The following is a 57,671-nucleotide window of genomic DNA, read 5'->3' on the forward strand; positions in this document are numbered from 1 at the left end:
GGCCGTGTCAATACCCTCACCGCCAAGCTCGCTCACCACGTCCCCAAGCTCGGTGGCTTCGTAGATATCGTTGCCGACACCGCCGGCCATCGTGTCGGCACCTGCGCCACCGATGATGAGGTCGTTACCTGCGTTACCGACGAGGACGTCATTACCCGCCCCCCCCACGATCACGTTGTCGAGCGCGTTGCCGGTGCCCGCAAAGTCGCCGCTGCCGCCGAAAAACAGGTTTTCGACGTTGGCACCCAGGACGTAGCTCCCGAGCGAGGTCCAGACCGTGTCGCTGCCGCCACCGGCGAGCTCGCTCACCACGTCCCCAAGCTCGGTGACTTCGTAGACATCGTTGCCGCCACCGCCGGCCATCGTGTCGGCACCTGCGCCACCGATCAGGACGTCGTTACCCGCACCGCCCACGAGCGTGTTGTCGAGCGCGTTGCCGGTGCCCGCGAAGTTGCCGCTGCCGCCGAAAAACAGATTTTCGACGTTGGCTCCCAGGGTGTAGCTCGCGAGCGAGGTCCAGACCGTGTCGTTACCGGCACCGGCGAGCTCGGTCACCACGTCCCCAAGGTCGGTGACTTCGTAGATATCGTCGCCCACACCGCCGGCCATCGTGTCGGCACCCGCACCCCCGATGAGAATGTCGTTACCCGCGTCACCATTGAGGATGTCGTTGCCGCCCAAGCCGTTCAGGATGTCGTTGCCATCACCTCCACTGGCCACGTCGTCGCCTGCCGTGCCGGTGAATATGTCGACACCCGCGGTACCGACAAACAGATTACCGACCACTGTCGTTGCGGCAGAGGTGACTCGCTCAACTGTGCCGAGGTCATCGGTGTAACTCGCGACGACACGCAGTTGCTGACCGACCTGCGCCGGGCTGAGCGTGAAGGTCGTGCCCGTCGCACCGGCGATGTCGGCAAAGACCGCACCGCTCCCCACCTGCCACTGGTGGGTAATCACCGAGGTCGTGGTCCCGTCGGCGTCGGTGAACGCATCCGTGGCGGTCAAGTCCGTGCCTAACGTGGGGGTCGTATCGCTGATCAGCACAGTGCCAACCGGCAGGACGTTGACGGGGCTGCCGCCGAGCGGCGCAGTTGGCGCGGTCGGCGCCGAGAACACGCTTTCCAGCACGCCGTGGGCGTCCTGATAGACGGCCCTGACGCGCATCAGCAGTCCCTCCTCAGCCGCGGTCACCGTGAAGGTCGGACCGGTCGCGGTTCCTAGTCCGCCTCCGAGCGCAATACCGATGTCGTCGAAGATACCGCTGCCCGGGTTTGTTTCGACCTGCCATACGAAGGCGATGGGACTGGTGATCGCACCTCCGCTAGCGACATTGTCCGCATCGCTGACGGTGTCGGCCAACACCGTCAACACTTGGCCAACGGCCGGCGTGCCATCGCTGATCCTCAGCAAGCCCACCGGCTCGGCGTTCAAGCCCGCCACCAGGACCAGCGACTGATCGGCGAACTGCAGCCGCTCGATATTGCTGAGCCTGTCAGTACCGTCCCGACCGACGACGCTGTCGGCCACGGTGGTCGTGCCGTCGACGTTCTCGATGACGGTGTAGTCAGCCAGAAGGCCGGTGTACAGGGCCGTGTCGAAGGAATGGCCAGGGTTAAGGGGGTCAGGCGCATCCGTCAGGATCTCACGGACGGCGACGAGTTGGCCGGGGTTGTAAGTGCCGTTGAGCATGAGCGGCACCAACGGGACCATGCTGTCGAACGTTGCGATCTCCGGACCTGTGCCATCAATGTTCTGCCGCACGCTGATACGTACGTTGAGCCACTTGTCACCGTCGATCAGGTCATCGCCACCACGGCCTTGGATGATGTCGCTGCCGCCGCCGCCGAGGACGATGTTGCCGGCGCCGAACTGATCGTCTGCCGTGCCCACAATGCCGTCCGGGCCGGCTGCTGCGGTGCCGACGAACGAGCGCAGGCCGCTGACCAGGTCGAAGTTGGTGAGCACGCTGCCCTGAGCACCGGCAGCCGCGATCACGGTGGCATCGGCATCATCGCCACGCAGGATGTCGCTGAAGTGCGATCCCGTCAGACCTTCCACCAGTTGGAACCGAGCCACGGTTGCGGCCAACTCCGGCAGTGGCGGCGCGAGAGCGATTTCGGCGAGGCCCAGGTCGACGGACACGCCGAACGGGTCGTCCTTGAAGCCGGCCCAGTCGTAACCGGAGCCACCCAGGTAGCGGTCCCCCGCGCCGCCGTTGCCGAACATGATGTCGTCGCCACCTTCGGCCATGAATCTGTCGGGCCCGCCGGTGCCGATGAAGATGTCGTTACCGCGTATCAGGTCGAGCCCGTTCGGGTCGAAATTATCGCCGGGAGCACCATCGGCGGTTCCCTTCTCGATCCAGTCGTCGCCTTCGTTACCCATCAGTTGTTCGTCGGCGACACTGCCCATGATGAAGTCGTCGCCCGCGCCGCCGAAGACCTCCGAGGAGTCCTCACCGGTGACGATGAAGTCCTTGCCGGAGCCGCCGAGGTTCAGATTCAGGCCGTTGCCACTGTGGATAACGTCGTTGCCGTCGCCGCCATGAATGGTGTCGTCGCCGCCCATGTCCGTGATGATGTCGTCGCCGTCGCCCCCGACCATGAAGTCGTTGCCGTTGCCACCCTCGAGGCGATCATTGCCACCGTCGCCATAGAGCGTGTCGTCGCCGTCGCCAGAGACGAGAATGTCATTGGCGGCCGAGCCACCGAGCACCACATGGTCTTCGCCGGTGTACTGCAGGTAGTTGGTATCAGGGCCGACCGTCGCAGGGTTGTCCCGAATGACCAGCGGCGTGAGGAGGATGCCGCCGACAGGGTCGGCATTGCCCGGCAGGTTGTCGGCGGCCTCATTGACTGGCGTCAATGGATTGTCGACCAGTATGCCATCCGGCCCGGCAATCACGCTCGCGTTGAACTGCCTGGTCGGGTCGACCTCCAGGGTAAAGGCCGGAGTCAAGAACATGACGGCCGGGAGGTGGGTCGCATCGGTGTTGGCCATCACCAGTCTCGCGAACGAGTTGTTCTCCAACTCGGTGACGAAATTAAGCCCCGCGTTGCGTTCCAGGTAGTAGAAGCGGTCGGCGTTCTGCAGCTTCTCCATCTGGTTCTCGAACACGAAGTTGAAGGTCGAGCCGAGCATGCCGCCAAACGGCATTTTTTCCTCGGCGAGGCCGCCGATCCAGAGGTCGATGTTGTCCAGACCGGTAATGGTGACGCCGGTCGGGCCACTCGCCCAGGTGCCGGTGCTATTGAGGAAGTCCAGCCGGTCCGCCGGCTCGCCGGCGCCGCCCAACACCAGGAGCGAGGCCGCGGCGCGCTTCCCGTCGAGCGTGGCGGCGCTGGTAATGGAGGCGTGCGTGCCATAGGCGGCGATGAAGTTGATCAGCGATTCCGGGTGCTTCAGGTGTTGCACCAAATCGGCCCAGCTGATGTAGGGCTTCAGATTGCTGTCGCCAGAAGCGGTGTAGAACTCACGACGCGCCTCGTTCAGGGTCGGAAGCCCGGTATCACGGCCGCGCGCGATGTTGAGGGCGGGCAGGTCGAGCGGCAGGCCCAGCAAGTTGTTGCGCACCGCTTCGGTGACGAACTCATCGATCTCGTTACCGACCTGGCGCGTCACGCCGCGGACGATGGCACCGGCCGCCTGCGCAGGCGTCGGGCCGCTGGCCGCAAACGCCAGCGGATTGAGGAATGCCTGAATCAGGCCGATATCGCTCGAGACGAAGTTGGGGTCCAGCCGGTCGATGGTCTCGGTCAGCATCGAGTGGCCGAGGCGGTAGACCGCGTGCGCGAACTCGGCGACGATCGCCGGGTCGATCTCGGTTTGATAATTTTGGTGTTCGCCAAGGAAGGGATCGATGTTCGGCTGAATGGTACGCGCGAACTCTTCGAACACCAGGTGCTGGTACTGCATCTCGGTACCGAATTTCGCCGCCTGGAACAGGCGCTCTCCGTTCCAGTGCAGGACAGCGATCTCAGCCGCGGTTGTTGGCAACACCAACAATTGGGCATCGGGCATCAGCCACTGGTTCAGGAAGTTGACATCGTTGGAGGCGATGGCCACATCCTTGGTGTGCTGGACCAGACGGTTGTGCTCCGAGTGGAAGATGGAGTGGACGGTGGTCAGGCCAATGTTCTCGTTGACCCGGCCGTCGCCGGCGATGTAGTGCGCGTCGAGCAGTTCATTGTCATAGAAGCCCGGCGCAGGCGTACCGCCAACGACATTGTCCGCATCGGCCGTCAGTGGCGCACCGGTCTGGCTGTCCACCGGAACGGCGTTATGGGCGACATCGATGAGGAACTGGTGGCCGGTGCGCACGGCATTGACCAGGCTGATCGGCGCAGCAGGATTACCCTCGACGAGAACATCATCGGCGGTATCAGCAATACCATCCGGGCCCCTCATCATGACCATCGGGAAGCCGTTCGGGCCCTTGATGAAATTGCCGTAGGCGTCGGTGGCGAGCAGCGGCACGTTGTCGAAGTCGGCATCAGTGAGGTTGATCCCGAGCAGGTCATGAGCTTGCGCCTTGACCACTTTCCAGGTAGCCATCCCACCGATTTCGACGTCGTCGGCAGTGCCGAACAGGCCATCGGCGCCCAGGTCACGATTGGTGATCAGCTTGCCGGTCGCCACCGGGTCGCCGGCGGCATTGAACTCGTAGGCGCGCAGGAACACCTGGTGCGAGGGATGCGAGGTATAGGTCTGGTTCTGGTCGACGAACGGCGTGGTGGTGTTTGCAGCCTCGTGAATGTCGTCGGCGGTGCCCAGGATGCCATCGGGCCCAGGCAGGTTGGTGGCGCGCGTCAACACCATGAAGTTGGTCGGGCTGCCCGGAACGAACAGCGGATCGTCCGGCTGCAGCGGGATGAACACCGTGCCGCTGCCGCCCTTGGTCACCAGGTCGAGGCCGTGGTCGAAGAACTGACCGAAGAAGGTCATCCAGGTATTGAACGGTGCGGACAGGCCCGCGTCCGGCGCCTCGTTAGGCATGAAAAAGGTCTGGAACGTCGTGCCGTCGGTACGGGTTCCAGTAACGACCTGCGCACCGTCCTTCAAGACATCGTCAACCGTGCCGAGGATGCCATCCGGACCGGGATCGAACGTGGCCGCGATCGCTGCCGGGTTGTTGGCGGTGTTGTCGGCGACCAGATTGCTGATGGTGCGAGGCTGCGAGTCGGTCACCAGGCCGCTGGTCTGGGCGTAAGAGGTGCCCGCCTCCGCCGTATCGAACTGTGCCGGAACCAGTCGCGGGAAGACCGTGTCGGCTGCGCCGAACTCGTTCTGACCCGCCACCAGGTTGTTGAACGACCCGTCGACCGTGCGCAGGCCCAAAGGCACCCGTGCATTCGGCAGCATGCTGAGGAGATCCTCACCGGCCGCATTCCTTTCCGAGATCAGAATCTGGTCGAGAATGAACTGCAGATCGGCCCGGATATAGTGCACACCAGTGCTGGCGACCGGAGTCTCGACCGGCAGCGGGGCTGCCGCTGGCGGAGCAACGCCGGCTACGACCGCTGCGGTTGGAGCAGAGAACACCGTCTCGAGCACGCCATTTTCATCCTTATAGACGGCCCTGACGCGCAATTCCAGCCCGGCGAGATCCGGGGTCACCCTGAATGTCGGCCCGGTTATGTGCGCCAATGCTGCGCCCCCGTCCGCAATACGGGTGATGTCCTGAAAGACGCCCGTACCCGGGACTGCTTCGAACTGCCAGTAGAAGGCGATCGGTCCGGTGATGGCACCGCCGGCGTTGTCGGCATCGGTCACGTCGGCAGCCGACACCCTCAGCAACTGACCCGTGGTCGGCGTAGCGTCCGGGGTGTTGCTGGCAGCATCGAGTATGGTCAGCAAGCCCAGCGGGTCGTTGTTGAGCCCGACCCCGCCAGGCAGGGTGAGCGACTGATCGTTGAACTGCAGCCGCTCGATATTGGTCAGGCGGTCGGTGCCGTCGCGACCGACGACGCTGTCGACCACGGTGGTCACGCCGCCCACAGTGGTGACGGTATAGTCGAGCTGGTTGCCAGTGAACAAGGCCGTATCGAAGGCGGGGGCCGCCGTCAGGATCTCGCGGACGATGACCAACTGACCGGGGTTGTAGGTGCCATCGAGCATGAACGGGATCATGGGCTCCATGCTGTCGAAGGTGGCAATCTCGGGCCCAGTTCCGTCAAGGTTCTGGCGCACGCTGATGCGCACGTTCAGCCAAATGTCGCCGTCGATCAGGTCGTCACCGCCGCGGCCTTCGATGATGTCGCTGCCACCGCCGCCGAGGATGATGTTGCCCGCGCCGAACTGATCGTCTGCCGTGCCCAGGATACCGTCCGGGCCGGCTGCAGCCGCGCCAAGAAACGCCCGCAGACCGTTGACGAGGTCAATATTGGTGAGCACGCTGCCTTGGACACCGGCAGTGGCGATCGCGAGCGCGTCGGCATCATCGCCGGTCAGCATGTCGCTGAACGCCGACCCCGACAGTCCTTCCACCTCGGGGAACTTGGTATGCACGCCTGCAACTGAAGGCGACAGGGCCGATTGCTCGAAGGCGATGCGGCTCATGTCCACAGTCACGCCGTAATGATCATCCTTGTAGGTGGCCCAGTCGAAACCGGACATGCCCAACATCTTGTCCGGGCCCTCACTGCCGATGAAGATGTCATCGCCGCCTTCACCGATCATTTCATCGAAGCCGCCGTCACCGCTGAAGACGTCGTTGCCGTCGGTCAACTTTGCCAGCAAAGCCGGTGGCAGGTTACCGGTGAAATTGTCGCCGGGGGCGCCGTCCTGGGTCCCGACCTCGATCCAGTCGTCGCCATCGCCGCCCATCATTTGTGCGTTCAGCCGGCTGCCGAGCATGAAGTCATTGCCAGCGCCGGCGAAGACCTCCGTAAAGTCCTCGCCGGTGACGATGAAATCGTTGCCGTCACCGCCGAGGATGATATTGGTGCCGTTGCCGCCGTGGATGACGTCGTTGCCGGCCTCACCGTGGATTACGTCGTCGCCGCCCATGTCGGTGATGATGTCATCGCCATCGCCACCCTCGATCTCGTCGTTGCCGTAGCCGCCTTCGAGGCGATCGTTACCGGCGTCGCCCCAGAGCGTGTCGTCGCCGTCGCCAGAGACGAGAATGTCATTGCCGGCGGTGCCGCCGAGCACGACATGGTCTTCGCCGGTGTACTGCAGGTAGTTGGTATCGGGACCGACCGTGTTGGGGTTGTCGCGGATGACCAGCGGCGTGATCACGACGCCGTTGATGATGATGCCGCCAGTGGGATCGGCATTGCCGGGCAGGTCGTCGGCGGTGCCCAGTATGCCGTCCGGACCGGCAATCACGCTCCGGTTGAACTGCCTGGTGGGGTCGACCTCGAGAGTAAAGGTCGGGGTCGAGAAGATGAGGCCCGGGAGATGGGTCGCGTCGGTGTTGAGCATCACCATCTTGGCGAACGAGTTGTTCTCGAGCTCGCTCAGGAAGTTGAGTCCCTGGGTGCGGTGCAGGTAGTAGAGCCGGTCGCCGTTCTGCAGCTTCTCGAGCTGGTCCTCGAAGACGAAGTTGAAGGTCGAGCCGAGCATGCCGCCGAACGGCATTTTTTCCTCGGCCAGGCCGCCGATCCAGAAGTCGATGGCATCAACGCCGGTAATGGTTGCCCCATTTGCCAGGTTGGCATAGACGCCGGTGCTGTTGAGGAAGTCCAGGCGATCCGCCGGCTCACCAACGCCGCCCAACACCAGGAGCGTGGCCGCTGCGCGTTTCGCGTCGAGCGTGGTGGCGCTGGTAATGGAGGCGTGCGTGCCGTAGGCGGCGATGAAGTTGATCAGCGATTCCGGGTGCTTCAGGTGTTGCACCAAATCGACCCAGCTGGTGTAGGGCTTCAGCTGGTTGTCGCCGGTGCCGGCGTAGAATTCACGGCGCGCCGCGTTCAAGGACGGGATGCCGGTATCGCGGCCGCGCGCGATGTTGAGGGCGGGCAGGTCGAGCGGCAGGCCCAGCAAGTTGTTGCGCACCGCTTCGGTGACGAACTCATCGATCTCGTTGCCGACCTGGCGCGTCAAGCCGCGGACGATGGCGCCGGCCGCCTGCGCAGGCGTCGGGCCGCTGGTCGCAAACGCCAGCGGGTTGAGGAAGGCCTGAATCAGGCCGATCTCGCTGGAGACGAAGTTGGGGTCCAGCCGGTCAATGGTCTCGGTCAGCATCGAGTGGCCGAAGCGAAAGACCGTGTGTGCGAACTCGGCGACGATCGACGGATTGACTGTGTCATCGAAGTCAAGGAAGGCATCGACCTGCGGTTGAATGGTGCGCGCGAACTCTTCGAACACCAGGTGCTGATACTGCATCTCGGTGCCGAATTTCGCCGCCTGGAACAGGCGCTCACCGTTCCAGTTCAAGGTCGACAGATCAGCAGGAACAGACGTGACGGGCGTCAGCAGCCACTGGTTCAGGAACGTCAGGTCGCCGGCGGCCGCTGAGGCGAGGACCGTGTCCTTGGTCTGCTGGACCAGCCGGTTGTGCTCGGAGTGGAAGATGGAGTGGACGGTGGTCAGGCCGATGTTCTCGTTGACCCGGCCGTCGCCGGCGATGTAGTGCGCGTCGAGCAGCTCGTTGTCGTAGAAGCCGGCGGCCACCGGGCCGCCGGCAACGAGGTCGGCATCGGCCGTCAGTGGCGCACCGGTCTGGCTGTCCACCGGGCTGGCATTGTGCGCGATGTCGATGAGGAACTGGTGACCGGTGCGGATCGCCAGCGATGCGTCGATCGGCGCCAGCGGATTGCCCTCGACCAAGCCGGTCGCGGTCACTATCTGCGCAAAGCCGTTCGCCCCCCGAATGAAGTTGCCGTAGGGGTCGGTCGCCAACAGCGGCAGATCGAGGACGTCGAGATCGTCGAGCTCAATGCCAAGAATGTCGCGCGCCTGCGCCTTCACCACTTTCCAGGTGGCCATCCCGCCGATTTCAACGTCGTCGGCAGTGCCGAACAGGCCATCGGCGCCCAGGTCACGATTGGTGATCAGCTCGCCGGTCGCCACCGGCTTGCCGGCGGCATCGAATTCATAGGCGCGCAGGAACACCTGGTGCGAGGGATGCGAGCTGTAGGTCTGGTTCTGGTCGACGAACGGCGTGGTAGTGTTTGAAGCGTCGTGGATGTCGTCGGCGGTGCCGAGGATGCCATCGGGCCCGGGCAAGTTGGTGGCCCGCGTCAACACCATGAAGTTGGTCGGGCTGCCCGGGACGAACAGCGGATCGTCCGGCTGCAGCGGGATGAACACCGTGCCGCTGCCGCCCTTGGTCACCAAGTCGAGGCCGTGGTCGAAGAACTGACCGAAGAATGTCATCCACGAGTTGAACGGCGCGGACAGGCCCGCGTCCGGCGCCTCGTTAGGCATGAAAAAGGTCTGGAACGTCGTGCCGTCGGTACGGGTTCCAGTAACGACCTGCGCACCGTCCTTCAAGACATCGTCAACCGTGCCGAGGATGCCATCCAGACCGGGATCGAACGTGGCCGCGACCGCCGCCGGGTTGTTGGCGGTATCGTCGACGATCAGGTTGCTGATGGTGCGTGGCTGCGAGTCGATCACCAGGCCGCTGGTCTGGGAGTAAGAGGTGCCCGCCTCAGCCGGGAGGAAGACTGGAGTGGTCAAGCGCGGGAAAAAGTTGTCGGCTGCGCCGAACTCGCTCTGACCCAGTCTCAGGTTGTTAAAGGTCCCGTCGACCGTACGCAGACCGAAAGCAAATTCCGGGCTCGGTATCAGGCTGGCGAGCGACTGGCCGGCCGAGTTTGCTTCCGCGATGAAAATCTGCTGGAGAACGAACTCAAGATCGGATTGATTAAAGTTGGCCATTTTGGATTGCCCTCGATCTGTCTGGGTAAAGGCACGGGACGAGAAAATCCTCCCGCGCCAAGTCAAGTGCTGGCTTGCGCAGTGTGTTGGTTATGTTTTTTAGCGAGAGCTCTGGCGTTACCCGAGACCCGGGATACCCGTCTGGAATTCGCGAAATGAATTGCTCGCCGGGCGATCAGGCAGAGCGGATTCGAGCCCTGGGCGGGCCATGGAATCTGGAAGTGAAGGCGAACGTCCTGGACAGCCCCTTCCCTCTGCAAAAGAACGGAATGATCGACATGATTCGGCTCCTCTCAGGAGAATCACCGCGCCTTGCGTTGCCAAAGCAATGGCAAGCTTCAGGCGGGCGGGCCACCCGATAACTAAGACTAAAGTTCCATAGCAAATTTTTGTCAATATTACGTCGTTAAAACAGACGACTGGTGCCGAGCCTCACAACTAGCTGTTTTTAAAAGACATATAGAAAGTTGAGTGCAGGTATAGAGCAAAATGTTATTTCGAACTGTTTCGCCGCCACCTACGCTGCTGCATAAGGGAGCAACGCAGCGATTTCGGAAGACTCGCCATCCATAGAGCGACCAGCCTGCGTGTCCATAAGCTGTTTACGGGACTACATTTACTGTTACCTGTTGCGCCACCAGGGCAACCGGCTATTCGAAGTGGGAGGACAAAAATGCCCAAGCAGTCGAGCATCCGTTCCGAACTGGCCGACGCGCTCTTTCGCATGCGCCGCAGTTTTTATTCGCTGGCAGCGTTCAGCGGCGTCATAAACGTCATGATGTTGACGCCGGCCGTTTATATGCTGCAGGTCTATGATCGAGCCCTGGTCAGTCGCAACGTCACGACGCTGGCGATGTTGACTGTGCTGGTGGTAGGTCTGTTCTTGCTGATGTCTACGCTGGAAATGGTCCGCACCCGCGTGCTGATCCGGGTCGGCAACTGCCTCGACATGGACCTCAACCAGCGCATTTTCACCGCTGCATTCGAGCGCAACCTGAGCCGCGCCGGAGGTAATCCGGCCCAGGCCCTGCAAGATCTCGCTCAGGTTCGTCAGTTCGTCACCGGCAATTCCCTGTTCGCTTTCTTCGATGCACCGTGGACGCCGATCTACCTGCTGGTCGCCTATCTGATCCACCCATTGCTCGGACTGCTCACGCTGATCGGCTCGCTGATTCTGATGGGCCTGGCTTATCTCACTGAAAAGGCGACGCAGAAGCCGCTGTCCGAAGCCAATCAGGCCGCCCTCTCCTCCGCCCTGTACGCCAACAACAACCTGCGCAATGCCGAGGTCATCGAGGCCATGGGCATGCTGCCGTCGATCAGCAAGCGCTGGTTCCAAAGCCATTTACGCATTCTGGAAATGCAGACCCTGGCCTCCGACCGCGCCGCCTTGATCAGCAGCACCGGGCGCTTCGTGCGCATCACTTTGCAGTCGCTGATCCTCGGCGCCGGCGCGCTGCTGGCGATCGAAGGCAAGATCACCCCGGGGATGATGATCGCCTGCTCGATCCTCACCGGCCGCGCACTGGGCCCGGTGGAACAGGTCATCGCGTCGTGGAAGCAACTGCTCGGCTGCCGTTCGGCCTGGGGCCGGCTCAACGAGATGCTGCATGACTATCCGCGCCGGCCACCGAGCATGTCGCTGCAGCGGCCGATGGGCATGCTGGCGGTGGAGAATGTGTATGCCGGTGCCCCCGGTACCAACAACACGATTCTGCGCGGGGTAGGCTTCAGCCTTGTCCCCGGCGAAAGCCTTGGCATTATCGGTCCATCCGCCTCGGGCAAATCCACCCTCGCCCGCCTGCTGGTTGGCGTCTGGCCGGCGCAGGCTGGCAAGGTACGCCTGGACGGCGCGGACATATTTACCTGGAACAAGGGCGAACTTGGCCCTTGGCTCGGCTACCTGCCACAGGACGTGGAGCTGTTCGAAGGCAACATCGCCGACAATATTGCGCGCTTTGGCGAAGTGGACAGCGAAGCGGTCATCCGCGCCGCCAAGATCACTGGCGTGCACGAGATGATCCTGCGTTTTCCGCAGGGTTATGACACCCGCCTGAGCACCGATGGCAGCCCGCTTTCCGGCGGCCAGAAGCAGCGCATCGCCTTGGCCCGCGCGTTGTATGGCGAGCCCAATCTGATCGTGCTGGATGAGCCGAACGCCAACCTCGACGACGTCGGCGAAAAGGCCTTGGTCGATGCGTTGGCCGAACTCAAGGGCCGCGGCGCCACCGTCATTCTGATTTCCCACCGTCCCAACGTACTCTGCGCCGTCGATAAGGTGCTGATGCTGCGCGACGGCGGCGTGCAGATGCTCGGTACGCGCGATGAAGTATTCGCAGCGCTGCGCAAGGCCAGTGTGATGCCGGCAGGCGCGTCGACCCCTCTGGCCTCCGTCAAAGCACGGGAGTGACCGATCATGCAAATGAGCCAACACACCGAGATGATCAAAGCCGATACCCGGAGCATGGTAGATCTGGACGTCGGTAAACCCGCGCGATGGGGCGTGTGGCTGGTGCTCGCCGGCTTCGGCGGCTTCCTCCTGTGGTCCTGGCTGGCGCCGCTGGATGCCGGCGTGGTCGCGACAGGCACGGTCAAAGTCACCAACAATCGCAAAGCCGTGCAGCATCTGAGCGGCGGTACCGTGGAGGCCATTCTCGTTCGCGAAGGCGATTTAGTGACAAAAGGCCAGGAGGTGGTCCGCCTCGACTCGTTGCGTGCCGTTGCCGAAGAGGGTGCGGTCAGCGCCCAGTACATCGTCAGCAAGACGGTGGAGAACCGCCTGGAAGCGGAACGTGACGGTCGCGATGTGGTGAACTTCGATCCCGAGATGCTCACGCGCTTCAAGGGTGATCACCGCCTGGAGGCCGCCATGGACCTGCAACAGCGCCTGCTGGACACCCGGCGCGCCGGACTCGCTGGCGAAATCAGCATCCTGCAGGAAAACCTGGCAGCCTCGGCAGTGCAGCTCAAGGGCCTGCAGCAGGTCTATAGCGCCCGCGCCTCGCAGATCAGCTTCCTCAACCAGGAACTGCAAGGCACCCGCGTGTTGACGGCCGAAGGCTATGTGCCGCGCAACCGCCTGCTTGAGCTGGAACGCAGCAATGCCGACCTCTCCGCCGGCCAGGCCGAGAACCTCAACAACATCGCCCGCATACGTAGCCAGACCACCGAAATCAAGCTGCGCATCCTGCAGCGCCAGCACGATTACCTGAAGGAAGTCGAATCGCAGCTGACTGAAACCGCCAAGGAAAACACCACCCTGGCCGACCGCTTGCGCTCGCTCGACTATGAAGTGACCCACACGGTGATTCGTTCGCCGATCGATGGCATGGTCCAGGGCCTGAGCATTGCCACCGTCGGCGGGATCATTCAGCCCGGCTTCAAGATCATGGAAATCGTTCCGCTCAACGAACCGTTGCAGGTCGACGCGATGATTCCCGTGCAGGCTATCGACAAGATGGTCCCCGGCCTGCCCGTGGACATTTCCTTCCCGGCTTTCAACCATGCCAGGACGCCAAACATCCCCGGCCGCGTGAAGACCATCTCCGCCGACCGCCTGATGGACGAGGAAAGCAAGCAACCGTTCTATCTGGCTCAGGTGGAGGTCACACCCGATGGCATGGGCCTGCTTGGCAGCAACCACATTCGCCCCGGTATGCCCGCCAGCGTCACCATCAAGACTGGCGAGCGCAACATGATCAGCTATCTTCTAAAACCAATGCTTGATCGTGTGGACAGCTCATTCAAGGAACAATGAGATGGAACGTCGTTGCCTGCTCTTCTGCCTGCTGGGGCTGTCCCTGCCGGCTGGTGCCATGGACCTCAAGCAAGCCTGGGATCTGTTGCAGTTCCAGGGCCCTATTTACCAAGCCTCCGTGCATGAAAAAGAGGCTGGCGAGGAAAACCGCGCCATCGGCAAGGCCGGCCTGCTACCGCAGATCAATGCCTCGGGTTACCACAACAAGGTCAATGGCTCCCAAAGCCAGAGCGGCATCGACAGAGATCTCCATTACGACTCAAAGGGCGCTAACGTGCGCCTGCGCCAACCGCTGTTCAACAAACAGAAGATGGCCGAATACCGCCAGGGTCAGCAGCGTGCCGACTACAGCAACGCGGTGTTCGATGCCAAGACCCAGGACGCCGCGGTGCGCTTGTCCGAAAGCTATTTCGATGTGCTCCTGGCCAGCGAAACCATCGTCTTGGCCAAGTCCAAGCTGACCGCCTTCGAAGAGCAACTCGCTTCGGCGAAGCGGCGCATGGAGCTGGGGGCCGGCACCGTCACCGACATCGACGAGTCGACCGCTCGCCGCGACCTCGCCGAAGCCGAGCTGATCGAAGCGCAGGACAACCTGATCAACGCGCGCCGCAAGCTCGAGGAATATATCGGTGAAACCCCCGAGTCAGTGACCACCTTGCGCCCGAGCTTCGATACACCACCGCTGCTACCGAGCAGCCTGCAGGACTGGTTGGTCAAAGCCCAGACCGATAGCCCGCTGATTCATGCGCGCCGTTATAGCAGCGACCTCGCAGCAGAAGAAGTGAAGCGTGCCAGCGCCGGCCATTGGCCAACACTGGATTTCATTGCCGGCTACACCGCGGGTGAGAGCCAGTCACTCTCCGAGTTGAATCAACGCAACCACTACGGCTCGATCGGGCTGGAAGTCAATATCCCACTGTACAGCGGTGGCGGCGTCAGCGCGTTGACACGCCAGGCCAGTGCCAATAGCGATAAGGCCGTGGACGAACTCGACGCCGCGCGACAGGAAGTCATCACCGAAACCACCCGTGAGTATCAAGGCATTCTGAGCGGCGCCAAACGTATTCGCGCGCTGGAGAAGGCAGTGGAGTCCAACGAACGCTCACTGGCATCGTCACGCAAGGGCTTCAAAGAGGGCGGCACCAGCACCAACTCGGACGTCCTCAATGCCGAAGAGCTGCTCTTCGTTGCGCGCCACGATCTGTTCGAAGCCAAGGTGCGCTATTTGATGTCGCGCCTGCGCCTGGCCTCATCGGTGGGCAGCCTGGGTGACGACGATATCAACCAGATCAACGACTACCTCGGCCCGGAACTGCTGGTCACCAAATAACGCTAACCTGCCGGCCGGTCGAGCCAAATGATGGCTGACCGGCGTTCCCCTCCTCGATCCCCACCCCGTCAAATCAGCTCTCATTTAACCCGGTCCTTCGTTGTGGCATCTCGGCGCAGGACGGCAGCCGTTAGCGAAAAAAACGTCAACGCTGAAATTTGCCCACTAAGCCCTTGATTCCCTTTATGCTCGATTCAGTTCCTATTGAAAAGCCACGCCCGGCTCCAGGCTGTAAACTGTTTCCCCATGCGCAAACTTTTGTACCTGACATTTTCCATGGCGTTGCTCGCCGCCCTCACGACCTACGCGATGTGGGCCGCGGACCGGCCGGTGGGTCATTACCTTTCGGACCTGCGGATCAACCTGGCTGTCGACCAGGGCACGCCTGCGGACCGTGGCAATCTGTTGGGCGTCCAGCCCGAACTGTTTCCTACCGACTATCAAAGCCCCGAGCGCTTGCACCGCAAGCTCGCGGCCTATCTGCAAGCAGCCCGGGACCAGGGTTTGTTGAACGGCAAGACCGTCGTGGTGTTGCCGGAACACGTCGGTACATGGCTGATGGTCAGTGGCGAGAAGGATGAGTTGTATCAGGCCAGCACCCTCAAGGAGGCCATGAACTGGCTGGCGGTGAGCAATCCCCTGAAGTTCGCCAAGGCGTTGATCAGCGCCGAGGGTGGCAACCGCCTGGACGATGCCCACCTGCGCATGAAAGCCAAGGCGATGGCCAGAGACTACCAGGCATTGTTCGGAGGGCTGGCCAGGGAATTCCACGTGACGCTGGTGGCGGGCTCCATCGTGCTGCCCGAACCGAGCATCATCGACGGCACCTTGAAAATCGGCCGCGGCGCGCTGTACAACAGCAGCGTGGTGTTCAACAGCGAAGGCCTGCCGATCGGCCAGCCCCAGCGCCAGATGCACCCGTTCTTCGCAGAACAGAACGGGATCAAGGCGAACGGCGAGCACTCGCTCAGCGTCGTTGATACCCCTGCAGGTAGGCTGGGCGTATTGATCGGCCACGACAGCTGGTACCCGGAAAACTACCTCAAGCTCAACGACCAAAGCGTACAGCTGGTTGCAGTACCAGCCTTTGTGGCCGGCCGTGGCACTTGGGATCAACCGTGGCGCGGCTACAGGGGTTCGCCGGAGCCGGCATCAGTCAACTTGAAGCCTGGAGAAGTCAGTGAAGGCCAGGCCTGGCAGCGCCTGACCCTCACGACCCAGATACCGGCCAGTCAGGCTGTCGCTGGCATGAGTGTGTTCCTGCGGGGTCAGTTCTGGGATCAGGGCAGCGCCGGGCACAGTTTTCTCAGCAGTAACGGCCAGCACTTTGCCGACGGCAACGCCCAGGGTGCGCGTTTGCTGAACCTCTGGTTGTAAGCCATGAAACCGCAGCCGATGCGCCTCGGCGATCTGTCGGTGGGCTTTGTTCATAGCCTGGCCGATGCCGTGCGCAGTCATGGCGTCGATCCGCAGCCACTGCTCGATCAATACGGCCTCGATGCAGCACGCCTGAGCGAAGCCGGTGCCCGACTGTCGATACCGCGCTACATGCGCCTGGGCCACAGCGCCATTCAACTGACCGACAACCCGGCCCTTGGCTTGCGCATGGGTCAGCTCAGTCGCCTGAGCCAGATCGGCCTCGCAGGGGTCACCGCCGCCCAGGCGCCGACCGTACGTGAAGCCGCGCGCTGCCTGATCCGGTTCGAAGCCTTGTATGGTTCGAATTATCGGGGTCAATCAAGCTTTCACGAAGACGCCCAGGGCGCCTGGCTGCGTTTCTATTCGATCAGCCCCTATAACGCCTACAACCGCTTCGTGGTGGATTCGATCATCGCCGGCTGGTTGCAGCAACTGTCCAGTGTCAGCCCTGCCCCGCTGCGTGCCGAACGCATCGAGATCGAATTCGAAGAGCCCGGTTACCGCGCGGCCTATGACGTTTTAGGTGACTGTCCGATTCAGTTTGGCGGCGAGCGCAATCAACTGCGCTTGAGCCTGGTAAGTCTCGCCCAGCGCAACCCCGAGCATTGCCCGAGCACCTGGAGGCATTTGCTGCAACTGTGTGAGCGGGAACTGGAACAACTGACACGCACCCGCAGCCTGCGTGAGCGCATCATCGCGCTGCTGGGACCGTTGCTCAGTGGTGGCCGGGAGCCTGACCTCCAAGAGGTGGCGGCACGCCTGAAGTTGCCCACCTGGACCTTGCGCCGCAAGCTCGCCGATGAAGGCACACAATTTCGTGCGATTCTCAACGACACCCGTCGCGACCTGGCCATGACCTACATACGCGACACCGAACTGGCGTTCGGAGAGATCGCCTACCTGCTGGGTTTTGCCTCAGCCGAAGCGTTTCAACGCGCATTCAAACGCTGGAACGGGCAGACACCCGGCGAATTTCGCCGCAGCCATCGCCAATCCGCCTGATGCCTACAACTCGGTAGCGTCTTCCGCCGGCTCCAGTGGGTCGAGTTCGAAAGCCTGGTACTCGAGCAGTTCTTCTTGATAATCGTCCATTTTTGAATCCCCCAACCCGTATTGAAAAACGTCTGAATAAATGACCCATTCCATGAGCATAAAGTGCCCGCGTGAAAGAAAAATGACGCGGATACGACACTCTGTCGCCACTGAATAGAACGTAGCAGTTGGTCAGGAATTTATCATTGGTTTTTTTCGCGGGAGACCGCAGAACAGCGGACTTGCTTGATGCGGGTCAATCTTTTGGCTGGTCACAGGATCGGGTCATTTGATCCGACCCTGTGGGGTCACCCTCACTGGCCGGAGACAGGCATCGCCGGAATGGGTTCGCTCGGCGGCGGCAAGTCACTCGGGTTCGACGGTGGCGTGACGATTTCCGGGGACGGTGCCGGCACTACACTCCCGGTCGGCGTGATCGGCGTCACTTCAGGAGGCGGGGCAACCGGCTCGGAGGCCGCAGGCGCCGCTTCAACGGGTACAGGTGCAGGGGCAGCTGCAGCAGGCTGTGTAGCGGGTACCGCTGCCGGTGCAGCCTTGGCTTCAGGCATGCCCAGGTCTGTTTTCGGCTTTTCGGTGATGTGCGCAGCCTTTTTCGCTTCCGGCGGCAGGAACAGCTCGACCAGTGCGAAGAAACGCTCGTAGAACTTGGCGGACGATACGGTTTCGCTGGCGACCTTGACCATCGAGTCATCAGAGGAGCCGATCGGCATCGACACCGAGCCCAACACACCCACACCGAGACTGGCGGAGTTGTTGGTTTTCTTCAGTGCGTAACGATCCTGCAGGGCGTTGGCGAATACGGTCGCGTGGTGCCCTTCGCTGCCGTCATCGGTACAGACCACACTGAAGCTGATCTCCATGTGGTTCTCGCCGGTCTGCTGGAAGCTCTTGTGACCGCTGACCAGCTTCGAATCGTTGCTGGTGATAATGTAACCCTGGCTGAGCAAGGCACGACGGGCGGCTTCACAGCTCTGCGCATCGGTTACCGGATAGTTGCGGGAAAAGGTTCCGGAATCGTCGAAGTTCTCATGCTCGTAGATGGCGGCCTTGTTCGATGAACAACCGGCCGCAGCGGCAAGCATGGCTGCCAGCCCGACAACCCGCATGGGAAGTGATTTAAACATTGAACATCCTGAGGAAAACGGTTCGGGGCATATTGTGCAACAGATCGATGCTTAGCGGAGCATCGATCGTGTCTTAAAACGGTTACAGGCTGATTGACCCCGGTTTTACGGAAAAGTCACCGCAGCAAATGACGTACGGCCAAATAAAAAGACCCCGGCCTTTCGGCCGGGGTCTCCTGTGCAGCGCTAAACCTGGTCAGCCATCAGTAACGCTTGATGTCCGCCTGGCTTTCCAGCTGCTTGCGATAAGCCGCAAAGTCTTGCTGGCCGATGCGGGAAGCGAGGTAGCGACGATACTGTGCTTTCTCGTCCTCGGTCGGCGCCGCTGCTTCGTTCACGCCATTGAGGCGCACGATCATCAGACTGCCATCAGCCAGCGTCACGCTGGTGAAGGTCGGCTTGTCCTTGGCCGCAGGCTTGGCCATGCGGAACAGCGCTTGCAGCACCGCAGGGTCAACACCTTCCTGAGCGCGGGTCGCCGCTTCGGTGACTTTCCAGGCCTGGCCACCTATCGCCTGATCCAGCGGGGTCTTGCCATCGCGCAGGCTGGCAATCAAGGCTTCAGCCCTGGTCTTGGCATCGGCGCTGGCGTGCTCCTTGGCCAATTGCACACGGATCGCGGCAGAAACGCTTTCCAGCGGCAATTGCGAAGGCTTCAGGTGCTCCTTGGCACGCAACACGACCACGGTTTCCGGATCGAGCTCGATGGCGGTGCTGTTCGCCCCCTCATCCAGCACTTCCGGGCTGAACGCAGCAGTGATTACGGCACGGTTGGCCGCAATACCCTCACCGCCTTCACGACCGAATGGCTTGGACGTCTGGACGGTCAGTTTCAGGTCCTGCGCTGGCTGAGCCAGATCGGACGATTCGAACGAGGCGTCTTCCAATTGCTTGCTCGCCTCAACGAAACGCTGCTCGACCTGCTGGGTTTTCAGACCACGGGTCAGCTTGTCTTTCAGACTGGCGAACGTTGGCACTTCTGGAGCTTCCACGCCCAACAGCTTGATCAGGTGGAAACCGAAGTCGGTACGAACCGGCCCCGAGACCTGGTCCTGGCCCAACGAATACAGGGCTTTTTCGAACGCTGGGTCGTAGACGCCAGGACCGGCATAACCCAGGTCACCACCGTTGTTCGCCGAACCTGGATCCTGGGAGAACTCCTTGGCCAGCGCCTCGAATTTCTCACCCTTGGCCAGACGGGCCTGAATTTCCTCGATCTTCGCCTTGGCTTGCGCCTCGGTGGTCTTGTCGTTCACTTCAATCAGAATGTGCGCAGCCCGACGTTGCTCGGACAGGTTCGCGATTTCTTTCTGATAGGCCGCTTGCAGGTCTTCGTCGTTGACGCTGACCTGGTCGAAGAAGGAAGCCTTCTTCAGCTCGAGGTAATCGATGACCACCTGATCCGGCGTCATGAATTCCTTGGCGTGTTCGTCGTAATAAGCCTTGACCTCATCGTCGGTCAGCTTCACAGCCGACAGGTCGGCCTTGATGTTCAGGGAGGCGAAATCGCGGGTCTGTTTTTCCAGACGGGCAAACGCCAGCACCTGTGCATCGGTCACGAAACCGCTACCTGCCAGGCCGGCACGCAGCTGACCAATCAGCATTTCCTGGGCCAGCATCTGGCGGAATTGCATGCGGCTATAGCCGAGTTGGCGAATCACCTGGTCGAAACGCTCGGTGCTGAACTTGCCATCAACCTGAAACTCTGGTGTTTGCAGGATGACCTGATCAAGCGCCGCTTCGGAGAAAGCGAATTTTGAGTTTTCTGCGCCTTGCAGCAGCAGTTTGCGATCGATCAGGCCCTTGAGCGCCGATTCGCGCAACATTTTTTCATCCAGCAAGGATGCATCGAAATCCTTGCCCAGCTGTTGCATGAGCTGACGGCGTTGCATATCGACCGCCTGGCTCAGCTCGTTCTGGCTGATTTCATCGCCATTGACCTTGGCCGCATCATTACTGTGCGACGTGGCCTTGAAAATGGCGTCGAAACCGGTCAAAGCCATCAGAACAACGATGACCCCGATAATAGTCTTGGCAATCCAGCCTTGTGAATTGTCCCTGATATTCTGCAGCATGCGTCCCCCAGAAACGGTTGAACTTCAAAATTAGGCAACCGTGGAGCGTGGGTAGAGTCCGGATAGAAGAAAGGCGCATCCGAGGATGCGCCTTCTCGTAACTGGCGGAGCGGATCGAGGGCTCGAACTGGCGACCCTCGGTGTCTTGAACCGGCGACCTGCAGTCAGGACTGCCGCTCCGCTGCCAAGTCAGGCATGACCCGACCCGGATGGGTAAAAACCTGAATCGAACTTAGTTGACAGCTTCTTTCAGTGCTTTGCCGGCTTTGAAACCTGGTTTTTTGGCGGCTGCGATTTCCAGCGTCTTACCGGTCTGTGGGTTACGACCAATGCGAGCTGGACGATCAGTTACGGAGAAAGTACCGAAACCAACCAGAACAACAGAGTCGCCAGCCTTGAGAGCGCCAGTGACGGATTCGATTACAGCGTCCAGCGCACGGCCAGCAGCAGCTTTCGGGATATCAGCGGATGCAGCGATAGCATCAATCAGTTCCGACTTGTTCACTCTAAGTCCCCTTATATCTATTTGAGTATGATTCTAAGTTTTTTTGGTGAAAGCAAAAACGAGTGCTGAATGGCCTACAGACACTTAAGAGCCGCTTTATAACAAGGGCTCTAAAAAGCTGTCAAGAAAGCCCCCCAGGCAAATACGTACTAATGCGTGCTAATTCTTTCCTTAGAATCTGCGTCGCGTTTCTCATCCTTCGCGACTATCTCCGGAGCCACATCCGGCAAGGGCTCCGGCGCGTATTGCAGCGCAATTTGCAGGACCTCGTCAATCCATTTAACCGGTTTAATCTGTAGATCCTGCTTGATATTGTCCGGAATCTCTTTGAGATCGCGCACATTTTCTTCAGGAATGATCACGGTCTTGATTCCGCCACGATGGGCAGCCAGCAGTTTTTCTTTCAAGCCGCCAATGGCCAGTACCTGGCCACGCAAAGTGATTTCGCCGGTCATGGCGACATCTGCGCGAACCGGAATACCGGTCAAGGCCGAAACAAGGGCCGTGCACATGCCCACACCGGCGCTAGGACCGTCTTTCGGCGTTGCCCCTTCCGGCATATGGATGTGCGTATCGCGCTTCTCATGGAAGTCCAGGGGAATGCCCAGGCTCTTCGCCCGGCTGCGAACAACGGTCAAGGCTGCGGTGATCGACTCGACCATCACGTCACCCAGGGAACCGGTCTTGATCAACTGGCCCTTGCCCGGCACGACAGCCGCTTCGATGGTCAGCAATTCGCCGCCCACTTGAGTCCACGCCAGTCCGGTCACCTGACCGATCTGATCCTGCTGCTCGGCCAGGCCGTAGCGGAATTTGCGCACGCCCAGGAAGTGCTCCAGCATGTCTGCGGTCACCTTCACCGAGAAGCGTTTTTCCAGCGCGTGCTCCTTGACGGCCTTGCGGCAAACCTTGGCAATCTGACGCTCCAGCCCACGCACACCGGCTTCACGGGTGTAGTAGCGGATGATGTCGCGGATCGCTTCTGCGTCAAACTCCAGCTCGCCTTTCTTCAAGCCGTTGGCCGTGATCTGCTTTGGCGAAAGATATTTGACCGCGATGTTGATCTTCTCGTCTTCGGTGTAGCCCGGCAGACGGATCACTTCCATCCGGTCCAGCAACGCCGGCGGGATGTTCATCGAGTTCGAGGTGCACAGGAACATCACATCGGACAAGTCGTAGTCGACTTCCAGATAGTGATCGTTGAAGTTGTGGTTCTGCTCGGGATCGAGCACTTCCAGCAACGCTGATGCCGGATCGCCACGCATATCGCTGCCCATTTTGTCGATTTCATCGAGCAGGAACAGCGGATTGCGGACACCCACTTTTGTCATCTTTTGAATCAATCTTCCTGGCATCGAACCGATGTAAGTACGGCGATGGCCACGAATTTCCGCTTCATCACGCACGCCACCGAGGGCCATGCGTACGAATTTGCGGTTGGTGGCGTGAGCAATCGACTCCGCCAGGGACGTTTTACCCACCCCGGGAGGACCGACCAGGCACAACACCGGACCACGAATTTTCTTCACGCGTTTTTGCACGGCGAGGTATTCGAGGATGCGCTCTTTGACTTCTTCCAGGCCATAGTGGTCGGCATCCAGAATGTCTTCTGCACGCGCCAGATCCAGGCGCACTTTGCTCTGGGCCTTCCACGGCACCTGAACCAGCCAGTCGATGTACGAACGCACCACGGTCGCTTCCGCGGACATTGGCGACATTTGCTTGAGCTTGTTCAGTTCGGCCGTGGCCTTGGCCAGCGCGTCTTTTGGCAGGCCGGCGGCATCGATACGCTTTTTCAGCTCTTCGACTTCGTTGTGACCTTCATCGCTGTCGCCGAGCTCTTTCTGAATGGCCTTCATCTGCTCATTCAGGTAGTACTCGCGCTGACTGCGCTCCATTTGTTTTTTGACGCGACCGCGAATGCGTTTTTCGACTTGCAGCAGATCGATCTCGGCATCCAGCAACGCCAGAACGTGCTCGACCCGGGCCGACAAATCGATGATTTCGAGGATTTCCTGCTTCTGTTCGATCTTCAGGGCCATGTGCGCGGCCATGGTATCCACCAGGCGGCCTGGCTCATCGATGCTGTTGAGCGATGACAGGACTTCAGCCGGGACTTTCTTGCCCAACTGCACATATTGCTCGAACTGGGATAGCAGACTGCGTACGAATACTTCCGACTCGCGCTCTGGCGCGTCGACTTCGTCGATCAGGGAGACTTCGGCACGGCAGTGGCCGTCCACTTCGCTGAAGCGCTCAACGGCGCCCCGCTGCTCACCCTCGACCAGAACCTTGACCGTACCGTCAGGCAGCTTCAGCAGCTGCAGAACGGTGGCAATTGTACCTACGCGATACAGGGCATCTTCACCGGGATCGTCATCAGCCGGGTTTTTCTGGGCCAGCAGAAGAATCTGCTTGTCACCCGTCATCGCAGCCTCGAGGGCTTCGATGGATTTCTCGCGTCCCACGAACAGCGGGATAACCATGTGCGGATAAACCACGACATCACGCAATGGCAGGAGAGGCAATTCGATGGTTGTCTTCATGATTTCGCCTCTACGGCGGCCGTAAGGCCGGAAACAGATGGAAGTAAGCTTGAAACCAAGATGGGGGCAGCCTTCAAAAAAAACAAGCACAAAGACTGTGTAAAACGCGCAAAAAGCAAAGGGGCCCGAAGGCCCCTTCTTTATACCGGCTGCGTGACGCTTAAGCGTCTGGCGCGGCCTTGGCGGTCGGCTCACTGTTTTCGTAGATATACAGTGGCTTGGACTTGCCTTCTATCACGCTTTCATCGATCACTACTTTGCTCACCTCCGATTGCGAGGGGATTTCATACATAGTGTCGAGCAATACACCTTCGAGAATCGAACGCAGGCCACGGGCACCGGTTTTACGCTCCAGGGCACGCTTGGCGACCGATTTCAGTGCGTCGGAACGGAATTCCAGATCAACGCCTTCCATCTCGAACAGCTTGGCATACTGCTTGGTCAGAGCATTTTTCGGCTCGGTGAGAATCTGCATCAATGCAGCCTCGTCAAGCTCGTCCAGCGTGGCAAGTACCGGCAGACGACCGACGAATTCCGGGATCAGACCGAACTTGACCAGATCGTCAGGCTCGACTTCACGCAGGGACTCACCGACTTTCTTGCCTTCTTCCTTGCTGCGCACTTCTGCATTGAAGCCGATGCCGCCCTTGGTGGAACGGTTTTGAATAACCTTTTCCAGACCAGAGAACGCACCACCGCAAATGAACAGGATGTTACGGGTGTCGACCTGAAGGAATTCCTGCTGCGGATGCTTACGACCACCTTGAGGTGGAACGGAAGCGACCGTACCTTCGATCAACTTGAGCAAGGCCTGCTGCACGCCTTCACCGGATACGTCCCGGGTGATCGACGGGTTGTCAGACTTGCGCGAAATCTTGTCGATTTCATCGATGTAGACAATACCCATCTGGGCTTTTTCCACGTCGTAATCGCATTTCTGCAGCAGCTTCTGAATGATGTTCTCGACATCTTCACCCACGTAACCCGCCTCGGTGAGGGTGGTTGCATCAGCGATGGTGAACGGAACGTTCAGCAAGCGGGCCAGTGTTTCGGCAAGCAGGGTTTTACCCGAGCCTGTCGGGCCGATCAGCAGGATGTTGCTCTTGCCGAGTTCGACGTCGTCATTCTTTTTGTCACGCTGATTCAGGCGCTTGTAGTGGTTGTACACCGCTACGGCCAGAACCTTTTTCGCACGCTCCTGACCAATCACATACTGATCAAGGATGCCGCTGATTTCTTTAGGCGAAGGCAATTTATGCGCGCTGCTTTCGGCCTGTGCTTCCTGCACCTCCTCGCGGATGATGTCATTGCACAGGTCGACGCACTCGTCGCAGATAAAGACCGAGGGGCCGGCAATCAATTTGCGTACTTCATGCTGGCTTTTGCCACAGAAGGAGCAATAGAGCAGCTTGCCGTTGTCCTCGCCGTTGCGGGTGTCAGTCATTCGTTCGATCCAAATCCGATAGGCTTGCAACACAAGATGAAGGCTATTGCGGGCTTTTTCAAGCCCGCTGGTGATCGGACCCGCCGACCAGCCCTATTTTGAGCTGCTTATTTCAAGCAGGGCGCTGGGTGATCACTTCATCGATCAACCCGTACTCACGCGCGGCTTCTGCACTCATGAAATTGTCGCGGTTGGTATCGCGCTCGATTTCTTCAAGAGTGCGCCCGCTATGCAGGGCCATCAGCGTGTTGAGACGCTCACGAATAAAGAGGATTTCCTTGGCATGGATTTCGATATCCGATGCCTGGCCCTGGAAACCGCCCAGTGGCTGGTGAATCATCACACGCGAGTTTGGCAGGCAGTAACGCTTGCCAGGGGCACCAGCCGTCAGCAGGAACGCGCCCATGCTGCACGCCTGACCGATACAGGTGGTTGCCACGTTGGGCTTGATGAACTGCATGGTGTCGTAGATCGACATGCCTGCCGTCACCGAACCGCCCGGGGAGTTGATGTAGAGATGGATGTCCTTGTCCGGATTTTCCGCTTCAAGGAACAGCAGTTGCGCACAGATCAGGTTGGCCATGTAGTCCTCTACCGGGCCAACCAGAAAGATCACTCGCTCCTTGAGCAAGCGCGAGTAGATGTCGTAGGCGCGCTCGCCACGAGCGGACTGCTCGACAACCATCGGGACCAGGCCGCCTGCGGCCTGGATATCAGAGTTCTGCTGAATATACGAATTACGGAACATGCTCTGCAGTCACTCCCAAATAGTTATGTCTTGAATACGCATAAGCCAGCACGAAGGCTGGCTTATGGTGTTTGCTTCTTACCGCAAAAGTGATCAGTCGGCTTGTGGTGCTTCTACCGGCTTGACCGCTTCTTCGTAAGAGACCGATTTGTCGGTCACGCTAGCTTTCTGCAGAACAGTATCCACAACTTGCTCTTCCAGCACAACCGAACGAACTTCGTTCAGTTGCTGGTCGTTTTTGTAGTACCAGGACACAACCTGCTCAGGCTCCTGGTAGGCCGAAGCCATTTCCTGAATCATCTCGCGAACGCGGGTTTCGTCAGGCTTCAGGTCGAATTGCTTGACCACTTCAGCCACGATCAGGCCCAGCACTACGCGGCGCTTGGCTTGCTCTTCGAACAGCTCGGCCGGCAGTTGGTCAGGCTTGATGTTGCCGCCGAACTGCTGGACAGCCTGCACACGCAGACGGTCAACTTCGTTGGACAGCAGAGCCTTTGGCACTTCGATCGGGTTGGTGGCCAGCAGACCGTCCATTACCTGATTCTTGACCTTGGATTTGATCGCCTGACGCAGCTCGCGCTCCATGTTCTTGCGAACTTCGGCACGGAAGCCATCCAGACCGGTTTCCTTGATGCCGAATTGAGCGAAGAATTCTTCGGTCAGTTCTGGCAGCTTTGGCTCGGAAACGGTGTTGACGGTCACGGTGAACTCGGCGGTTTTGCCAGCCAGGTCCAGGTTCTGATAGTCCTCTGGGAAAGTCAGGTTCAGAACGCGTTCTTCACCGGCTTTAGCGCCAACCAGGCCATCTTCGAAACCAGGGATCATGCGGCCGGAACCCAGAACCAGCTGAGTACCCTTGGCGGAACCGCCAGCGAACACTTCACCGTCGACTTTGCCGACGAAATCAATGTTCAGCTGATCTTCGTTCTGGGCAGCGCGATCGGCCACTTCGAAACGGGTGTTCTGCTTGCGCAGGACTTCCAGCATTTTGTCCAGATCGGCATCAGCCACGTCAGCGCTCAGGCGCTCGACGGTGATACCTTCGAAACCGGCAACGGTGAACTCAGGGAACACTTCGAATACGGCAACGTATTCCAGGTCCTTGCCCGCTTCCAGGGACTTAGGCTCGATCGAAGGCTGGCCAGCCGGGTTCAGCTTCTGCTCAACCACCGCTTCGTAGAAGGAAGACTGGATCACGTCGCCTACAGCTTCCTGGCGAGCGTCGGCACCGAAACGGCGCTTGATTTCGCTCATTGGCACTTTGCCTGGACGGAAGCCAGCAATCTTGGCCTTTTGGGCGGTCTGCTGCAGACGCTTGTTGACCTGGCTCTCGATGCGCTCAGCCGGCACGGTGACGCTCATGCGGCGCTCAAGAGCAGTAGTATTTTCAACAGAAACTTGCATGGATATTCCTCGTTGCACAGACGTTAGCCGGCCGTTTCCGACCCCAGAATCAAGGGCATGCATTCTAGTGGGTCAAACTCAAGAAGTCACCCTACTGAAAACGGGTAAAAACGCAGCAGGCAATTTATAGGTGCGAATGCACGAATGCACCTCGCCCCGATGGCAAATACAATCAATCACGCCAGGGCTCTGCGCCGACCTTTCTATATAGAAGAGGTCGCCAATCACTTCCCTGACAGCCGATCTCGCAAGCAAGGCCGGCGGACAGGACGGCATCATCGAGAAACATAAATACGACGAAACGCCCCGCCCCTGCAGCCCGGAACCTGCGGCCATTGAAACAAAAAAGGCGCCAGACTTTTCAATCTGGCGCCTTTCAAAATATGGGGTGGACGATGGGGATCGAACCCACGACAACGGGAGTCACAATCCCGTGCTCTACCAACTGAGCTACGCCCACCATATTGCCTGTTAAAGAAGCCAAACAACTTCTTTATCAAGCTCCAGCCAGGCCAACAGCCTGATTGAAGCTTTATTTGGTGCGGATGAAGAGACTCGAACTCTTACGCCTCGCGGCGCTGGAACCTAAATCCAGTGTGTCTACCAATTCCACCACATCCGCGGATGAAGTCTTTAAAGCAAAGGCGCCAGACTGTTAATCTGGCGCCTTTCGAAATATGGGGTGGACGATGGGGATCGAACCCACGACAACGGGAGTCACAATCCCGTGCTCTACCAACTGAGCTACGCCCACCATATCGCGTTACTTGTGCCAAAGCTGCCTAATGGCGCACCCGGCAGGACTCGAACCTGCGACCATCCGCTTAGAAGGCGGATGCTCTATCCAGCTGAGCTACGGGCGCCTTGTTAGCTGTACCCTTGGAGGACTACAAACTAAGTGCTTTCCAGTCTCGCAGAATCGTAATCCTGCTCAACCTTCTTAACCAGTGCTAGGCTGTGCCCGACAAGTGCGACGAATAGTATAGAGCCCCCCGAAGGTCGTCAAATCATTTTTAAAAAAAATTCATTTAATTAAAGGAGTTAGGGGAATTTGCAGACCAAGCGCCTTTGCCCTCACCGCATGACATGCGAGAATGCGTTCTCTTTTTTTCCCCTCTCGATGGTTAATCACGCGCAATGACTGCACAACTTATCGACGGCAAATCGATCGCCGCCAGCCTGCGCCAGCAGATCGCCCAACGTGTCACCGAGCGTCGCCAGCAAGGCCTGCGCACGCCCGGCCTTGCGGTGATCCTGGTCGGCAGCGATCCTGCCTCTCAGGTTTATGTCTCGCACAAGCGTAAAGACTGCGAAGAGGTCGGCTTTCTATCCCAAGCCTATGACCTGCCTTCCGAAACCACTCAAGAAGCGCTGACCGAGCTGATCGATCGCCTGAACGACGATCCTGCAATCGACGGCGTTCTGCTTCAGCTTCCGCTTCCCGAACACCTCGACGCCTCCAGACTGCTGGAGCGCATTCGTCCGGATAAAGACGTCGACGGTTTCCATCCTTATAACGTCGGTCGCTTGGCCCAGCGTATCCCTCTGCTGCGCCCATGCACTCCCAAAGGCATCATGACCCTGCTGGAAAGCACCGGTGTCGACCTTTACGGGATGGATGCCGTGGTTGTTGGCGCGTCCAATATCGTTGGCCGCCCGATGGCCATGGAATTGTTGCTGGCCGGTTGCACCGTGACGGTCACCCACCGTTTTACCAAGGACCTTGCCGGCCATGTCGGCCGTGCGGACCTGGTCGTCGTGGCCGCTGGCAAGCCGGGCCTGGTCAAGGGTGAATGGATCAAGGAAGGCGCGATCGTGATCGATGTCGGCATCAACCGTCAGGACGATGGCAAGCTGGTCGGTGACGTGATCTACGAAACCGCCCTGCCCCGCGCCGGCTGGATTACTCCGGTACCGGGCGGCGTAGGCCCGATGACTCGTGCCTGCCTGCTGGAGAACACCCTGTACGCTGCTGAAACCCTGCACAGCTGAGTTTCAACGCGGACGCTGACAGCGAGTCAAAGAACCCCGCCCCCGGCGGGGTTCTTTTTGCCTGCGAAAAAACCTCGACCGCCCGCCGGAAAATGACATTTTTTTCATGCTTCTCAGGACTTTCACCTGTTACTTGAACAACCATCGACAGTTATTCAGCCATACTCCAGAATGTCGCGCTTTTCAGGAAACAGCCCGTTACAAAACGGCTTATCAACACCCTTTATGAGTCTGCCAGCGTGAAAATCCGTCTTTCCATCCTGAGCCTATTTTTTGCAGTTACAGGGACTTTCCTCACGCCAATCGCCAGTGCTGACGAGACCACCGCAGCGCCGCGAGATACGAAGACACTCAAGCTCGCTTCCGGCAGCTCCTTGCTGCTGGACATGCAGACCAACAAAGTCATCTATGCCAGCAATCCTGACGTGGTAGTGCCGATCGCTTCCGTCAGCAAGTTGATGACTGGCCTGGTCGTGGTTGAATCCCGACAGAACATGGACGAATACATCGACGTCAACATCAGCGACACACCGGAAATGAAAGGCGTGTTCTCCCGGGTCAAACTCCGGAGCGAACTGCCGCGCCGGGAAATGCTGCTGATTGCCCTGATGTCCTCGGAAAACCGCGCCGCGGCGACTCTGGCGCACCACTATCCGGGCGGCTATGCCGCGTTCATTGCTGCAATGAACGCCAAGGCCCGGGCACTGGGCATGACCAACACGCATTTCGTCGAGCCGACCGGTCTCTCCCCGCGCAACGTATCGACCGCTCGCGACCTGAGCAAGCTGTTGATCGCCGCGCACAAGTACCCGCTTCTGACCGAGCTGAGCACGACCAAGGAAAAAACCGTCTCGTTCCGTAAACCCAACTACAGCCTGGGCTTTCGCAACACCGACCATTTGGTCCGCAAGCCGGACTGGGACATCCAGCTGACGAAAACCGGTTTCACCAACGAAGCCGGTCACTGCCTGGTGCTGGTGACCCGAATGGGTAACCGCCCGGTGGCCTTGGTGATTCTTGACGCCTATGGCAAGTACACCCATTTTGCCGATGCCACGCGCATGCGTAATTGGGTAGAGAGCGGAAGGAGCGCGGACGTGCCTTCCGTAGCCTTGCAGTACAAGGCAGACAAGAACCTCAAGCATCGGCAGAGCGGTGTGGTTGAAGCGTCGAAGTAACCTTGCTGCAAACGCATGAAAAAGCCCCGAACATTCGGGGCTTTTTTTCGTCGCGAAGTTAGTCGTTAGGCAGTGGCATCTGGTCGTCATCCGGGATGCCGTCGCCGGTACTTGGATCTCTCCAACCCTTTGGTTTTTCAGTAGGCACCACCGTTGGCCTCGCCAATGGATCTCTCAACGGGCTGTCGGGATCCATCACCGGATCGGTGCTTTGCTCGGGGGTTGTGGGAACAGCCTCTGGACGCTTGTCGTCGAAACTGGAGTCGGTAGACATACGCACCTCCATTGGACCTAGGGTTTCAGATTTGCCAGTGGATCGTAGGGCTTGGCCGGGGCCTTGGGATTATCCCCCGGTTTCACATCCCTCGGTGCCTTGGCGGGCCCGATGGGGTCGACCTGTGGATCGGCAAGGTCCGGAGAATCGGGATCGAAGCCCAGCTCATTGCCAGACGAATGCTCAGACGAGTGCGGACCGACGGGCGTTGTGGAATGAGCCATGGGCGCCTCCTGATCTCGGCCCGGGATATTATTCCGGGCCCTTAAGGATCAGAGGCTGGCGACGGGCGAAGGTGCCCGGCGGGTGACCAACGGACTTACTGGCTGGCCAAGGCTTTTTTTGCCCTGGCGGCGGCCTGTTCCTGACCGGCCTGAGCCAGATCGCTGGCGGCCTTGAGCCAACGCTGCTGATCGACCTGGGCCGGGATTTGCGTCGGATTCTGGATCAGCACGGCCCAACCGCCGGCGTCCTTGAACGCCGACTCGAAGGAGCTGAAGCTCATCAGTTCGCGGTGATTCATCCCGGCCCGCAGCAGGACCGTCTGCTTCTGGCGGTTGTAGCCGGCCAGAATGGCGTATCGCGGTTCGGCCCACATGGCCGAGCCTTCAGTAAAGCGCACCATCACCGGATAACCGGCGGCGACTTGCGTCAACAAGGCCGGCAGGTTGCTGTCGAGGGGATAGACCACCATCCCGTACTCGCGGGCCAGGCTCTGCATGTTCTGTTGCAACTGGGCTTCGGCCCCCGGCAAATGCAAGGGTTTGTCGAGTAACCCCGGGGTAATCACGATGCCCTGCTGGGACAGCATGCTGGCCAGCACCTGCGGTCCGCTTTGATACGCATCGCCTCGGTAGAATCGGCCGCTGAGCTCGACACGCTCCGGCAAACGCTTGATCTCGGGCGCAACGCTACCGGCACAGCCCACCAGGCTTGCCACGCAACCAGCTATGAGCATGGTCGACAAAATTCGAGAAAATACCCGCACCATCATCTCTCTCTTGTTCAGGTTCAGACGCCAGGCAATCCCATTCCCGGCTTGGCCGTCGATCATAGGGCGCCGCGCCGCTACGGTATAGCTCTAAACGGTAGTCGCGTGCATTCGATAGAGCGAACTGGTTGGTGACTGCCGACTTTCGCTCAATAGCCTGAAATACAGCAACGGCTAGACTGTTCCCTGAAGGGACGACAGCGAAGCGCGTGTGCCCACAGCAGGGCAAAGAGGAGGCAAAGATGAGCCTGACCATGATCATTGTGATGTTGATTGGCGGTTGGCTGGCGGTAGCCGCCGCCATGCTGTGGGGCGTGCTGCGCATTACTCGCCGCCACCATCACCCTGTTCAGCCAGCACCTGCACCGCAAGCGGACAAAACGCGGAGCCAACACGCCAACGCTCACTGACAAACACCTTTACCCGAGACCAACAAAAACGGCCGCCTGCACTCCTTGGAGTTCAGGCGGCCGCTTCTTTCAGCGACGGTCAGGCTTCAGTGGCTACGCGCTTCTGCCTGGCCCGGCGGGACATCATGTTCAACGCCTCGATCGAAGCCGAGAATGCCATGGCCGCATAGACGTAGCCTTTCGGTACATGGGCGCCAAAGCCTTCGGCGATCAGCGTCATGCCGATCATGATCAGGAAGCCCAGGGCCAGCATCACCACCGTCGGGTTGTCGTTAATGAACTTGGCCAGCGGATCCGCCGCCAGCAACATCACCAAGACCGACACCACCACCGCGATGACCATGATCGGCAAATGCTCGGTCATGCCGACAGCGGTAATGATGCTGTCGATGGAGAACACCATGTCCAGCATCAGGATCTGACCGATCGCGGCAGCGAAACCCAGGGTCACGGTCGAGGTCGCCGACTTCGGATCTTCCGGTGCCGGGTCCATGCTGTGATGGATCTCGGTGGTTGCCTTCCACAACAGGAACAGGCCACCGGCAATCAGGATCATGTCTTTCCAGGAAAACGCGTGGCCGAGAATCTCGATCACCGGCGCAGTCAACTGCACGATGAACGCGATGGTGCTCAGCAAGCCCAGGCGCAGGATCAATGCCATGCCGATACCGATGCGTCGTGCCCGCTGTCGATTGTGCAAGGGCAGCTTGTTGGTCAGGATCGAGATGAAGATCAGGTTATCGATGCCAAGCACGATCTCCATCACAATCAGGGTAGCGAGGGCGACCCAGGCGGTGGGGCTGGCGGCAAGTTGTAAAAGGTAGTCCATGGGTCAGTCCTGACTCGTTGTAATACGGTTTAGATTTCCTGGGAGGAAGATTCGGTTTTTTCCGATTCTTTTTCCGATGATTCTTTTTTGCTGATCAACCCGCTGGTGGCGTCACTGAGTGCTTGCTCGGCAGCCTTGTGGGTATCGTCAATCGCCTGTTTGGCGCTTTCGGCAGCCTTGCCCATCAACTGTTGCGCGCTTTTCTCGGCCTGGTCGCAACCGGCCAGTACCAGTAAAGACGTGATCAACAGTGCCGTGGTTTTCAGCTTCATGATGCTTCCCTCGTTAGAACAAACGGGACCTGAACAATGGCCCGTTGATAGCGATGCATTCTAGGGAAGTGAATACTTCAGGAAAATTCGTATTTTTGCCATGTATACTTCGGTTTTTACGAATGTAGGAGCTGCCGAAGGCTGCGATCTTTTGATGTTGATTTTCTCGGGCGATTGAAAGATCGCAGCCTCGTTTCACTCGACAGCTCCTACAGAGGGCCATACATATGTTGAATTATCGGCAATTGCATTACTTCTGGGTGGTGGCCAAGACCGGCAGCATCGTGCGCGCCTGCGAGCAACTGAACCTCACGCCACAAACCATCAGCGGGCAGATTTCATTGCTGGAACAGACCTTTGGCATCGAATTGTTTCGGCGCGTTGGGCGGCAACTCGAACTGACCGAGGCCGGCCGCCAGGCCCTGCCCTACGCCGAACAAATGTTTCAGCTGGGCGGCGAACTGGAACTGATGCTGCGGGCACAACCCAATGAACAGCAGATCCTGTTTCGCGTCGGTGTGGCCGACGTGGTGCCCAAATCCATCGTCTATCGCCTGATCGCACCGACCATGGAGCTGAGCGAACCGCTGCGCATCACGTGCCGCGAAGACAAGCTTGAACGTTTGTTGGCAGACCTGGCGATCCAGCGCCTGGACCTGGTGATCTCCGACAGCCCGATGCCGTCGCACCTGGACATCAAGGGCTACAGCCAGAAACTCGGTGAGTGCGGGATCAGCTTTTTCGCCACCCCGGAGCTGGCGGCACGTTACGGTCAGGACTTCCCGCGCAATCTGCACGGTGCTCCACTGCTGATTCCCGGGCCGGAAACCGTGGTGCGTAGCCGTTTGCAACGCTGGTTCGCCGAGCAGCAGATCCAGCCGAAAATTGTCGGCGAGTTCGACGACAGCGCCCTGATGCAGGCCTTCGGCCAATCCGGCAGCGGGATCTTCATCGGCCCGAGCGTGATTGCCGATGAAGTGCAACGCCAATATGGCGTGGAAGTGATCGGCCAGACCGACGCGGTGAGCGAGTCGTTCTATGCCATCTCAGTGGAGCGCAAGGTCAGGCACCCCGGCATTGTCGCCATTACCGAAGGTGCCCGACGCGAGCTGTTTACAGCGCTGTAACCACTTCGCGCGGCTTGAAAGTCATCAGCGCTATCGCCAGCAGGATCGAGGCGAGGATGAACGCCGCCGCGGCGAAGCCAAGGCCTTGCAGACCGACACTGTCGATCACCCGACCACCGATCATCGCGCCCAGACCGATACCGAGGTTGGCCCCGGCGATGTTCAGCGACGCGGCGAAGGCCGGCGCTTCGGGCGCGGCTTTCATCAGGCGCACATGGCTGACCAGGAACAACGCCGCCTGGGTCACGCCCCAGATGCCCATCGCCGCCGCCAGACCGAGCGGCGAATGAATGTTCGGCACCAGCGCCACCAGGCCGGCGATCATGAACGCGCAGAACATCATCGACGCCATCAGCGGATGACGATCCACCGCCCGGCCGCCCAGGGAGTTGCCGATCAGCCCGACCGCACCGAAGCCCATCAGGCACCAGCCAACCACGGTGCCGTTGAAGCCGGCCAGACGTTCGAGGATGTCAGCCAGGTAGGTGTAGGCGGTGAACATACCGCTGAACACAATCACTGACAGCAGCACGTGACCGAGCATCAGCGGGCTGCGCAGGATCTTGAACTGCGAGCGGAAGCTCACCTGATGCTGGTGCAGGTTGGTCTTGGGCAGATAGATAAACAGCAGCAACGCCTTGGCAAAGGCGATGACCGCCAGAATCGCGAAGGCACTGCGCCAGCCGAACGCATCGGAAATCAGCGTGCCCACGGGAATGCCGAACACCGTTGCGCAGACGATACCGAAGCCGATCTTGGCGATGGCGCGACCGGCGTAATCCGGCCCGACGATGTCCACCGCCGTTTCGCTGGCCAGCGCCCAGAACACCGGCAGCCCCAGCGCCGGGATCAACCGGGCAAACGCCATCACCCAGATATTCGGCGCCAGCGCCGCCAGCGTGTTGGCCAGGCCAAACATGATCAACACCGAGATAAACAGCTTGCGCCGTTCGAAGCGGGCGAAGTACGCCGTCAGGAACGGCCCGAACGCGGCCACGGTGAAGGCGAACAAAGTCACCAGCAAACCCGCTTGCGGGATGCTGACGTCAAGGTCCCGGGCGATGGCCGGCAACAGGCCAACGATGATGAATTCCGTGGTCAGCACCGTAAAACCGGCTGCAGACAACAGAAGAATGGGCAACAGCATGCAGAACTCCAGAAAAAACGACGACACCAGCGATAGCCCGGAGGCCCACTGGCAGACATGAAAATGAGGATGGCGAATCTTAACAGAGTGTTTCCGAACGCGGTTGCACGAACCTGCCTATCTCGTTGAATGCCATGGTGGCAGTTCGTCACAGGTCTGAAAGATCGCTCCTACGCTGTGATAAAGTCCGCGCCCTGAAAAACGTACACCCAGTGGTTAATGCCGATCAGTTAATCGACAAGACCTGTGGGAGCGAGCCTGCTCGCGATGGCGGACTGTCAGACAACGCAAGTGTCGACTGTGCCATCGTCATCGCGAGCAGGCTCGCTCCCACAAGGATTGCGGCGTTCTACACCCTGTGTACCCCTCTCGGTTTCCCGTCTGCGGCCTGCCCTGCTTATTGCTGCAACTGCGGCGAAACCTCGCACTTATAAAAAATCAGAGATGCCGTTTTATGACTGCTTCATCCCCTTCTCTATTGCACCGCCTCAAACGCCTTAGCCTGGTCACGCAGATCGTGATCGGCCTGATCGCAGGTATTGCCCTGGCGCTGTTTGCCCCCGACATGGCGAAGTCCACGGCGTTCATCGGCAAAGTGTTTGTCTCGGCACTGAAAGCCGTCGCGCCGATTCTGGTGTTCGTACTGGTCATGGCGTCGATTGCCAACCACAAGCACGGTCAGGAAACCCATATCCGGCCGATTCTGTTCCTGTATCTGCTGGGCACTTTCGCCGCGGCCGTGGTCGCGGTGGTTGCCAGCATGACGTTCCCGTCGAGCCTGGTGCTGTCGACCCAGGACGTTGCGGTCACAGCGCCGGGCGGGATTGGCGAAGTGTTGCAAAGCCTGTTGCTGAGCGTGGTCGATAATCCGGTCAGCGCCCTGATGAATGCCAACTTCATCGGCATCCTGGCGTGGGCCATCGGCATGGGCATCGCCATTCGCCACGCCGGCGACACCACTCGTGAAGTGCTGGGTGACCTGTCCAACGGCGTGACGGTGATCGTGCGCCTGGTGATCAGCTTCGCCCCGCTGGGCATCTTCGGCCTGGTGGCCTCGACCCTGGCCACTTCCGGTTTCGGCGCACTGATCGGCTACGCCCACCTGCTGGCCGTGCTGTTGGGCTGCATGCTGTTCGTGGCACTGGTGATGAACCCGCTCATCGTATTCTGGAAACTGCGCCGCAACCCGTACCCGCTGGTGCTGACCTGCCTGCGCGAGAGCGGCATCACCGCGTTCTTCACCCGCAGTTCGGCGGCGAACATTCCGGTCAACCTGGAATTGAGCAAGCGTCTGGGCCTGCACGAAGACACCTACTCGGTATCGATCCCGCTGGGTGCGACCATCAACATGGCCGGCGCGGCGATCACCATCACCGTGCTGACCCTGGCGGCGGTGCACACGCTGGGCATCGCCGTGGACATTCCCACCGCGATCCTGCTGAGCGTCGTCGCAGCCATCTGCGCCTGCGGTGCTTCGGGTGTGGCGGGTGGTTCGCTGTTGCTGATTCCGCTGGCATGCAGCCTGTTCGGCATCCCGAGCGAAATCGCCATGCAGGTGGTGGCGGTCGGTTTCATCATCGGCGTATTGCAGGACTCGGCGGAAACCGCGCTGAACTCGTCCACCGATGTGCTGTTCACCGCGGCGGCTTGCCTGGGTGAAGAGGCAAAAACAGAACGCCTGGCCTGATACCGAAAAAGATCAAAAGATCGCAGCCTGCGGCAGCTCCTACTTTGGAATGCGTGCACCTGTAGGAGCTGCCGCAGGCTGCGATCTTTTGATTCACCAATGAAAAGCCCGCCAAGGCGCAAACCTTGGCGGGCTTTTTTGTACCTGGACGGTTTAGAACGCGCCCATGTAGTCACGCTTGCCCACTTCCACGCCGTTGTGACGCAGCAGTGCGTAAGTGGTGGTGACGTGGAAGAAGAACTGCGGCAGGCCGTAGGTCAGCAGGTAGGACTGGCCGCTGAAGCGCTTCTCTTTAGGCGTGCCCGGACGGGTCACGATCTCGATGCCTTCCTTGCCGTTGATCTGCGCAGGCGTAATGCTGCCGATGAAGGCCAGAGCCTTGGCGATCAACGCTTGCAGTTCGGCGAAGGTGGTTTCAGTGTCGTCGTACTTCGGCAATTCAACTTCGGCCAGGCGACCGGTAACGCCCTTGCTGAAATCAACGGCGATCTGCACCTGACGCACCAGCGGGAACATGTCCGGGAACAGGCGCGCTTGCAGGAAGGCGTTAGGGTCGATGTTTTTCTCGGTGGCGTGAGCCTCGGCCTTTTTCAGTACATCACTCAGGGCGTTGAGCATTTGCTGGAAAACAGGCACGGAAGCGTCGTACAGGGAAATGGTCATGACAGGTCTCGTGTGGTGACTGGAGGGAAACGTCGGCCGATTATAGCCGCGCGCCGCCCTCCCGAGACCGGTCTTTTTCAGCTGCCGTACACTTTGGCCGCCGGAACGGCCTGAGCCACCAGCTGTGCGACGGCATCGCCCATCTCGCCGACTGCCCAGCGGCCCTCGCGATCCAGTTGCGGACCACGGCGCCAGCCGTCGGCGATCGACAACTTGCCGCCCTCGACTTCGAACATCTGCCCGGTCACCTCGGCGGAAGCCTCGGAACCGAGCCACACCACCAGCGGCGCGACGTTTTCCGGGGCGAAGTAATCGAAGCCCTCTTCTGGTTTTTTCATGGTGTCGGCGAACACTTGCTCGGTCATCCCGGTGCGCGCGGCCGGCGCCAGGGCGTTGGCGGTGATCCCGTAGCGACGCAGTTCAGCGGCCTGTACCAGGGTCAGCGAGGCTATACCACCCTTGGCCGCCGCGTAGTTGGACTGGCCAATGGAGCCCTGCAAACCGGCGCCGGAACTGGTGTTGATGATCCGCGCATCGACCTTGGCGCCGCCCTTGACCTGCTCACGCCAGTACTTCACGGCGTGGCTGGAAATGCAGAAGTGGCCCTTCAGGTGCACGGCTACCACAGCGTCCCAGTCGGCTTCGCTGAGGCTGGCGAACATGCGGTCGCGGCAGATGCCGGCGTTGTTGACCACCACGTTCAGGTCGCCAAAGGTTTCGATGGCCTGGCGCACGATCAACCCCGCCGAGTCATATCGGGTGATGTCGTCGCTGTTGGCCACGGCGCTGCCGCCCTGGCCGAGGATTTCGCCGACCACGGCCAGCGCCGCTTCGCGGTTGATGTCGTTGACCAGCACTTTCGCGCCTTCAGCGGCGAAGGCCAGCGCGTAGGCCCGACCCAGGCCACCGCCGGCACCGGTGATGATCACCACACGGTTTACACATATTTTCATGTTCTACATCCTTCAAATTCATCACTGGTCGACACAATCTTCTGTAGGAGCGAGCCTGCTCGCGAAAGCGGTGGGTCAGTCATCATCAATGTTGAATCTGATGACCCCATCGCGAGCAGGCTCGCTCCTACAGGATCGGTGTGCACCCTGCTTTACAAACGTTCGATGATCGTCACGTTGGCCTGGCCGCCGCCTTCGCACATGGTCTGCATGCCATAACGGCCGCCGCTGCGTTCCAGCTCATGGAGCAAGGTGCACATCAAGCGGGTGCCGGTGGCGCCCAATGGATGACCGAGGGCAATCGCGCCGCCATTGACGTTGGTCTGCTCATGGGGATAGCCGGTCTCTTTCAACCAGGCCATGGCCACCGAAGCGAAGGCTTCGTTGATCTCCACCCGGTCGATGTCTTCGAGCTTCATGCCGGCACGCTTGAGCGCGTAAGCGGTGGCCGGGATCGGCGCGGTGAGCATCCAGATCGGGTCTTCGGCGCGCACGCTCAGGTGATGGATACGTGCCCGTGGCGTCAGGCCGTAACGCTTGAGCGCCGCCTCCGAGACGATCAGCATTGCGCTGGCCGCGTCACAGGTCTGGCTCGATACCGCGGCAGTCACCCGGTCGCAGCCGAACAGGAACTCCAGCTCGGCCATTTTTTCCAGGCTGGTCTGGCGTGGGGTTTCGTCGTGCAGCACACCGGCCAGGGGCACGATCTCGCGGTTGAAGCGGCCTTGCTCGATGGCCTGCAAGGCTCGTCGATGGGACTCCAGCGAATAAGCTTCAAGCTGCGCCCGGGACAGGTCCCATTTCTCGGCGATCATCTGCGCCGAACGGAACTGCGTCGGGGTTTGCGCGCCGTAGCGCCGCACCCAGCCTTCGGAGCCGCTGAACGGATCGGTGAAGCCCAGGGGCTCGGCAGCGATCATCGCCGAGGAAATCGGGATCTGGGTCATGGTCTGCACGCCACCGGCAATCACCACATCCTGAGTGCCGCTCATCACCGCCTGGGCGGCGAAGTGCACCGCTTGCTGGGACGAACCGCACTGGCGATCGATGGTGGTGCCCGGCACCGCTTGCGACAGGCCGGCCGCCAGCCAACTGGTGCGGGCGATGTCACCGGCCAGCGGGCCGATGGTGTCGACACAGCCGAAGATCACGTCGTCGTAATCCTCGTCGGGAATGGCATTGCGCTCGACCAGCGCGCGCAATACGTGGGCGCCCAGGTCGGCGGCGTGGATCTGGCTCAGACCACCCTTGCGCCGCCCGGTGGGCGTGCGCAGGGCGTCGACAATATAAGCTTCAGGCATGCTGTTTCTCTGTGCTTTTTGTAGGAGCCGGCTTGCCGGCGAAGGCGGCAGGATTGCCGTCGAACAGGGCCGCGCGAATCCGCCCCTTGTGATGGCTGCGATCGCCCCAGACCTTGTCCAGAGCCCAGGCGCGCTTCATGAACAGATGCAAGTCGACTTCCCAGGTGTAACCCATGGCGCCGTGGGCCTGGATGCTGTTCTTCGCCGCGAGCATCGCCGCTTCCGCCGTTGCCAGCTTGGCGTGGGACACCAGCACGTCCTGCCCCGGTTGCTGCTCGGCCAGCGCATAAGCGGCGCGGTACAGCGGACCCTTGGCGAACTCGATCTGCACCGCGACGTTGGCCATCAAGTGCTTGACCGCCTGGAACGAACCCACCGGTTTGCCGAACTGTTTGCGCTCGAAGGTGTAGTCCACCGCCAGGTCGACCATGCGTTTGGCCAGCCCCAGCAATTGCGCGGCACTGGCGAGGGCGCCACGGTTGAAGGTGGCTGTCCACAGGCGTCGGCCCTGCTCACCGCTGGCAACGCAGGTGGCGGGGGTTGGTGTCCACTCGACCTGGAACAGTTGACGGCTCGGGTCGACCGACTCGTTGCGGGTCAGACGCACGGCATCACGCTCCAGGGCGTGCACTTCATCGCCATTGGCCAACAGCAGCAGATCGGCAACATGGGCATCGCTCACCAGCGGGTTACCCGGTTCAGACACGGCAAGACGCGCACGGCCCTCGGCAACTCGTGACAACCATTTTTGTTTGAGTGGCGCGTGTTGCTCATCCAGTGCGGCGAGCAACGGCACGCCGACCAGCATGGTCTCCACGAGCGGTTCGGGCAGCCCGGCGTAACCGCATTCCTGGGCAATCAGCACGAAATCCAGCTCCTTCATACCCATGCCATCCTGTGCCTCGGGCACGGTCAGGGCGGTCAGGCCGAGTTCCACCAGTTGCGCCCAGAGTTGTTCACTGCGCCCGCTGTCGCTCTGCCACAGTTCGCGGATGCGTTCCGGGGTGACTTCGTTGATCAGGAAGCTGCGGACGTTGTCCTGAAACAGCAGTTGGTCGCGGCTGAAACTAAAGTCCATGGTCTATTCCTCAGGCACGCGGCATGCCGAGCATGCGTTCGGCAATGATATTGCGCTGGATCTCGTTGGTGCCGGCGTAGATCGGCCCGGCCTGGGCAAACAGGAAACCTTCCAGCCAATGGCTGACGTCACCGGCGGCCGGGGCTTGCGGCAGCAGTTCGCCACGCAATCCGAGAATGCTCATGGCGGTGTCGTGCATGCGCTGATCGAGTTCCGACCAGAAGATCTTGTTGGTCGACGACTCCGGCCCGATCTTGCCGCCCTGCACCAGTTGCGAGGCAGTCATGTAGGTGCTCAAGGTGTAGGCCTCGGCATCGAGCCAGGCGCGCATCACCGCTTCGCCGATGGCCGGGTCGCGGTCGGCCTGCTCACGGTTGGCCTGATACAACTGCACCAGACGCTTGGCAGTTTCCTGGAAGCGCGCCGGTGAACGCAGCAACAAACCACGCTCGAAACCGGCGGTGGACATCGCCACATGCCAGCCCATGCCTTCGCCGCCGAGGGCGTTTTCCACCGGCACCTTGACGTCGTCGAAGAAAATTTCGGCGAAACCTGGCAAACCGTTGAGCTGCGGAATCGGCCGCACAGTGATGCCCGGCGTGTCCAGCGGCAGCAGGATGAAGGTCAGGCCGTGATGACGCTGGGACTGCGAGTCGGTACGGAAAATACCGAACGCCCAATCGGCCCACACCGCGCGGGTCGACCAGGTTTTCTGGCCATTGATCACGTAGTGGTCGCCCACCCGTTCAGCCTTGGAACGGATCGCCGCCATGTCGGAACCGGCGCCCGGCTCCGACCAAGCCTGGGCCCAGATGTCTTCGCCAGTGGCCATGCGCGGCAGAAACCGTGCCTTTTGTTCTTCGCTACCGTATTCCATCAGGGTCGGGCCGAGCAGGAAGATGCCGTTCTGGTTGACCCGTGCCGGCGCCCCGGAACGGTAGTATTCCTCTTCGAAAATCAACCACTCGATCAGGTCGCAGCCGCGTCCGCCGAGTTCGGTCGGCCAGGTGACCATGCCCCAACGGCCTTCATTGAGCTTGGCTTCCCAGGCCCGGTGCTGGGCAAAGCCAGGCTCGGTGTCGAACGATTGCAGCGGTTCACTCGGTACATTGGCCGCCAGCCAGGTCCGTGCCTCGGCACGAAAGGCCTGCTGGGCCGGGGTATAGGTCAGGTCCATGGATATGCCTTCAGCCGTTGAATCGGGCATCGCGTTTCTCGACGAACGAGTCGCGTGCTTCCTGAGAGTCCAGTGAGCGGTAGGCTTCGAGGGTGAAGCCCTGCTCCCAGCGGTATTTGTCTTCCAGATTGCCGTCTTCGATACCGCTCAGCGCTTCCTTGGCAAGGCTGATCATGCCGGGGCTCTTGGCGGCGATGGTGCGGGCGATCTGCAACGCGGCTTCGCGCAAGTCTTCGCGCTTGACCACCCGCTCCACCGCGCCCAGGCGGTACGCTTCGGCGGCGTCGATGGCCTCGCCGGTGAAGTACATGTGGCGGACTTTCTGCACCGGGAACAAACGCTGCAAATGCGCGCCGCCGCCCATGGCGCCGCGATCCACTTCCGGCACGCCGAAGGTGGCGCACTCGGACGCGACAATGATGTCGGCGGCGCCGCAAATGCCGATGCCGCCACCCAGCACAAAGCCGTGCACGGCAACGATCACCGGTTTCGGGTTGCGGTGAATGGCCTTGAAGCTGTCGTAGTTGCCCTTGTTCACCGCGACGATCAGGTTGCCGTCGGCGGCCAGTTCCTTGATATCGACCCCAGCGCAGAAGCCGCGACCTTCGGCACGGATCACGATCACCCGCACGTCGCTGTTGCGGCCCAGGCCCTCGATCTCGCTGGCGATATCGGCCCAGCCCTGGCAATTGAAGGCGTTGACCGGTGGTCGGTTGAAGACCAGTTCGGCAATGCCGTGTTCGATGCTGACGCTAAATGGTTTCATGGTTTCCTTCCTTCACAATGCATGGCCCCTTACGACACACGGCGGCACAGCTCGCCCAGGCGCGCTTCGGCGTCGCGGACGATCTGTTCAATCAATTGGGCGCAGCTGGGCAAGCTGTCGATGGATGCGGCGATCTGCCCGGCGGGCAACACGCCCGCGGCCGGTTGCCCGTCGACCATGGCTTTCTGGATCACCATCGGCGCGTTGGCAGCCATGATGCTTTGCGCGGCGGTCAACTCTCCGGCACCGCGCATCTTCAAGGCGCTGCTGAGCAATTGGGTAAGGCTCATGCCCGTATGGCGGCGGTAGGCCAGGCCACTCTGCAATGCCAGCAACAGGCGCTTGAGACCACCGCTGTTTTCCAGCTGGTTGAGCAATTCGTTGCGGATCATCCGTTGCGGCATGCCGTCGATAGCGCGGCTGATGATGATCGCCGCCGGGTCCTTGACCGCGAGGTAACGGGCCAGGGTCGCCTGGGGCACCGGGCTGTCGGCGCACATCAGGAAACGCGTGCCCATGGCGATGCCTTCGGCGCCGTAGGCCAGGGCCGAAACAAGCCCCTTGCCGTCCTTGAAGCCGCCGGCCGCCACCACGGGTACCGACACCGCGTTAACCACCTGATCAAGCAGCATCGAGGTCGGTACGGAACCGGTGTGTCCCCCGCCCTCGCCGCCCTGTACGGTCACCGCATCGGCGCCCATTTCCACGGCTTTCTGCGCATGCTTGAGCGCGCCGACGGTGGGAATGCACACCACCCCGGCGTCCTTCAGGCGGCTGATCATTTGCTTGCCCGGCGAACGGCTGTAGCTGACCGCCCGGACTTTGTGGCGCAACACCAGCTCGACGATCTCGCCGGCATTGGCCTGGTACATATGGAAATTCACCCCGAACGGCTGATCGGTCAGGCGCCGGGTTTCGATAATCGCCGCTTCCATCTGCTGCGGTTCGATGGTCGCCCCGGCAAGAAAACCGAAACCACCGGCATTGCCCGTGGCCGCCACCAGTTTCGGGTCGGCGACCCAGCCCATGGCGGTCTGGATGATCGGATAACGACAACCGAGCAGTTGTGTTAAACGGGTATTCAACGAGATCGCCATGCTCACGCCTCGCCCGTTTTGCGCTGGGAACTGGCCATGGCCTTGGCGTCGTAGCCGCCGAGGCGGTCGCCGGACACCAGTTCGTTGTGGGCATGGGCGAAGTGATGCAGGCCGAACACCATGTCCATGGTCGCGCGCTTGCCCATCAGGTCTTCGGCGTTGTTCACCGCTTGCTTGCTCAATTGCAGGCCCAGACGCGGCATCTGCGCGATGCGCCCGGCAATATCGAAGGTCTGTTGCTCCAGCTCGTCGCGAGCCACCACCCGATTGAGCATGCCCATCTGATAGGCACGCGGTGCCGGCATGCGCTCGCCGAGGAACAGGAATTCCTTGGCGATGCGCGGATTGAGTTCATGCACGTGGGCGAAATACTCAACCCCGGGAATGCCCATGCGCACCACCGGATCGGCGAAGTAGGCATCCTCACTGGCGACGATCAGGTCGCAGACCCAGGCCAGCATCAAGCCACCGGCGATGCACGCGCCCTGGACCATGGCGATGGTCGGCTTGGGCATTTCGCGCCAACGGCGGCACATGCCCAGATAGACTTCCTGCTCGCGGGCATAGAGAAACTCGCCACCCGGTTTGTTCACATGGTCGTACCACAGGCTGGCGCGATCGAAAGTCTTATCGACGTCGCGGCCCGGGGTACCGATGTCATGCCCGGCGGAGAAATGCTTGCCGGCACCACGCAGCACGATGACCTTCACTTCATCGTCATCGCAGGCCCGGCGAAACGCCGCGTCCAGCGCATAGGTCATCTGCGAGTTCTGTGCGTTGTGGAACTCGGGGCGATTCATGGTGACCAGGGCCACCGCGCCACGCACCTCGTACAGCACCACCTCGGCCTGATTGTTATCGTTATGTTCAGCCATCACTTTTCTCCGCAACGCGTTGCTCAGCGTTGGCCTGGCGGGTTGTCTTTGAGTTGCAGGGCGCGCAGGTTGTGCGGGTCCAGGCGCTGGATCAGCTGCAACTGCTCGGCCGTCGGTGCCGTCGTGGTCGGGCAGTCGTCCGGCACGTGCAATTCGAAGCCGGTGTTGTCCTGGACTTGCGCCGCCGTCACGCCGGGGTGCAGCGAACGGATGCGCATCTGCCGCTGCGGGCCCTGGAAATCCAGGACGCAGAGGTCGGTGATGATCAGGCGGATGTCGATGTCATCCAGCGACCAGCCCCGCGCCAGGCGGGCCGGGTTGTAGCCGACCGAGGCGACCATATCGACCTCGCCTTCGACGAACACCCGACGGTTATGGCTCGGCACGCAAAACGAGTTGGCGTGGCTGATCGAGTTGCCAGGGAAACCGCGTACACCGAGCATCTGCGCCTTGGGTTTGGTGTAGTCGCCGATGCAGGAAATATTGGCTTGACCGTAACGGTCGATCTGGGTCGGGCCGACCAGGGCATGGCGTTTACCACCCCAGACGTTGTCGAAAATCCGCGAGAACCCCATCCAGCTGTCGCGCTTGGGCTCGTAGCCCTTGCGTGCGCCCAACGGCACCGGCTCGGCGACCATGTAGGCTTCGGAGTCGGTCATCAACAGTTGCGGGTTGCTGGTCAGCATGGCCAACGAAGCGGCCAGGCGCGGGATCACGCCGATGCCGGAGGCCAGAACCTCGCCGTCTTCGCGCCAGGCTTCGGAGGCCGCGCAGATCATCAACTCGGCGAGGCTGTAATCAGTAGTGCTCATCGGAAGGCTTCCTTAGAAAATCGGCAATGGCAGTTCACGGATCGCAGCCAGGCCGCCAACCTTGTCCAGGTACTGTTCGTGGGTGCAGTCGACGTAGTCGCGCACGTAGCCTTCCCAGCCATCGGCCGCCTGGACCGTGGTGTTGTAGGCCTTGAAGTGCGCGACGTCGAAACCGTACAGCGGCGCGCACGAAGACGGATGCGCCCCGCCCGGTACGTGGGCCACGGCGGTGGTCAGGTTGCGTTCCCAGAACACTTGATGTGCGTGGGCGCTGTCCTGATGGAAATACTCGCTGTCGACCAGCTCATCGCAGGTCACGTAGCTGTGGGTCGCGGCCCGCACGAACAGGTCGTCCATGTAGTGATCCGGACCGCTGATCTGGCACACGCCACGTTTGTCGGCGCGGTCGACATGCACCAGCGCCGCGTCGAGCTTGAGCGCTGGCATGGCGACCCAGTCCTTGCCATCGGCATAGGGCGAGGCGATCAACTTGATCTGGCGGTTGTGGCGCAGCACATCGGTGCCCAGGCCCACCGCCGTCGGAATGAACGGCACATTCATCGCCGCCGCCCGCAGACCGAGCAGCAGCATACCTTCGTCGATCTCCATCACTTCCAGCGCCGCTTCCTGGCGCGCCTTGCGGAAGTACGGCTCCAGTGGAATGAAGTCGAGGGAAACGAAGGCGAACACCAGTTTCTTGATCTTGCCGGCCGCGCAGAGCATGCCGACATCGGCGCCGCCGTAGGCGACCACGGTCAGGTCCTTGAGGTCCGAGCGCAGAATCTCGCGCACCAGCGCCATCGGCTTGCGGCGCGGGCCCCAGCCACCGATACCGATGGTCATGCCGTCACGCAGTTGGCCGACAATCTCGGCGGTGCTCATTTGCTTGTCCATCGTCTTGTTCCTCATTGGCGACCGACACTGAAGTCGTGGCCCCAGTGGCTGACCACGGTGCTTTCGAACGGCGTGTGGCGGTCCCAGTCGACCACCAGGCCGTCGCAGCCGTATTCCAGGTCAAACCCGGACGGGGTCTTGATATAGAAAGAAATCATCTGGTCGTTGGTGTGCTGGCCGAGGGTGGCCGACAGCTTCACGCCGTTGGCGTGGACGCGATCCAGCGCACGGCCGACTTCGTCCAGCGCATTGACCTCGACCATCATGTGCACGCAACCGTGGGGCATCGGGCACTCGAAAATCGCCAGCGAATGGTGCCGGCCGTTGTTGCAGTGCAGGAAGTGAATACGCTTTTGCGGCTCGGCCGGGTCCGGGGTGAAGCGGACTTTCATCAGATCCGACAGGCCAAAACCCATTACCTGTTCGTAGAAGTCGCGGCAGCGCTCGAAGGTTGGCGCCGGCAGCACCACGTGGCCCATGCCGAGGTCGTTGGTAACGAAACCTTTGACGCCCACCGGCGAAACAAAACGGGCGAAGTCCTGCAACGGCCCCCAGAAAATTTCGTGGCGATTGCCGTCCGGGTCGCTGAAGTGCACCAGCTCCTGGACCTTGCGCAGGTCGGCTTCGGCCGCAGTGCCACGGGTCACTTGCACGTCGGCCTGTTGCAGCTCGCTGACCGCCTGTTCCAGCGCCGCCTTGCCGGCCACTTCCCAGCCGCAGGCACCGAAACCGTTCTCGGCGTTCTTCTGCACCAGGATGCGGTAGTGGCGCTCGTCCATTTTCAGGTACAGGTGCTCGTCGTCATCGCTGCCGATAACCATCATACCCAGCACCTGGCTTGCGTAATGGCGCCATTGCGCTAGGTCGCTGGACAGCAGGGTGACGTAACCCAGACCACGGATATCCATGGATGCACTCCTCGTTTTTCACAGGCGGTGCCGCCCTTCGGCGACTGCCGGGGGAGACTTTATGTAGGGCCTATTCAAACGGGTTCGGGGAGGGGCAACATCGTCCAATGGGACTAGCGGATTTGGGCTGGCGGCGGTGAAGAAACCGGGTAGGAGCTGCCGAAGGCTGCGATCTTTTGATCTTGATCTGTTCGACATCACCAACAAACAAGATCAAAAGATCGCAGCCTTCGGCAGCTCCTACGGGTGCATCGCTATTCTCGCGGTTCGATTTGATCGAGCACGCGGTTCGCAGTGATTTCGGCGAGCATGACGCTGTTGGAAATACCCAGCAGGGCATTGCGATCACCACCCTCCAGATGATCCACCAGTTGATGCACCATCACGTCCACCGAGGCCAACGTCTCGACCAGATAGACCATCAAGGTTTCAGTCGTGACCTCGGGGTCGACGGTAAACAGTGTGCTGATTGTTCGAGGGGTGGCTTTAATGTCGGCTGTCGAGGGAAAGTGGTAAGCGAGGGCACGCTCGGCGGCTTCGTTGAGTTTTTTTGAATCGGGTTCGTACGGGGATGCCGGATCGGTGTTCGGCGGGTTTGGTGTGACTTTGAACATAGTGTGGATTCCTGATGTGGGCTGGAAACCACTTCTCTACTAAAAGAAGGGGTGGCAGCTGTACGCAGGTTAGTAGACCGGGGAATCCAAGAAGCCGGCGCGCCCAAGGGCGCCCTACGTACAGCCACCATCAAAATACAGGCACATAACCTGATTGATGCGTCGTACGTCTCGGATTAAGCCACGGGCTACTAAACCCGATCACTGGGAGTCAGTGACGCGAATCAAGTTACCGAGGGGGTCCGAAGCGCACAAGCCGGCGGATTCTGGCGTACCTGTAGGCAACGACGCAAGGCGTTGTAGCTTTCAAGACGTGATTCCGACAGGCATTAAACACCCCTCACAAACACCCCCGTAGGAGCTGCCGAAGGCTGCGATCTTTTGATCTTGATCTGGTCGGAATCACAAACAAACAAGATCAAAAGATCGCAGCCTTCGGCAGCTCCTACAGCGGTGTGATGGCGTGAAATGCTTGTGGGATTCGTGCGTGCATAAAAAAACGGGCCTTGGGGACCCGTTGGAAAGTTGGCCTGACGTCCATGCCAGGCCTGAAATGCGATCAACTGTAGGAGCGAGCCTGCTCGCGATGGTCGCCAACAATAACGCTGCAAGCCTGACACCACGTGGCGTTCTTCGGTTTATCGCGAGCAAGCTCGCTCCTACAGGGGGGCATCAAGCTTTGCGGAAATGCGGAATCACCTTCTCGCCAATGTTCTTCAGGGTCTCCAGCTGCGCCCACTGCGGCACGGTGCCCATCTGGCAGATGAACAGGATTTCGTCGGCGCCGGCATCGATCAGGCGCTGCACGTAGCCGATGCAATCCTCGACGGAACCGTAGGCGTGGTTCGGGTTCATCATCGCCATGGTCGGGTCGGAGAAGTCGACGCTGACTTCTTCCGAGGCGAAGCGCGACTTGATCACGCTCTGGCCGTTGCCGTCGACGAAGGTGTCGTCTTTCCACTTTTCCGGGTCCGGACGCTCGCCACCGCCGTACCAGTAACCCAGGGATTCCATGAAGTAACGCTGGCCACGGATGCCGATGCGGCGCGCCTCTTCGTTGTCGTCCAGCACGATGGCCGGGCACAGCGCGGCAATGTGGCGGTTAGGGCGGAAACCAACCTGCTTCTTTTCATCGCGGTTGTCGTAGGCCGTGTGATACACCTCGACCTTCTTGGCGATCTCTTCCGGGCCACCGAAGCCCAGCACCAGTGCGCCCATGCCACGACCGCCAGCGTTTTTCAGCGACTCGGTGTTGGTGCATGCCAGGTACATCGGCGGGTGCGGATCCTGGTAAGGCTTTGGATGGATCGGGCGCTTGGGGATCTGCACGAAGTCGCCGTTGTGCTCGATCTCGTCCTGCACGAACATTCTCGGGATCAGGTACATCATCTCGTCGATCTGCGGCTGCAAGGTCGCCAGGTCGTAGCCGAAGGTACCGGCTTCCTGCTGGGTGCCGCCCTTGCCCACACCAAAGTGCACACGGCCCTTGGACAACAGGTCGAGGGTGGCGATGCGCTCGGCGACTTTCACCGGATGGTTCATCGCCGGAGGCAGGCAGACCACGCCGTGGCCGATGCCGATGCGCTCGGTTTTACCGGCAACGAATGCCAGCATGGTTTCCGGCGCGGACATGTGCGAGTAGTTGCTCAGCGCGGTGTGCTCCACGCACCAGAAGGTGTCGAAGCCAAGCTTGTCGGCCAGCACAGCTTGTTCGACGGTGTCCTCGAAAATCTTGCGGTCACCTTCACGGCTGGAGTCCACCGTCTGGGCTTCGTAAATCAGGGAAAATTTCATGGTTGATCCTTGTGCTTATTTGGATGCGCAGTCGGCGCCAGAGACCTGTGCCTTGCGCCCATGCTCGGGTATTGGCAGGGCGCTCGAATCACGCAAACGGACTAGCCGGTTTGCAGGGAAGCGTCAGAGGAAAAAGTCGTTGCTGTCCTGGCCCATGCTCACGCCGCCGAGGTTCCAGGCGTACTTGGCCGGGCTGTTGGCGACGTGCGCGCGACCGGTGTGAATGTCGCGGAACGCACGGTTGATCGGGTGGCTGCGGAAGATCGTCGAAGCACCGCTGTTGAACATCAGCTCGCCAACGGCCTTGGCGCACTTGTCGGCCACCAGCGCCGAGTCGTAACGCATTTTCACCCGCTCGGGCATGCTCAACGGCTCACCCTTCTGCGCCCGCTCCAGCATCAGGGCGAAGTTGCGATGCAGCACGGTCTTGCACTCGTCGACGCAGACCATGGCATTGGCCAGCGCCGATTGCGCGGCCGGGTCCTGGACCATTTTGCGACCGTCATTGACCCCGACCCGGGCGCGGTTGTGTTCGACAAACTGATCCACCGCGCCTTGCAGGGCACCGATGGCTGAGGACGAAACCGCACGCACGAAAATCTGCCCGAATGGCAGGCGGAACAACGGTGCAGTGTTCTCCGCGTTGCCCGGACTGTTCTGCATGAAACCGTCGAACGCGCGATGGGTGCGGTACTCGGGCACGAAGGCGTTTTCCACCAGAATGTCGTGGGAGCCAGTGGCTTCCAGGCCCATGACGTTCCAGTTGTCGAGAATCTGGTAGTCGCTGCGCGGCACCAGGAACGTCCGATAATCCGGCGCCCCGCCCGCCTCCGCCGGCGGCACCAGCGCACCGAGGAACGCCCAGTCGCAATGCTTGCTGCCGGAGGAAAAGCCCCAGCGTCCGCTCAACTTGAAACCACCGTCGACCCGCTCGACCTTGCCCACCGGCATATAGGAAGAGGAGATCAGCACGCTGGAATCGCTGCCCCAGACATCCTGCGCGGCGCGGTCGTCGAACAGCGCCAGTTGCCAGTTGTGGATCGCCACCACCCCCAGCACCCAGGCCGAGGACATGCAGCCTTCGGCAAGGGTCATCTGCACGTCAAAGAAATCCTTGGGCTCCAGTTCATAGCCTTCCCAACGGGACGGTTGCAGGATGCGAAAGAACCCGGCGTCGTGGAAATCCTTCAGGGTTTCTTCAGGCAACTGGCCTGCTTGCGCGGCATTCAGGGCGCGTTCACGCAGGATCGGCACCAACTCGCGGGCACGTTGGCTCAGACGCTGGCGAATCAGGTCTTGGTTGAGCATTTTTATTGTTCTCCTTTGTTCACCCCATCCGCCGGGGCGCGCGTGCAACGGGGCGGGTGTAGCGCCCCTACACTGGCATTCAAGCAATGCGCAATAGAGTGGACATCCCTCAAACGGACCATATGGTTTTGGGGAACAGGTATTTGGGGGTGTATCTGAAAGGGATGTGTTGGTTGGCGGGCCGCCATCGCGAGCAGGCTCGCTGCCACATTGGGTGTGCGGTTTTACTCGGGACTTGTGGTCACTGAAGATCCCTGTGGGAGCGAGCTTGGTCCGGGCGGCGTTCCGACGATGGCTTTGTGTTGGGCGATGAGTATTTTGTGGGTGTACATATCCGTTGCTGCGGTCACGGCCACTGATGGTTCCGCTCTTACAGCGGGTCACTTTGGAAAAGCCCCAAAGTAACCAAAGGGCTCTTGCCCCTTACATTCGGTGCCTCGCCTAGGCTCGGCATGCCCTCGCTCCGGTCCTGCTCCGTGGGCCCGCCGCCATCGGCCATCCATGGCCGGCGGCGGCTAACCCGGCATCCGTGCCGGGTTGCCCACTGCGCAGAACCTGCGCTCGGCCTCACGAGGGGGCAAGAAGATCAAAAGCCAAAGCCAAAGCGAGGCGGCCTACCGGCCGTCCTGATCGCGGGGTTCGTTCGCCTGTGATGCTCTTGGTCGGCTTTCAGGCCGCCTTCGCGGGCAAGCCCGCTCCCACAGGGATTGGGGACATCTGCAAAAACTAGGTCGACTGACAGGCCGTCTTCGCGAGCAGGCTCGCTCCCACAAATGGACCGGGTACATCTGCAAGGAATTGGTCCGCCGGCAGGCCGCCATCGCGAGCAAGCTCGCTCCCACAGGAGAGCAAGGCAGAGCGGCGTACACCACACTCCTCACCACTCATCAGGCCGAGCGTTAGCTCGCCTGCAGCTTTTGATCTTGATCCACCCGCCCCCTCGGGAGGCTGAGTGGAGGCGTTCATCCGGGGATTGGCGCGCAGCGCCGTTCGACGCAGTCGAACTCATTGCATGTAGGTCGAAGCGAAGCCGACCGGAGGGCAATGCCCCCGGATGAATGCCGGAGCGAAGGAACGCCGAGCCTCAGCGAGGGGCCGTACGTAAGGGGCGAGACTTTTTGGTTCCTTTTGTGTCGTTTGACAAAAGGGACTCGCCGTAAGGGCGAAACCATAAGTGGCCGTTACCGCAGCAATGGATATGCACCCAACCACCCAAGAGCCTGGTCGGCCCAGAGGCCGCCAAGGCCTAGTCCCCTCGGACGATGCCCCAGACAAGAGCCAGAGCAAGAATCCATCGCACTCCACAACCAACAAAAAGGCCCAGTGCGATGAACGACGTCAATCTCAAAGCCGACATGCTCCAGGCCATGCGCCGCCTGGCCAAGTCAGTCACCATTATCAGCACCAGCAACGGCTCCGAACGCTTCGCCATGGCCGCCACCGCGGTCGACTCCCTGAGCACCGAGCCGCCATCGCTGCTGATCTGCGTCAACAAGACCGCCTCGCCCCACGCTGCACTGGCGACCGGCGCCGACTTCTGCGTCAACATCCTCGGCGTCGAACAACAGGACCTGGCCAACCTGTGCAGCGGCGCGATCAAGGGCGAAGCACGCTTCGACCGTGGCAACTGGCTGACCAGCCCCGGCGGCATTCCTTACCTGGGTGACGCGCAGTCGGCGATCCTCTGCCGCCAGGACGGCCACTTCAGCTACGGCACCCACACCGTATTCATCGGGCGCATCCTGCAGATTCACACCACTGACGCCATCACCCCGCTGGTCTACCTCGACGGCAGCTACACCACCACCGCCAAACCCTCTCCTTCCTTCGCTGTAGCCGGCTGAGGCCTGGACATGGACATGGACGGCGTGAACGGGTTGACGGCGTTGCGAGTGAACAGCGCCGACCAGTTGCCATGGGATGACCGTTGCGATTTGCTGATCGTCGGGTTTGGCGGAGCCGGCGCCTGTGCCGCCATCGAAGCCAGCACTCGCGGCCTGTCGGTGCTCGCACTAGATCGCTTCGAAGGCGGCGGCGCCACGGCGCTGAGCGGTGGCGTGGTCTATGCCGGCGGCGGTACGCCGTATCAGCATCAGGCTGGCTATGAAGACACCAGCGAAGCCATGTTCAATTACCTGCGTCAAGAAGTCGGCGAGGCCGTCAGCCACGAGACATTGCGGGCGTTCTGTGAAGGCAGCCGCGAGCAACTGGCCTGGCTGGAGCGTCAAGGCGCGGCGTTCGAGGCAAGCGTCCCGCCGCACAAAACCTCGTACCCGAGTGACCAGTACTACCTCTATTACTCCGGCAACGAAGCCGTGCCGGCCTATGCCGCCAGCGCCAAGCCGACGCCCCGTGGACACCGCACCAAAGGCCCGGGCATGTCCGGCGCCAGCCTGTTCGCCCCGCTCAAGGCCAGCGCCTTGCGTCACGGCGCGCGCCTGCGCAGCCAGTGCGAAGTGCGGCGACTGGTGCTCGACCTCGACGACAAGGTCCTCGGTGTCGAAGCCTGGCAATTGCCGTCGGGTAGCCGCGCCGCCGAACAACATGCGCGTCTGTCGCGCTGGGCCGCCGCCATTCATATGTACGCTCCGGCCTTGGCCGACCGCTTGCGTGCCCGTCAGCGTCGCATCGAACAGACCAGCGCCATTCGGCAATTGATTCGCGCCGAACAGGCGGTGTTGCTGAGCAGCGGCGGTTTTATCTTCAATCGCGATCTGGTGCGCCAACACGCGCCGCAGTACCTGGCCGGTCTGCCGCTGGGCGCCACCGGTTGCAACGGCAGCGGCATCGCCCTTGGCCAAAGTGCTGGCGGCAGCGTGGCGCGGATGGACAAGGTCAGCGCCTGGCGTTTCATCAACCCGCCACTGGCCTGGGCTCGCGGGCTGATCGTCAATGCTCGCGGACAGCGTTATGCCAACGAAGAAATCTACGGCGCGACCCTCGGCCACGCCATGGTCGAAGAACAGGATGGCCGCGCCATTCTGATTCTCAATCGGGCGCTGGTTCGAGAAGCACTCAGCCAGGTCGGCCCCGGCAAAGTCTGGAATTTCCAGCGTCTGCCGGTGCTGCTCAATCTGCTGTTCAACGCCAAGCGCAGCAACAGCCTCGCCGGCCTGGCCAAACGCTGCAACCTGCCGCCCGAACTGCTGCGCCAAAGTGTCGAACGCTATTCCCGCGCAGCACGCGGTGAGGTCGCCGACGAGTTCGGCAAATCCGCCGCGATGCTCACCAACCTCGACCAAGGCCCGTGGTACGCCCTCGACTTGTCTTTCGACAGCAAACTCTTCCCTTGCCCGGTCATCACCCTGGGCGGGCTGAAGGTCTGCGAGGACAGCGGTCGGGTGCTGGACCACGCCGGCCAGCCAATAAACGGCCTGTACAGCGCCGGCCGTAATGCGGTCGGGGTCGCTTCCAACCTGTATGTCTCCGGCCTGTCCCTGGCCGACTGCATTTATTCCGGTCGCCGGGCAGCCGCCCACGTGGCCGACCAATTCGCACTTCAAACCGCACGATCAGGAGAACAACAATGCAACGTGTAGAAGGTAAAGTCTGCATCATCACCGGCGCCGCCAGCGGCATCGGTCGCGAAGACGCCCTGCTGCTGGCCCGTGAAGGCGCCAAAGTGGTACTGACCGACCTCAACGAAGAAGCCGGTCGCCAGGTGGCTGCAGAAATCGGCGCCAATGCGCTGTTCATCCGCCACGACATCGCCAGCGAAAGCGATTGGCAACAGGTGGTCAAGACCACCGTCGAACACTTCGGTCGTCTCGACGTGCTGGTCAACAACGCCGCGATCCTGGCGCTGGGCAGCATCGAAGACACCACCCTGGAGCTGTGGCAGAAGGTGCAGAAGATCAACGGCGAAGGCTACTTCCTCGGCTGCAAGTACGCGATCCAGGCCATGAAGGAAACCGGCGGCGGTTCGATCATCAACATGTCGTCGGTCGCGGCCTTGGGCGCGATGCCGATGTTCTGCGCTTACTCGGCGTCCAAAGGCGCGGTGGCGGCAATGACCCGTTCCATTGCCTTGCACTGCAAGCAGCAGGGCTACCGCATCCGCTGCAACAGCGTGCACCCGGATGGCGTGAACACACCGATGACCCAGGCCCTGGCCGGTGGTCAGCCGATCCCGCAGGAAGCGCTGGACCAGGACCCGATGAACCGCATGGCCGCGCCACGGGACATTGCCAACGTGGTGCTGTTCCTCGCCGCCGACGAGTCGCGGTTCGTCAACGGTGCCGAGATCCGCGTCGACAACGCCCAACTGATCAGCGGGCTCTGAGGCCGAGGTGAACATGGGCACGCAACAACAGAACCTGACCCCGGCCGAACACACGACGGCAAGTGTCTCATTGCAAGTGTGCGCGGTCATCGACGAGACCTTCGATGCGCGCTCGCTGGTGCTGGACATACCGCCAGACCTGCGTGAGCGCTTTCGCTACAAACCGGGCCAGTTCCTGAGTTTTCGCGTGCCCTTCGCCGGTAAACTGTTGACCCGCTGCTATTCCATGGCCAGCTCGCCCCTCGCGGACGCGCTGCCCAAGGTCACGGTGAAACGGGTCGACGGCGGCCGGGTGTCGAACTGGATGAACCAAGTGCAGGTCGGCGACTGGCTGGAAGTGCTGCCACCGGCGGGGCATTTCTGCCTGGACCCGCAGGCGGACACCGAAAAGCCCCTGGTCCTGTTCGGGGGCGGTTCGGGCATCACCCCGGTGTTTTCCATTCTCAAATCGGTGCTGCACAGCAGTCGGCGGCCGATCAAGTTGATCTACGCCAACCGCGATGAAGCGTCGGTGATTTTCAAGGACGAGCTGTGCCAGTTGATCAAGGCGCATCCTGATCAACTGCACGTGGTGCACGTCCTCGATTCGGTGCAGGGTTTCCTGACGGACCATCAGGTCCGTCATCTGCTGCGCGGATCAGCCGGCGGCGACTACTTCATCTGCGGGCCGGGACCGTTCATGGACACCGTGGAGCGCACGCTGCTGGCACTGGGCGAAGCGGCTGAGCGGATCCATGTCGAACGTTTCGTCTCGCCACCGGACCCTGACGAGCTGCTGGCCGAGGAAGCCCTCGCCCGCGAGGCAGCGATGGGGTCGCAGTGCGAAGCGCTGATCGTCGAGCTCGATGGCGAACAACACGAAATCGCCTGCCAGCCCGGCGATACCTTGCTGCAAAGTTGCAAGGCCGCTGGCCTCGACGTGCCTTCGTCCTGTGAAGAAGGTTTTTGCGGGGCCTGCATGTGCGTGGTCAAGGAAGGTCAAACCCAGTTGGCGCGCAATGACGTATTGAGCGCCAAGGAACTGGCCGACGGCTGGACCCTGGCCTGCCAGAGTCGTCCGACCGGTGCCAGGGTACACCTGAAGTTCCCGGATTGAAGATACGCATCCCCCTGTAGGAGCGAGCCTGCTCGCGATGGACGTCAACGATAATGCGCCCTGTCTGAATGACCGCATTCTCTGAGCGTTTTTCGCGAGCAGGCTCGCTCCTACAGTTGAAATGTGCCGGTCGGGAGATCTGTTGCTTAGTCTCAACGGACGATCACTCAGGCCCGGTCTGCAGTTAGACTCGGCCCCAGCATTAGCCCACAACAATAAAAGAGGTGCAGTTATGGCTCGTTTGCAGAATAAGGTCGCGGTGGTCACCGGCGGTGCTTCGGGGATCGGTCTGGCCTGCGTGCGCCGTTTCGCCGCCGAAGGCGCGCAAGTGGTCGGGCTGGACATCGGTAGCGCACCGGCAGACTTTCCCGGCCTGTTCATGTCCCTGGACGTGCGCGACGAAGCGCAGGTGCAGCAGGTCATGCAAGAAGTCATCAGCCGCTTCGGGCGCATCGACGTACTGGTCAACGCCGCCGGCGTCGCCGACCAGGGCAGCGTGACCCAGACCACTACCGCTGCCTGGCAACGGGTGATGGACATCAACCTGACCGGCAGCATGCTCACCAGCAAATACGCGCTGGAATCGATGGTTGAGCAGCGCGGTGGTTCGATCATCAACGTAGGTTCGATCTTCGGCCTGCAAGGCTGCGATGGCAACGTGGCCTATAACGTGTCCAAGGGCGGCATCAACCAGCTGACCCGCTCGATGGCCATCGACTACGGCTACGCCAACATTCGCGTCAACGGTCTGTGCCCGGGCCTGATCGAAACGCCGATGACCAGCATGGTCCGTGACAATGACGCGTTCCACGCCTTCTTCGCCTCGCAGCACATGCTCAGCCGCTCCGGGCAGCCGGAAGAAGTGGCTAACGTCGCGCTGTTCCTGGCCTCGGACGAAGCATCCTTT

43 protein-coding genes and 4 tRNA genes (1 of these 47 running past the window's edge) are annotated in these 57,671 nt (G+C 60.8%); 15 read left to right on the forward strand and 32 right to left on the reverse strand.

All coding sequences use genetic code 11. From position 1 onward, the window contains the following. On the reverse strand, window positions 1–9,834 hold a 9,834-nt coding region (locus AC1D19_RS28260; protein WP_477765325.1), incomplete at its 3' end, for a peroxidase family protein. A 673-nt stretch (window positions 9,835–10,507) separates the two neighbouring features. Between AC1D19_RS28260 and AC1D19_RS28265 the strand changes: the two genes are divergently transcribed. The 5 genes from AC1D19_RS28265 to AC1D19_RS28285 all read left to right on the forward strand — a co-directional run bounded on the left by AC1D19_RS28265 (window position 10,508) and on the right by AC1D19_RS28285 (window position 17,342). Next, a complete protein-coding gene (locus AC1D19_RS28265; protein ID WP_477765326.1) occupies window positions 10,508–12,244 on the forward strand; it encodes a type I secretion system permease/ATPase in 1,737 nt (578 codons plus the stop codon). Window positions 12,245–12,250: 6 nt separating this feature from the next. Beyond that, a complete protein-coding gene (locus tag AC1D19_RS28270) occupies window positions 12,251–13,591 on the forward strand; it encodes an HlyD family type I secretion periplasmic adaptor subunit (RefSeq protein ID WP_477754737.1) in 1,341 nt (446 codons plus the stop codon). Window position 13,592: 1 nt separating this feature from the next. Next, complete coding sequence (locus AC1D19_RS28275; RefSeq protein ID WP_477765327.1) at window positions 13,593–14,921, forward strand: TolC family outer membrane protein; 1,329 nt, start codon at window positions 13,593–13,595, stop codon at window positions 14,919–14,921. Window positions 14,922–15,167: 246 nt separating this feature from the next. Next, the gene (locus AC1D19_RS28280; RefSeq protein ID WP_477765328.1) at window positions 15,168–16,298 is read left to right on the forward strand and encodes a nitrilase-related carbon-nitrogen hydrolase; all 1,131 of its coding nucleotides are present in this window, start codon (window positions 15,168–15,170) and stop codon (window positions 16,296–16,298) included. A gap of 3 nt (window positions 16,299–16,301) precedes the next feature. Beyond that, a complete protein-coding gene (locus AC1D19_RS28285; protein WP_477754734.1) occupies window positions 16,302–17,342 on the forward strand; it encodes an AraC family transcriptional regulator in 1,041 nt (346 codons plus the stop codon). 344 nt (window positions 17,343–17,686) lie between these two features. Here AC1D19_RS28285 and AC1D19_RS28290 read toward each other — a convergent pair whose 3' ends face one another. The 11 genes from AC1D19_RS28290 to AC1D19_RS28340 form a co-directional block, all read right to left on the reverse strand. After that, window positions 17,687–18,517, reverse strand: coding sequence for a DUF2242 domain-containing protein (locus AC1D19_RS28290; protein WP_477765329.1), 831 nt, complete (start codon window positions 18,515–18,517; stop codon window positions 17,687–17,689). A gap of 203 nt (window positions 18,518–18,720) precedes the next feature. Further along, entirely contained in the window at window positions 18,721–20,592 is a 1,872-nt protein-coding gene (locus tag AC1D19_RS28295) for a SurA N-terminal domain-containing protein (RefSeq protein ID WP_477765330.1), read from the reverse strand. A 232-nt stretch (window positions 20,593–20,824) separates the two neighbouring features. Continuing rightward, window positions 20,825–21,097 (reverse strand): HU family DNA-binding protein, encoded by a 273-nt coding sequence (locus AC1D19_RS28300; RefSeq protein ID WP_002552737.1) that lies wholly within the window; start codon window positions 21,095–21,097, stop codon window positions 20,825–20,827. A 149-nt stretch (window positions 21,098–21,246) separates the two neighbouring features. Continuing rightward, window positions 21,247–23,643, reverse strand: coding sequence for an endopeptidase La (gene lon / locus AC1D19_RS28305; RefSeq protein WP_477765331.1), 2,397 nt, complete (start codon window positions 23,641–23,643; stop codon window positions 21,247–21,249). 160 nt (window positions 23,644–23,803) lie between these two features. Then, window positions 23,804–25,087: an ATP-dependent Clp protease ATP-binding subunit ClpX gene (gene clpX, locus AC1D19_RS28310; RefSeq protein ID WP_007982210.1), complete on the reverse strand. Its 1,284-nt coding sequence runs from the start codon at window positions 25,085–25,087 to the stop codon at window positions 23,804–23,806. Between the two features lie 112 nt (window positions 25,088–25,199). Next, window positions 25,200–25,835, reverse strand: coding sequence for an ATP-dependent Clp endopeptidase proteolytic subunit ClpP (gene clpP, locus AC1D19_RS28315; RefSeq protein WP_477754843.1), 636 nt, complete (start codon window positions 25,833–25,835; stop codon window positions 25,200–25,202). Between the two features lie 93 nt (window positions 25,836–25,928). Next, entirely contained in the window at window positions 25,929–27,239 is a 1,311-nt protein-coding gene (tig, locus tag AC1D19_RS28320; protein WP_477754842.1) for a trigger factor, read from the reverse strand. A gap of 384 nt (window positions 27,240–27,623) precedes the next feature. After that, a tRNA-His gene (locus tag AC1D19_RS28325) sits at window positions 27,624–27,699 on the reverse strand. Window positions 27,700–27,776: 77 nt separating this feature from the next. Beyond that, window positions 27,777–27,861 (reverse strand) — tRNA-Leu (locus tag AC1D19_RS28330). A gap of 56 nt (window positions 27,862–27,917) precedes the next feature. Beyond that, window positions 27,918–27,993: transfer RNA gene (locus tag AC1D19_RS28335), tRNA-His, on the reverse strand. Between the two features lie 32 nt (window positions 27,994–28,025). Next, window positions 28,026–28,102, reverse strand: a tRNA-Arg gene (locus tag AC1D19_RS28340). A gap of 274 nt (window positions 28,103–28,376) precedes the next feature. Between AC1D19_RS28340 and folD the strand changes: the two genes are divergently transcribed. Both folD and pbpG read left to right on the forward strand, forming a co-directional pair. Then, complete coding sequence (gene folD, locus AC1D19_RS28345) at window positions 28,377–29,231, forward strand: bifunctional methylenetetrahydrofolate dehydrogenase/methenyltetrahydrofolate cyclohydrolase FolD (protein ID WP_046043051.1); 855 nt, start codon at window positions 28,377–28,379, stop codon at window positions 29,229–29,231. Between the two features lie 239 nt (window positions 29,232–29,470). Next, the gene (gene pbpG, locus AC1D19_RS28350) at window positions 29,471–30,409 is read left to right on the forward strand and encodes a D-alanyl-D-alanine endopeptidase (RefSeq protein WP_477765332.1); all 939 of its coding nucleotides are present in this window, start codon (window positions 29,471–29,473) and stop codon (window positions 30,407–30,409) included. 58 nt (window positions 30,410–30,467) lie between these two features. Here pbpG and AC1D19_RS28355 read toward each other — a convergent pair whose 3' ends face one another. The 3 genes from AC1D19_RS28355 to AC1D19_RS28365 all read right to left on the reverse strand — a co-directional run bounded on the left by AC1D19_RS28355 (window position 30,468) and on the right by AC1D19_RS28365 (window position 31,737). Further along, window positions 30,468–30,683 (reverse strand): hypothetical protein, encoded by a 216-nt coding sequence (locus AC1D19_RS28355; protein WP_477754840.1) that lies wholly within the window; start codon window positions 30,681–30,683, stop codon window positions 30,468–30,470. A gap of 17 nt (window positions 30,684–30,700) precedes the next feature. Then, window positions 30,701–30,907 carry a DUF6021 family protein gene (locus AC1D19_RS28360; RefSeq protein WP_477754839.1) on the reverse strand — a complete coding sequence of 69 codons (207 nt, stop codon included), beginning with the start codon at window positions 30,905–30,907 and terminating at the stop codon, window positions 30,701–30,703. Window positions 30,908–31,002: 95 nt separating this feature from the next. Next, window positions 31,003–31,737 carry a peptidase C39 family protein gene (locus AC1D19_RS28365; protein ID WP_477765333.1) on the reverse strand — a complete coding sequence of 245 codons (735 nt, stop codon included), beginning with the start codon at window positions 31,735–31,737 and terminating at the stop codon, window positions 31,003–31,005. A gap of 179 nt (window positions 31,738–31,916) precedes the next feature. On the opposite strand from AC1D19_RS28365, the gene AC1D19_RS28370 reads away from it, so the two are divergent. Beyond that, window positions 31,917–32,084, forward strand: coding sequence for a hypothetical protein (locus AC1D19_RS28370; RefSeq protein ID WP_477754837.1), 168 nt, complete (start codon window positions 31,917–31,919; stop codon window positions 32,082–32,084). A 79-nt stretch (window positions 32,085–32,163) separates the two neighbouring features. On the opposite strand, the gene AC1D19_RS28375 is transcribed toward AC1D19_RS28370, so the two are convergent. Together AC1D19_RS28375 and AC1D19_RS28380 are read right to left on the reverse strand one after the other, a co-directional pair. Then, window positions 32,164–32,913, reverse strand: a complete 750-nt coding sequence (locus AC1D19_RS28375) for a TerC family protein (RefSeq protein WP_477754836.1) — start codon at window positions 32,911–32,913, stop codon at window positions 32,164–32,166. A gap of 29 nt (window positions 32,914–32,942) precedes the next feature. Further along, window positions 32,943–33,185, reverse strand: a complete 243-nt coding sequence (locus AC1D19_RS28380) for a hypothetical protein (protein WP_223462332.1) — start codon at window positions 33,183–33,185, stop codon at window positions 32,943–32,945. A gap of 227 nt (window positions 33,186–33,412) precedes the next feature. On the opposite strand from AC1D19_RS28380, the gene nhaR reads away from it, so the two are divergent. Continuing rightward, on the forward strand, window positions 33,413–34,312 hold the full coding sequence (gene nhaR / locus AC1D19_RS28385; protein WP_477754834.1) for a transcriptional activator NhaR: 900 nt from the start codon (window positions 33,413–33,415) through the stop codon (window positions 34,310–34,312). Here nhaR and AC1D19_RS28390 read toward each other — a convergent pair. Further along, window positions 34,299–35,459 carry an MFS transporter gene (locus AC1D19_RS28390; RefSeq protein ID WP_477754833.1) on the reverse strand — a complete coding sequence of 387 codons (1,161 nt, stop codon included), beginning with the start codon at window positions 35,457–35,459 and terminating at the stop codon, window positions 34,299–34,301. The genes nhaR and AC1D19_RS28390 overlap by 14 nt on opposite strands. Window positions 35,460–35,913: 454 nt before the next feature. Here AC1D19_RS28390 and sstT point away from each other — a divergent pair, with 454 nt between their 5' ends. Beyond that, window positions 35,914–37,146, forward strand: a complete 1,233-nt coding sequence (gene sstT, locus AC1D19_RS28395) for a serine/threonine transporter SstT (protein ID WP_477765334.1) — start codon at window positions 35,914–35,916, stop codon at window positions 37,144–37,146. Between the two features lie 153 nt (window positions 37,147–37,299). Here sstT and AC1D19_RS28400 read toward each other — a convergent pair whose 3' ends face one another. The 14 genes from AC1D19_RS28400 to AC1D19_RS28465 form a co-directional block, all read right to left on the reverse strand. Next, window positions 37,300–37,809, reverse strand: coding sequence for a DUF1993 domain-containing protein (locus AC1D19_RS28400; protein WP_223462336.1), 510 nt, complete (start codon window positions 37,807–37,809; stop codon window positions 37,300–37,302). Window positions 37,810–37,886: 77 nt separating this feature from the next. Beyond that, window positions 37,887–38,762, reverse strand: coding sequence for an SDR family oxidoreductase (locus AC1D19_RS28405; protein WP_477765335.1), 876 nt, complete (start codon window positions 38,760–38,762; stop codon window positions 37,887–37,889). 152 nt (window positions 38,763–38,914) lie between these two features. Continuing rightward, the gene (locus tag AC1D19_RS28410) at window positions 38,915–40,063 is read right to left on the reverse strand and encodes an acetyl-CoA C-acetyltransferase (protein WP_477765336.1); all 1,149 of its coding nucleotides are present in this window, start codon (window positions 40,061–40,063) and stop codon (window positions 38,915–38,917) included. Then, a complete protein-coding gene (locus AC1D19_RS28415; protein ID WP_477765337.1) occupies window positions 40,056–41,141 on the reverse strand; it encodes an acyl-CoA dehydrogenase family protein in 1,086 nt (361 codons plus the stop codon). Before AC1D19_RS28415 ends, AC1D19_RS28410 begins: the two co-directional genes overlap by 8 nt. A 10-nt stretch (window positions 41,142–41,151) precedes the next feature. After that, window positions 41,152–42,318, reverse strand: a complete 1,167-nt coding sequence (locus tag AC1D19_RS28420; protein ID WP_477765373.1) for an acyl-CoA dehydrogenase family protein — start codon at window positions 42,316–42,318, stop codon at window positions 41,152–41,154. Between the two features lie 10 nt (window positions 42,319–42,328). After that, window positions 42,329–43,084 carry an enoyl-CoA hydratase family protein gene (locus tag AC1D19_RS28425; RefSeq protein ID WP_223458443.1) on the reverse strand — a complete coding sequence of 252 codons (756 nt, stop codon included), beginning with the start codon at window positions 43,082–43,084 and terminating at the stop codon, window positions 42,329–42,331. 29 nt (window positions 43,085–43,113) lie between these two features. Further along, window positions 43,114–44,181 carry an NAD(P)H-dependent flavin oxidoreductase gene (locus AC1D19_RS28430; protein ID WP_477760385.1) on the reverse strand — a complete coding sequence of 356 codons (1,068 nt, stop codon included), beginning with the start codon at window positions 44,179–44,181 and terminating at the stop codon, window positions 43,114–43,116. 2 nt (window positions 44,182–44,183) lie between these two features. Beyond that, on the reverse strand, window positions 44,184–45,056 hold the full coding sequence (locus AC1D19_RS28435; protein WP_248692877.1) for an enoyl-CoA hydratase: 873 nt from the start codon (window positions 45,054–45,056) through the stop codon (window positions 44,184–44,186). 23 nt (window positions 45,057–45,079) lie between these two features. Further along, a complete protein-coding gene (locus AC1D19_RS28440; RefSeq protein WP_477765338.1) occupies window positions 45,080–45,868 on the reverse strand; it encodes a CoA-transferase subunit beta in 789 nt (262 codons plus the stop codon). A gap of 12 nt (window positions 45,869–45,880) precedes the next feature. Then, window positions 45,881–46,762, reverse strand: a complete 882-nt coding sequence (locus tag AC1D19_RS28445; protein ID WP_477765339.1) for a CoA transferase subunit A — start codon at window positions 46,760–46,762, stop codon at window positions 45,881–45,883. 11 nt (window positions 46,763–46,773) lie between these two features. Next, window positions 46,774–47,670 carry a VOC family protein gene (locus tag AC1D19_RS28450; RefSeq protein WP_477765340.1) on the reverse strand — a complete coding sequence of 299 codons (897 nt, stop codon included), beginning with the start codon at window positions 47,668–47,670 and terminating at the stop codon, window positions 46,774–46,776. A gap of 254 nt (window positions 47,671–47,924) precedes the next feature. After that, window positions 47,925–48,284 (reverse strand): DUF6124 family protein, encoded by a 360-nt coding sequence (locus AC1D19_RS28455; RefSeq protein WP_477765341.1) that lies wholly within the window; start codon window positions 48,282–48,284, stop codon window positions 47,925–47,927. Between the two features lie 672 nt (window positions 48,285–48,956). After that, complete coding sequence (locus AC1D19_RS28460; protein WP_477765342.1) at window positions 48,957–50,078, reverse strand: LLM class flavin-dependent oxidoreductase; 1,122 nt, start codon at window positions 50,076–50,078, stop codon at window positions 48,957–48,959. A gap of 123 nt (window positions 50,079–50,201) precedes the next feature. Next, window positions 50,202–51,386, reverse strand: a complete 1,185-nt coding sequence (locus tag AC1D19_RS28465) for an acyl-CoA dehydrogenase family protein (protein ID WP_477765343.1) — start codon at window positions 51,384–51,386, stop codon at window positions 50,202–50,204. Window positions 51,387–52,714: 1,328 nt separating this feature from the next. Between AC1D19_RS28465 and AC1D19_RS28470 the strand changes: the two genes are divergently transcribed. The 5 genes from AC1D19_RS28470 to AC1D19_RS28490 all read left to right on the forward strand — a co-directional run. Beyond that, entirely contained in the window at window positions 52,715–53,230 is a 516-nt protein-coding gene (locus tag AC1D19_RS28470) for a flavin reductase family protein (protein ID WP_477755055.1), read from the forward strand. A 15-nt stretch (window positions 53,231–53,245) separates the two neighbouring features. Next, the gene (locus AC1D19_RS28475; RefSeq protein ID WP_477765344.1) at window positions 53,246–54,925 is read left to right on the forward strand and encodes an FAD-binding protein; all 1,680 of its coding nucleotides are present in this window, start codon (window positions 53,246–53,248) and stop codon (window positions 54,923–54,925) included. Continuing rightward, window positions 54,913–55,668, forward strand: coding sequence for a glucose 1-dehydrogenase (locus tag AC1D19_RS28480; protein WP_150759511.1), 756 nt, complete (start codon window positions 54,913–54,915; stop codon window positions 55,666–55,668). The genes AC1D19_RS28475 and AC1D19_RS28480 overlap by 13 nt, the downstream gene beginning before the upstream one ends. 13 nt (window positions 55,669–55,681) lie before the next feature. Further along, window positions 55,682–56,764 carry a 2Fe-2S iron-sulfur cluster-binding protein gene (locus AC1D19_RS28485; protein ID WP_477765345.1) on the forward strand — a complete coding sequence of 361 codons (1,083 nt, stop codon included), beginning with the start codon at window positions 55,682–55,684 and terminating at the stop codon, window positions 56,762–56,764. A gap of 232 nt (window positions 56,765–56,996) precedes the next feature. After that, a protein-coding gene (locus AC1D19_RS28490; RefSeq protein ID WP_477765346.1) for an SDR family NAD(P)-dependent oxidoreductase crosses the window boundary here: on the forward strand, window positions 56,997–57,671 show its 5' portion. 72 nt of this gene lie beyond the right edge of the window; 675 of the gene's 747 nt are visible here — the first part of the coding sequence; its start codon is at window positions 56,997–56,999; its stop codon lies off the right edge, out of view.

Source organism: Pseudomonas sp. P1_C12 (assembly GCF_056406435.1).

Bases quoted from the DNA above. Each gene is read 5' to 3' on its own strand.
- nhaR (WP_477754834.1), top strand. From the start codon at position 33,413: ATGTTGAATTATCGGCAATTGCATTACTTCTGGGTGGTGGCCAAGACC.
- AC1D19_RS28360 (WP_477754839.1), bottom strand. From the start codon at position 30,907: ATGGCTCATTCCACAACGCCCGTCGGTCCGCACTCGTCTGAGCATTCG.
- AC1D19_RS28265 (WP_477765326.1), top strand. From the start codon at position 10,508: ATGCCCAAGCAGTCGAGCATCCGTTCCGAACTGGCCGACGCGCTCTTT.
- tig (WP_477754842.1), bottom strand. From the start codon at position 27,239: ATGCAAGTTTCTGTTGAAAATACTACTGCTCTTGAGCGCCGCATGAGC.
- AC1D19_RS28355 (WP_477754840.1), bottom strand. From the start codon at position 30,683: ATGTCTACCGACTCCAGTTTCGACGACAAGCGTCCAGAGGCTGTTCCC.
- AC1D19_RS28280 (WP_477765328.1), top strand. From the start codon at position 15,168: ATGCGCAAACTTTTGTACCTGACATTTTCCATGGCGTTGCTCGCCGCC.
- AC1D19_RS28430 (WP_477760385.1), bottom strand. From the start codon at position 44,181: ATGGCGATCTCGTTGAATACCCGTTTAACACAACTGCTCGGTTGTCGT.
- AC1D19_RS28370 (WP_477754837.1), top strand. From the start codon at position 31,917: ATGAGCCTGACCATGATCATTGTGATGTTGATTGGCGGTTGGCTGGCG.
- AC1D19_RS28485 (WP_477765345.1), top strand. From the start codon at position 55,682: ATGGGCACGCAACAACAGAACCTGACCCCGGCCGAACACACGACGGCA.
- AC1D19_RS28475 (WP_477765344.1), top strand. From the start codon at position 53,246: ATGGACGGCGTGAACGGGTTGACGGCGTTGCGAGTGAACAGCGCCGAC.
- AC1D19_RS28480 (WP_150759511.1), top strand. From the start codon at position 54,913: ATGCAACGTGTAGAAGGTAAAGTCTGCATCATCACCGGCGCCGCCAGC.
- clpX (WP_007982210.1), bottom strand. From the start codon at position 25,087: ATGACTGACACCCGCAACGGCGAGGACAACGGCAAGCTGCTCTATTGC.
- AC1D19_RS28380 (WP_223462332.1), bottom strand. From the start codon at position 33,185: ATGAAGCTGAAAACCACGGCACTGTTGATCACGTCTTTACTGGTACTG.
- AC1D19_RS28420 (WP_477765373.1), bottom strand. From the start codon at position 42,318: ATGGACCTGACCTATACCCCGGCCCAGCAGGCCTTTCGTGCCGAGGCA.
- AC1D19_RS28400 (WP_223462336.1), bottom strand. From the start codon at position 37,809: ATGACCATTTCCCTGTACGACGCTTCCGTGCCTGTTTTCCAGCAAATG.
- AC1D19_RS28415 (WP_477765337.1), bottom strand. From the start codon at position 41,141: ATGGACTTTAGTTTCAGCCGCGACCAACTGCTGTTTCAGGACAACGTC.
- AC1D19_RS28445 (WP_477765339.1), bottom strand. From the start codon at position 46,762: ATGGACAAGCAAATGAGCACCGCCGAGATTGTCGGCCAACTGCGTGAC.
- AC1D19_RS28450 (WP_477765340.1), bottom strand. From the start codon at position 47,670: ATGGATATCCGTGGTCTGGGTTACGTCACCCTGCTGTCCAGCGACCTA.
- lon (WP_477765331.1), bottom strand. From the start codon at position 23,643: ATGAAGACAACCATCGAATTGCCTCTCCTGCCATTGCGTGATGTCGTG.
- AC1D19_RS28290 (WP_477765329.1), bottom strand. From the start codon at position 18,517: ATGTTTAAATCACTTCCCATGCGGGTTGTCGGGCTGGCAGCCATGCTT.
- AC1D19_RS28295 (WP_477765330.1), bottom strand. From the start codon at position 20,592: ATGCTGCAGAATATCAGGGACAATTCACAAGGCTGGATTGCCAAGACT.
- folD (WP_046043051.1), top strand. From the start codon at position 28,377: ATGACTGCACAACTTATCGACGGCAAATCGATCGCCGCCAGCCTGCGC.
- AC1D19_RS28275 (WP_477765327.1), top strand. From the start codon at position 13,593: ATGGAACGTCGTTGCCTGCTCTTCTGCCTGCTGGGGCTGTCCCTGCCG.
- sstT (WP_477765334.1), top strand. From the start codon at position 35,914: ATGACTGCTTCATCCCCTTCTCTATTGCACCGCCTCAAACGCCTTAGC.
- AC1D19_RS28455 (WP_477765341.1), bottom strand. From the start codon at position 48,284: ATGTTCAAAGTCACACCAAACCCGCCGAACACCGATCCGGCATCCCCG.
- AC1D19_RS28465 (WP_477765343.1), bottom strand. From the start codon at position 51,386: ATGCTCAACCAAGACCTGATTCGCCAGCGTCTGAGCCAACGTGCCCGC.
- AC1D19_RS28375 (WP_477754836.1), bottom strand. From the start codon at position 32,913: ATGGACTACCTTTTACAACTTGCCGCCAGCCCCACCGCCTGGGTCGCC.
- AC1D19_RS28440 (WP_477765338.1), bottom strand. From the start codon at position 45,868: ATGAGCACTACTGATTACAGCCTCGCCGAGTTGATGATCTGCGCGGCC.
- AC1D19_RS28285 (WP_477754734.1), top strand. From the start codon at position 16,302: ATGAAACCGCAGCCGATGCGCCTCGGCGATCTGTCGGTGGGCTTTGTT.
- AC1D19_RS28460 (WP_477765342.1), bottom strand. From the start codon at position 50,078: ATGAAATTTTCCCTGATTTACGAAGCCCAGACGGTGGACTCCAGCCGT.
- AC1D19_RS28410 (WP_477765336.1), bottom strand. From the start codon at position 40,063: ATGCCTGAAGCTTATATTGTCGACGCCCTGCGCACGCCCACCGGGCGG.
- AC1D19_RS28270 (WP_477754737.1), top strand. From the start codon at position 12,251: ATGCAAATGAGCCAACACACCGAGATGATCAAAGCCGATACCCGGAGC.
- AC1D19_RS28425 (WP_223458443.1), bottom strand. From the start codon at position 43,084: ATGAAACCATTTAGCGTCAGCATCGAACACGGCATTGCCGAACTGGTC.
- AC1D19_RS28365 (WP_477765333.1), bottom strand. From the start codon at position 31,737: ATGATCGACGGCCAAGCCGGGAATGGGATTGCCTGGCGTCTGAACCTG.
- AC1D19_RS28405 (WP_477765335.1), bottom strand. From the start codon at position 38,762: ATGAAAATATGTGTAAACCGTGTGGTGATCATCACCGGTGCCGGCGGT.
- AC1D19_RS28435 (WP_248692877.1), bottom strand. From the start codon at position 45,056: ATGGCTGAACATAACGATAACAATCAGGCCGAGGTGGTGCTGTACGAG.
- clpP (WP_477754843.1), bottom strand. From the start codon at position 25,835: ATGTTCCGTAATTCGTATATTCAGCAGAACTCTGATATCCAGGCCGCA.
- AC1D19_RS28390 (WP_477754833.1), bottom strand. From the start codon at position 35,459: ATGCTGTTGCCCATTCTTCTGTTGTCTGCAGCCGGTTTTACGGTGCTG.
- AC1D19_RS28470 (WP_477755055.1), top strand. From the start codon at position 52,715: ATGAACGACGTCAATCTCAAAGCCGACATGCTCCAGGCCATGCGCCGC.